Annotated in this window: 59 protein-coding genes and 1 rRNA gene (1 of these 60 cut by a window edge); 23 read left to right on the forward strand and 37 right to left on the reverse strand. The window is 42.6% G+C overall.

From position 1 onward, the window contains the following. The first annotated feature begins 4 nt into the window (after positions 1-4). The 3 genes from rrf (at position 5) to FTT74_RS06540 (ending at position 3,173) form a co-directional block, all read left to right on the forward strand. Positions 5-119: ribosomal RNA gene (rrf, locus tag FTT74_RS06530) — 5S ribosomal RNA — on the forward strand. Positions 120-453: 334 nt separating this feature from the next. After that, a complete protein-coding gene (locus FTT74_RS06535; RefSeq protein WP_136144752.1) occupies positions 454-1,812 on the forward strand; it encodes an MFS transporter in 1,359 nt (452 codons plus the stop codon). Positions 1,813-2,003: 191 nt separating this feature from the next. After that, positions 2,004-3,173 (forward strand): PQQ-dependent sugar dehydrogenase, encoded by a 1,170-nt coding sequence (locus FTT74_RS06540; RefSeq protein WP_179988777.1) that lies wholly within the window; start codon positions 2,004-2,006, stop codon positions 3,171-3,173. 425 nt (positions 3,174-3,598) lie between these two features. Here the strand turns inward: FTT74_RS06540 and FTT74_RS06545 are convergent, their stop codons facing one another. From FTT74_RS06545 to ribF, 4 genes are all read right to left on the reverse strand, one after another. After that, the gene (locus FTT74_RS06545) at positions 3,599-4,081 is read right to left on the reverse strand and encodes a peptidylprolyl isomerase (RefSeq protein WP_004974037.1); all 483 of its coding nucleotides are present in this window, start codon (positions 4,079-4,081) and stop codon (positions 3,599-3,601) included. After that, positions 4,074-4,613, reverse strand: a complete 540-nt coding sequence (gene lspA / locus FTT74_RS06550; RefSeq protein ID WP_004974039.1) for a signal peptidase II — start codon at positions 4,611-4,613, stop codon at positions 4,074-4,076. The genes FTT74_RS06545 and lspA overlap by 8 nt, the downstream gene beginning before the upstream one ends. Further along, positions 4,606-7,452 carry an isoleucine--tRNA ligase gene (gene ileS, locus FTT74_RS06555; RefSeq protein ID WP_179988776.1) on the reverse strand — a complete coding sequence of 949 codons (2,847 nt, stop codon included), beginning with the start codon at positions 7,450-7,452 and terminating at the stop codon, positions 4,606-4,608. Before ileS ends, lspA begins: the two co-directional genes overlap by 8 nt. Positions 7,453-7,518: 66 nt before the next feature. Next, positions 7,519-8,520 (reverse strand): riboflavin biosynthesis protein RibF, encoded by a 1,002-nt coding sequence (gene ribF / locus FTT74_RS06560; RefSeq protein WP_178867014.1) that lies wholly within the window; start codon positions 8,518-8,520, stop codon positions 7,519-7,521. Between the two features lie 206 nt (positions 8,521-8,726). On the opposite strand from ribF, the gene FTT74_RS06565 reads away from it, so the two are divergent. After that, positions 8,727-9,293, forward strand: a complete 567-nt coding sequence (locus FTT74_RS06565; RefSeq protein WP_179988779.1) for a 5'-nucleosidase — start codon at positions 8,727-8,729, stop codon at positions 9,291-9,293. 79 nt (positions 9,294-9,372) lie between these two features. On the opposite strand, the gene FTT74_RS06570 is transcribed toward FTT74_RS06565, so the two are convergent. The 9 genes from FTT74_RS06570 to ubiG form a co-directional block, all read right to left on the reverse strand. Next, positions 9,373-10,050, reverse strand: coding sequence for a TetR family transcriptional regulator C-terminal domain-containing protein (locus FTT74_RS06570; protein WP_136144515.1), 678 nt, complete (start codon positions 10,048-10,050; stop codon positions 9,373-9,375). Between the two features lie 418 nt (positions 10,051-10,468). After that, complete coding sequence (argA, locus tag FTT74_RS06575) at positions 10,469-11,815, reverse strand: amino-acid N-acetyltransferase (protein WP_179988775.1); 1,347 nt, start codon at positions 11,813-11,815, stop codon at positions 10,469-10,471. Between the two features lie 145 nt (positions 11,816-11,960). Next, positions 11,961-12,344, reverse strand: coding sequence for an RcnB family protein (locus tag FTT74_RS06580; protein WP_004974051.1), 384 nt, complete (start codon positions 12,342-12,344; stop codon positions 11,961-11,963). A gap of 202 nt (positions 12,345-12,546) precedes the next feature. Then, positions 12,547-12,936 (reverse strand): RcnB family protein, encoded by a 390-nt coding sequence (locus tag FTT74_RS06585; protein ID WP_154320157.1) that lies wholly within the window; start codon positions 12,934-12,936, stop codon positions 12,547-12,549. A gap of 246 nt (positions 12,937-13,182) precedes the next feature. Continuing rightward, positions 13,183-13,338: a hypothetical protein gene (locus FTT74_RS06590; RefSeq protein WP_004974054.1), complete on the reverse strand. Its 156-nt coding sequence runs from the start codon at positions 13,336-13,338 to the stop codon at positions 13,183-13,185. Positions 13,339-13,467: 129 nt separating this feature from the next. Further along, positions 13,468-13,887, reverse strand: a complete 420-nt coding sequence (locus FTT74_RS06595) for a hypothetical protein (RefSeq protein ID WP_004974057.1) — start codon at positions 13,885-13,887, stop codon at positions 13,468-13,470. A gap of 207 nt (positions 13,888-14,094) precedes the next feature. Then, entirely contained in the window at positions 14,095-14,841 is a 747-nt protein-coding gene (locus tag FTT74_RS06600; protein WP_179988774.1) for a YciK family oxidoreductase, read from the reverse strand. 69 nt (positions 14,842-14,910) lie between these two features. Further along, positions 14,911-15,612, reverse strand: coding sequence for an HAD family hydrolase (locus FTT74_RS06605; protein WP_004974060.1), 702 nt, complete (start codon positions 15,610-15,612; stop codon positions 14,911-14,913). Further along, complete coding sequence (gene ubiG, locus FTT74_RS06610; RefSeq protein WP_004974063.1) at positions 15,609-16,325, reverse strand: bifunctional 2-polyprenyl-6-hydroxyphenol methylase/3-demethylubiquinol 3-O-methyltransferase UbiG; 717 nt, start codon at positions 16,323-16,325, stop codon at positions 15,609-15,611. The genes FTT74_RS06605 and ubiG overlap by 4 nt, the downstream gene beginning before the upstream one ends. Before the next feature lie 181 nt (positions 16,326-16,506). Here ubiG and FTT74_RS06615 point away from each other — a divergent pair, with 181 nt between their 5' ends. Then, on the forward strand, positions 16,507-17,127 hold the full coding sequence (locus FTT74_RS06615) for a thiol:disulfide interchange protein DsbA/DsbL (protein ID WP_004974070.1): 621 nt from the start codon (positions 16,507-16,509) through the stop codon (positions 17,125-17,127). A 114-nt stretch (positions 17,128-17,241) separates the two neighbouring features. Here the strand turns inward: FTT74_RS06615 and FTT74_RS06620 are convergent, their stop codons facing one another. Continuing rightward, positions 17,242-17,898 (reverse strand): TetR family transcriptional regulator, encoded by a 657-nt coding sequence (locus FTT74_RS06620; protein WP_136144683.1) that lies wholly within the window; start codon positions 17,896-17,898, stop codon positions 17,242-17,244. A gap of 204 nt (positions 17,899-18,102) precedes the next feature. Between FTT74_RS06620 and rph the strand changes: the two genes are divergently transcribed. Together rph and FTT74_RS06630 are read left to right on the forward strand one after the other, a co-directional pair. Next, the gene (rph, locus tag FTT74_RS06625; protein WP_004974074.1) at positions 18,103-18,819 is read left to right on the forward strand and encodes a ribonuclease PH; all 717 of its coding nucleotides are present in this window, start codon (positions 18,103-18,105) and stop codon (positions 18,817-18,819) included. Positions 18,820-18,996: 177 nt separating this feature from the next. Continuing rightward, positions 18,997-19,248: a hypothetical protein gene (locus FTT74_RS06630; RefSeq protein WP_179988773.1), complete on the forward strand. Its 252-nt coding sequence runs from the start codon at positions 18,997-18,999 to the stop codon at positions 19,246-19,248. Between the two features lie 106 nt (positions 19,249-19,354). Here FTT74_RS06630 and nadC read toward each other — a convergent pair whose 3' ends face one another. Further along, positions 19,355-20,200: a carboxylating nicotinate-nucleotide diphosphorylase gene (gene nadC, locus FTT74_RS06635; RefSeq protein ID WP_004974082.1), complete on the reverse strand. Its 846-nt coding sequence runs from the start codon at positions 20,198-20,200 to the stop codon at positions 19,355-19,357. Positions 20,201-20,377: 177 nt separating this feature from the next. Here nadC and ampD point away from each other — a divergent pair, with 177 nt between their 5' ends. Beyond that, positions 20,378-20,977 carry a 1,6-anhydro-N-acetylmuramyl-L-alanine amidase AmpD gene (ampD, locus tag FTT74_RS06640; protein ID WP_004974083.1) on the forward strand — a complete coding sequence of 200 codons (600 nt, stop codon included), beginning with the start codon at positions 20,378-20,380 and terminating at the stop codon, positions 20,975-20,977. 50 nt (positions 20,978-21,027) lie between these two features. After that, entirely contained in the window at positions 21,028-22,578 is a 1,551-nt protein-coding gene (gene murJ, locus FTT74_RS06645; protein WP_171287394.1) for a murein biosynthesis integral membrane protein MurJ, read from the forward strand. A gap of 77 nt (positions 22,579-22,655) precedes the next feature. Here the strand turns inward: murJ and FTT74_RS06650 are convergent, their stop codons facing one another. From FTT74_RS06650 to FTT74_RS06695, 10 genes are all read right to left on the reverse strand, one after another. Next, entirely contained in the window at positions 22,656-23,345 is a 690-nt protein-coding gene (locus tag FTT74_RS06650) for an FKBP-type peptidyl-prolyl cis-trans isomerase (RefSeq protein ID WP_004974089.1), read from the reverse strand. A 56-nt stretch (positions 23,346-23,401) separates the two neighbouring features. Then, positions 23,402-24,106, reverse strand: coding sequence for an FKBP-type peptidyl-prolyl cis-trans isomerase (locus FTT74_RS06655; RefSeq protein WP_136144427.1), 705 nt, complete (start codon positions 24,104-24,106; stop codon positions 23,402-23,404). 238 nt (positions 24,107-24,344) lie between these two features. After that, positions 24,345-25,367, reverse strand: coding sequence for an NAD(P)-dependent alcohol dehydrogenase (locus FTT74_RS06660; RefSeq protein ID WP_004974093.1), 1,023 nt, complete (start codon positions 25,365-25,367; stop codon positions 24,345-24,347). A 74-nt stretch (positions 25,368-25,441) separates the two neighbouring features. Then, on the reverse strand, positions 25,442-26,011 hold the full coding sequence (locus tag FTT74_RS06665; protein WP_179988772.1) for a DNA-3-methyladenine glycosylase I: 570 nt from the start codon (positions 26,009-26,011) through the stop codon (positions 25,442-25,444). Between the two features lie 52 nt (positions 26,012-26,063). Further along, positions 26,064-26,309: a hypothetical protein gene (locus tag FTT74_RS06670; RefSeq protein ID WP_104852758.1), complete on the reverse strand. Its 246-nt coding sequence runs from the start codon at positions 26,307-26,309 to the stop codon at positions 26,064-26,066. Between the two features lie 18 nt (positions 26,310-26,327). Continuing rightward, a complete protein-coding gene (locus FTT74_RS06675; RefSeq protein WP_179988771.1) occupies positions 26,328-26,867 on the reverse strand; it encodes a M23 family metallopeptidase in 540 nt (179 codons plus the stop codon). Between the two features lie 60 nt (positions 26,868-26,927). Continuing rightward, complete coding sequence (gene mutY, locus FTT74_RS06680; protein WP_131261235.1) at positions 26,928-27,962, reverse strand: A/G-specific adenine glycosylase; 1,035 nt, start codon at positions 27,960-27,962, stop codon at positions 26,928-26,930. A 136-nt stretch (positions 27,963-28,098) separates the two neighbouring features. After that, entirely contained in the window at positions 28,099-28,461 is a 363-nt protein-coding gene (locus tag FTT74_RS06685) for an HIT family protein (protein ID WP_070155794.1), read from the reverse strand. A gap of 69 nt (positions 28,462-28,530) precedes the next feature. Continuing rightward, entirely contained in the window at positions 28,531-29,271 is a 741-nt protein-coding gene (locus FTT74_RS06690; RefSeq protein WP_136144130.1) for a dienelactone hydrolase family protein, read from the reverse strand. Positions 29,272-29,478: 207 nt separating this feature from the next. Further along, positions 29,479-29,637 (reverse strand): DUF1328 domain-containing protein, encoded by a 159-nt coding sequence (locus tag FTT74_RS06695; RefSeq protein WP_004974108.1) that lies wholly within the window; start codon positions 29,635-29,637, stop codon positions 29,479-29,481. A gap of 191 nt (positions 29,638-29,828) precedes the next feature. Between FTT74_RS06695 and FTT74_RS06700 the strand changes: the two genes are divergently transcribed. Beyond that, positions 29,829-30,281 carry a YcgN family cysteine cluster protein gene (locus tag FTT74_RS06700; RefSeq protein ID WP_026438343.1) on the forward strand — a complete coding sequence of 151 codons (453 nt, stop codon included), beginning with the start codon at positions 29,829-29,831 and terminating at the stop codon, positions 30,279-30,281. A gap of 117 nt (positions 30,282-30,398) precedes the next feature. Beyond that, positions 30,399-31,667: a replication-associated recombination protein A gene (locus FTT74_RS06705; RefSeq protein WP_179988770.1), complete on the forward strand. Its 1,269-nt coding sequence runs from the start codon at positions 30,399-30,401 to the stop codon at positions 31,665-31,667. Between the two features lie 110 nt (positions 31,668-31,777). Here FTT74_RS06705 and FTT74_RS06710 read toward each other — a convergent pair whose 3' ends face one another. The 4 genes from FTT74_RS06710 to dapA form a co-directional block, all read right to left on the reverse strand. Next, complete coding sequence (locus FTT74_RS06710; RefSeq protein ID WP_179988769.1) at positions 31,778-31,990, reverse strand: cold-shock protein; 213 nt, start codon at positions 31,988-31,990, stop codon at positions 31,778-31,780. 359 nt (positions 31,991-32,349) lie between these two features. Continuing rightward, positions 32,350-33,069: a phosphoribosylaminoimidazolesuccinocarboxamide synthase gene (purC, locus tag FTT74_RS06715; protein WP_004974116.1), complete on the reverse strand. Its 720-nt coding sequence runs from the start codon at positions 33,067-33,069 to the stop codon at positions 32,350-32,352. Positions 33,070-33,105: 36 nt separating this feature from the next. Then, the gene (locus FTT74_RS06720) at positions 33,106-33,705 is read right to left on the reverse strand and encodes a hypothetical protein (protein WP_026438344.1); all 600 of its coding nucleotides are present in this window, start codon (positions 33,703-33,705) and stop codon (positions 33,106-33,108) included. 14 nt (positions 33,706-33,719) lie between these two features. Continuing rightward, positions 33,720-34,619 carry a 4-hydroxy-tetrahydrodipicolinate synthase gene (gene dapA / locus FTT74_RS06725; RefSeq protein WP_131261232.1) on the reverse strand — a complete coding sequence of 300 codons (900 nt, stop codon included), beginning with the start codon at positions 34,617-34,619 and terminating at the stop codon, positions 33,720-33,722. Positions 34,620-35,454: 835 nt separating this feature from the next. Between dapA and mhpT the strand changes: the two genes are divergently transcribed. The 4 genes from mhpT to ppk1 all read left to right on the forward strand — a co-directional run bounded on the left by mhpT (position 35,455) and on the right by ppk1 (position 40,249). Further along, complete coding sequence (mhpT, locus tag FTT74_RS06730; protein WP_179988768.1) at positions 35,455-36,681, forward strand: 3-(3-hydroxy-phenyl)propionate transporter MhpT; 1,227 nt, start codon at positions 35,455-35,457, stop codon at positions 36,679-36,681. Positions 36,682-36,877: 196 nt separating this feature from the next. Next, complete coding sequence (locus tag FTT74_RS06735) at positions 36,878-37,279, forward strand: hypothetical protein (RefSeq protein ID WP_131261230.1); 402 nt, start codon at positions 36,878-36,880, stop codon at positions 37,277-37,279. 47 nt (positions 37,280-37,326) lie between these two features. Beyond that, the gene (gene pncA, locus FTT74_RS06740; protein ID WP_104852749.1) at positions 37,327-37,953 is read left to right on the forward strand and encodes a bifunctional nicotinamidase/pyrazinamidase; all 627 of its coding nucleotides are present in this window, start codon (positions 37,327-37,329) and stop codon (positions 37,951-37,953) included. Between the two features lie 232 nt (positions 37,954-38,185). Further along, positions 38,186-40,249 (forward strand): polyphosphate kinase 1, encoded by a 2,064-nt coding sequence (gene ppk1 / locus FTT74_RS06745; RefSeq protein ID WP_131261229.1) that lies wholly within the window; start codon positions 38,186-38,188, stop codon positions 40,247-40,249. 106 nt (positions 40,250-40,355) lie between these two features. Here ppk1 and FTT74_RS06750 read toward each other — a convergent pair whose 3' ends face one another. Next, positions 40,356-41,615: a hypothetical protein gene (locus FTT74_RS06750; protein ID WP_004974135.1), complete on the reverse strand. Its 1,260-nt coding sequence runs from the start codon at positions 41,613-41,615 to the stop codon at positions 40,356-40,358. A 78-nt stretch (positions 41,616-41,693) separates the two neighbouring features. Here FTT74_RS06750 and serB point away from each other — a divergent pair, with 78 nt between their 5' ends. The 3 genes from serB (at position 41,694) to FTT74_RS06765 (ending at position 44,340) form a co-directional block, all read left to right on the forward strand. Then, a complete protein-coding gene (serB, locus tag FTT74_RS06755; RefSeq protein WP_004974136.1) occupies positions 41,694-42,914 on the forward strand; it encodes a phosphoserine phosphatase SerB in 1,221 nt (406 codons plus the stop codon). A 401-nt stretch (positions 42,915-43,315) separates the two neighbouring features. Beyond that, positions 43,316-43,651, forward strand: coding sequence for a ciprofloxacin tolerance protein AciT (gene aciT / locus FTT74_RS06760; RefSeq protein WP_004974137.1), 336 nt, complete (start codon positions 43,316-43,318; stop codon positions 43,649-43,651). Positions 43,652-43,860: 209 nt separating this feature from the next. Then, positions 43,861-44,340, forward strand: a complete 480-nt coding sequence (locus tag FTT74_RS06765; protein WP_004974140.1) for a hypothetical protein — start codon at positions 43,861-43,863, stop codon at positions 44,338-44,340. Positions 44,341-44,402: 62 nt separating this feature from the next. Here the strand turns inward: FTT74_RS06765 and dtd are convergent, their stop codons facing one another. Continuing rightward, a complete protein-coding gene (gene dtd / locus FTT74_RS06770; protein WP_136144035.1) occupies positions 44,403-44,843 on the reverse strand; it encodes a D-aminoacyl-tRNA deacylase in 441 nt (146 codons plus the stop codon). Positions 44,844-45,077: 234 nt separating this feature from the next. On the opposite strand from dtd, the gene pncB reads away from it, so the two are divergent. The 4 genes from pncB (at position 45,078) to FTT74_RS06790 (ending at position 49,153) form a co-directional block, all read left to right on the forward strand. Then, positions 45,078-46,283, forward strand: coding sequence for a nicotinate phosphoribosyltransferase (gene pncB, locus FTT74_RS06775; protein ID WP_131261228.1), 1,206 nt, complete (start codon positions 45,078-45,080; stop codon positions 46,281-46,283). 163 nt (positions 46,284-46,446) lie between these two features. After that, positions 46,447-47,289: a sulfurtransferase gene (locus FTT74_RS06780; RefSeq protein ID WP_167846417.1), complete on the forward strand. Its 843-nt coding sequence runs from the start codon at positions 46,447-46,449 to the stop codon at positions 47,287-47,289. After that, positions 47,286-48,137 (forward strand): archaetidylserine decarboxylase, encoded by an 852-nt coding sequence (gene asd, locus FTT74_RS06785; RefSeq protein ID WP_104852745.1) that lies wholly within the window; start codon positions 47,286-47,288, stop codon positions 48,135-48,137. The genes FTT74_RS06780 and asd overlap by 4 nt, the downstream gene beginning before the upstream one ends. A gap of 89 nt (positions 48,138-48,226) precedes the next feature. Beyond that, a complete protein-coding gene (locus tag FTT74_RS06790) occupies positions 48,227-49,153 on the forward strand; it encodes a LemA family protein (protein WP_158660398.1) in 927 nt (308 codons plus the stop codon). A 46-nt stretch (positions 49,154-49,199) separates the two neighbouring features. Here the strand turns inward: FTT74_RS06790 and phoR are convergent, their stop codons facing one another. The 3 genes from phoR to FTT74_RS06805 all read right to left on the reverse strand — a co-directional run bounded on the left by phoR (position 49,200) and on the right by FTT74_RS06805 (position 52,484). Beyond that, positions 49,200-50,558 (reverse strand): phosphate regulon sensor histidine kinase PhoR, encoded by a 1,359-nt coding sequence (phoR, locus tag FTT74_RS06795; protein WP_179988767.1) that lies wholly within the window; start codon positions 50,556-50,558, stop codon positions 49,200-49,202. A 9-nt stretch (positions 50,559-50,567) separates the two neighbouring features. Then, positions 50,568-51,278, reverse strand: coding sequence for a phosphate regulon transcriptional regulator PhoB (phoB, locus tag FTT74_RS06800; RefSeq protein WP_004974162.1), 711 nt, complete (start codon positions 51,276-51,278; stop codon positions 50,568-50,570). 486 nt (positions 51,279-51,764) lie between these two features. Next, positions 51,765-52,484: a TetR/AcrR family transcriptional regulator gene (locus FTT74_RS06805; RefSeq protein WP_179988766.1), complete on the reverse strand. Its 720-nt coding sequence runs from the start codon at positions 52,482-52,484 to the stop codon at positions 51,765-51,767. 211 nt (positions 52,485-52,695) lie between these two features. Here FTT74_RS06805 and FTT74_RS06810 point away from each other — a divergent pair, with 211 nt between their 5' ends. Then, complete coding sequence (locus tag FTT74_RS06810; RefSeq protein WP_096901500.1) at positions 52,696-53,535, forward strand: SDR family oxidoreductase; 840 nt, start codon at positions 52,696-52,698, stop codon at positions 53,533-53,535. Between the two features lie 26 nt (positions 53,536-53,561). On the opposite strand, the gene FTT74_RS06815 is transcribed toward FTT74_RS06810, so the two are convergent. The 3 genes from FTT74_RS06815 to FTT74_RS06825 form a co-directional block, all read right to left on the reverse strand. Further along, positions 53,562-54,929, reverse strand: coding sequence for an MATE family efflux transporter (locus tag FTT74_RS06815; RefSeq protein WP_096901501.1), 1,368 nt, complete (start codon positions 54,927-54,929; stop codon positions 53,562-53,564). A gap of 114 nt (positions 54,930-55,043) precedes the next feature. Continuing rightward, entirely contained in the window at positions 55,044-56,198 is a 1,155-nt protein-coding gene (locus FTT74_RS06820) for a methionine aminotransferase (RefSeq protein ID WP_179988765.1), read from the reverse strand. 158 nt (positions 56,199-56,356) lie between these two features. Continuing rightward, positions 56,357-57,355 carry the 3' portion of a DUF445 domain-containing protein gene (locus FTT74_RS06825; RefSeq protein ID WP_179988764.1) on the reverse strand. Its footprint extends 330 nt past the window's final position, so 999 of the gene's 1,329 nt are visible here — the last part of the coding sequence; its start codon lies off the right edge, out of view; the stop codon is at positions 56,357-56,359.

Raw genomic sequence — 57,355 nt, forward strand, 5'->3', positions numbered from 1 at the left:
TTGTGCTGGCGACCATAGCAAGAGTGAACCACCTGATCCCTTCCCGAACTCAGAAGTGAAACCTCTTCGCGCTGATGGTAGTGTGGGGTTACCCATGTGAGAGTAAGTCATCGCCAGCTCATTATTCAAAGCCCCCTTGACATAAACGTCAAGGGGGCTTTTTTATACGGAAAGGAAAATATTAAGAAGAAAAGTAGAAGAAAGAAGTTTAAAACAATATATTTACAATAATAAATTATGTGAAAAATATAGCATATATCAAAATATCATAAATTACTGCAAGTCTATTTGGTCGAATTTATCTACAACTTTAGTCTAGGTTTTTAAGAAAATTAACCAGAGTTAAGTTTTTGCTGTAGACAAAAAGTGAATATTGATTCATTTTATATACAAAAGTGAATAACCATTCATTTTTTATAAAATAAAAAGCTCACAATTGGAGGTGAGGGAAAAATGACAGCAACAACAATGAATGTGAATGCTGTAGTGGATCAAGCAAAGTTTAAACCTTTTCATTTAAAAATTGTACTTTGGTGCGTATTTGTCGTTATTTTTGACGGTTATGATTTGGCGATTAACGGTGTGGCTTTACCACTACTGATGCAAGAATGGAATATGACGGCTGTACAGGCAGGTATGCTTGCGAGTACGGCACTGGCAGGCATGATGTTTGGCGCCATGCTGTTTGGCATGTTGGCAGACAAAATTGGCCGTAAAAATGTCATATTAATTTGTGTGACGTTATTTAGTGGCTTTACTTTTTGGGGCGGCTTTGCATCCAACCCAACAGAGTTTGGTATTTTACGTTTTATTGCAGGTTTAGGGATTGGCGGGGTATTGCCTAACCTCGTGGCTTTAACCTCTGAATATGCACCACAAAAAATGCGTAGTACCTTAGTTACCACCATGTTCAGCGGCTATGCCGTGGGCGGCATTATGGCAGCCTTACTTGGTGCATGGTTGACGCCTAGCTTTGGCTGGGAAGTGATGTTCTATATTGCGGGATTACCGTTACTTATTTTGCCTTTATTGTGGTTTTTCTTACCAGAATCTTTAACTTTTTTGGTGAAAAAACAGCAACATGAAAAAGCGCGTCACATCGTCCAGCAAATTAGCCCACAAGAAAATATCAGCCCACAAACACAATTTGTATTAAATGAAGTACAAACCGCAGATGCCTCAATTGCAGCCTTATTTCAAAATAACCGTGGCATGAGTACTTTGCTGTTTTGGTGCTGCTTCTTTATGTGTTTGTTGATGGTTTATGCTTTGGGCAGTTGGTTGCCAAAACTGATGATGGCAGCAGGTTATTCGCTGGGTAACAGTTTAATGTTCTTAATGGCGATGAACATTGGTGCTGTGATCGGAACCATCAGTGGCGGGATTTTAGCAGACCGTTTCCACTTAAAACCTGTGATTATTGGCATGTTTTTATTGGGCGCATTCTCTCTAGTGGGTCTAGGCTTTAATTCACCACAGCCTGTGATTTATTTATTGGTGGGCTTAGCAGGTGCTTCTGCCATTGGCAGCAGTATTTTATTGTATAGCTTTGTTGCTCAGTATTATCCACTTACGATTCGTTCTACAGGTATCGGCTGTGCTTCTGCAGTGGGGCGTGTCGGTGCGATTGTAGGCCCTATTATTATTGGCGTACTTTTGGGCATGGATTTACCACATAAAATGAACTTTTTGGCGGTGGCGATTCCTGCAGTGATTGGTGCAATTGCAGTAGCACTGATTCGTTTACAAAGTACATCACAGGTGGTGAGTGAGCCAAGCGTGGTTAAAAAAGCCAGCCGATCTTATAGTTAATTGATCGTTAGTGTTTTGGGACTTTGAAATTAAGGAGCATTGCTCCTTAATTTTTTGCCTATTCACTTTGTAGAAGATTTAAGTAAGAAAGTGTGTATCGCTACATTTCTACTGTGCACGAGGTACATTTCATTGATTATGATGTCTTGATTAGCACAAGCAAAGATTGAATGAATAGAGGAGCAATTAGGATGCTCAAGATAAATCGGCAATACTATGGATTTATATGTCTAGTTGTATTGGGTTTAACTACAGGGTGTAATGCGCAAGTTGAGCCGAAACAGAACACGGCTGCTTTAGAGTCAAAATCAACTTCTGCACAAAATTTACAACGCTATCAAATACAGCCAATTGCAGATTTTAATGAGCCGTGGGCATTGGCAGAATTACCCGATGGACGCCTATTAATTACAGAAAAAGCGGGGAAATTAAAACTTTTTGATCCAAAAACAGGTCAAAGCTTAGATGTTCAAGCTATCCCTGAAGTCGCCTATGGCGGACAAGGTGGTTTGGGTGATGTCATTTTAGATCCTGAATTTCAACAGAATCAGCAGATTTATTTAAGTTATGCCGAAGTGGGTACGGGTGGTTACGGTGCAGTCGTGATTCGGGGCAAGCTTGTATTAGATGCTAAACCCACGCCAAAACTCACCGAAACTCAAAGAATCTGGCAGCAAGTGCCGAAAGTATCGGGACAAGGACATTATGCGCATCGTATAAAGTTTGGGGCAGATGGCAAATTATGGATAAGTTCTGGTGAGCGACAAAAGTTTGAACCTGCTCAGGATTTAAAATCTAATTTAGGTAAAATTTTACGTTTAAATACAGATGCTACAACACCTTTAGACAATCCATTTCAAACACATGGAGAGATTGCCAAGCAAGTCTGGAGTTTGGGGTATCGCAACCCTTTAGGCATGGCATTCGATTCTACAGGGCAGCTTTGGGTTGCAGAAATGGGACCTAAAGGGGGTGATGAGTTGAATTTGATTGTCAAGGGCGAAAACTATGGCTATCCATTGGTGTCGAATGGTGATCATTATAATGGGTTGCCCATTCCAGACCATGCAACTCGTCCTGAATTTACAGCCCCTGTTCTGGATTGGACGCCAGTCATCTCTCCCTCAAGTTTGATGTTTTATACGGGAGATGTATTCCCACATTGGAAGCATAAAGCGATTCTTGGTGGTTTATCTTCAAAAGCAATTATTGTGGTGGATACGCAAGCACAGCCTGTTCGGGAGTTACAGCGTATCGAGATGGGTCAGCGGATTCGTGGCGTACTTCAAGCACAGGATGGCAATATTTGGGTGATTGAAGATGGTCAATCTGCCAGATTGCTTAAATTGGTGGCTCCATAAAATAAATTTCTTCAGGTCTAAACTTATTTCAAAGTAGGACAAAAAAACAAATAGAAAAAAGCCCCAACATCATGTCGGGGCTTTTTCAGATTTATGTTTAGGTATTACTCCTGTTATACCTTTCAGCGTCCTGCCGTTATATTATTTATTATTGTTATTCTTGCTTTTAGAAACATCCTGTTTCTGTATGTGTTAAATATAAAATGAAAGCTGATCTTTGCCTAGCGTCAATTTTCTGCAGTGCATGTAAGCTAAAACGTACAACGATATATCGGTAAAATATAGATCAATAAACTGGATTTATTTAATTTTAAGTATTTGATTATATTTAATAATTATCTTATTCAATAAAAAATCTCCCAAATTCATTTTCTTGTACTTGGGAGATTTGAACAGCAGAAAGATGCAGTAAGTATGCAAATTGATTACATCAACTTAATACCTTGTTGTCCTGCTGGGGTCACTCTAAAGATTTCAACTTCAAAGGTAATATTTTTACCCGCTAAAGGGTGGTTAAAGTCTACTTCAGTCACATCATCGTTGACAGATTTCACCACGCCATAGAGGCTTTGTTTGGCTTTATCTTCAAATTCAATCATGTGTCCTTCAACTGGATGTTGCTCAAATTTAACCGTATCAAAAGTTTGTACGTTTTCAGGATTCCATGGACCAAATGCTTCTTCAGGTGGAAGACTCACGGTACGACGGTCACCTGCACGTAAACCAAATAATGACTTTTCAAAACCAGGTAATAGGCTGCCATCGCCCATGACCAAACTTACAGGTTCAGCGCGGCTACGGGTGTTGTCAATTTCTACACCATTTTCAATGGCGACAGAAAAGTGCAATTCGACTTTTGAGCCATCTTCAATACGAGTTTCATCATTTGGATTAATAATTTCAGTCATGTTGCGCCTGCGCTCGTTCAATTCGGTGCTTTTCTAGGAAAAACGTATCAATTAACAGCAGAATGGTGCCAAGTGTGATGGCACTGTCTGCAATATTAAAGGCAGGGAAGTGGCTGTTGTTGTAGTACACGTGAATAAAATCGACCACGTAGCCAAGACTGACCCGATCAATTAAATTCCCAATCGCACCGCCTAAAATCAAGGCAATCGCCAAAGGCAGTACGATGACATTTTTTGGCATACGCATTAGCCAAAATACAAAAATTACAGACACTAAACCTGCCAGTGAGGTAAAGAAATAACGTTGCCATCCACCTGCATCGGACAAGAAACTAAAGGCAGCGCCATAGTTATGCAGTAAAGTCCAATTCAAAAAGGGCAATACAGGCACTGGATCTGCGTAATTCAGATGCGATACTGCAATCCATTTGGTCCATTGGTCGAGAATAATCGCGACAATGGACAAGCCCACCCACCATAAATTATGTGGATAGAACTGGAATAAGCCCTTTTTGTGTTGTGGATTAGGCATATTTTCTCTCTTCGCCTTGACCTGTTGGAAGGTTGATAATACAACGTGAGCACAAACCTGGATGTGCAGAATGTGTATTCACATCAGGGAGTACATGCCAGCAACGTACACATTTTTCGCCATCTGCTGCAGAAACTTTCACGTTCAAGCCATCTAAATCAGAGGCTTCACCTTGTGCAGCATCAAAGCCATTCACAACCACTTGTGAGGTAATCAGGACAAAACGTAGCTCATCGCCTAGTTTATCCAATACGGCTTTGAGTTCGTCATTCGCCCAAAGCTCAACTTTAGCAGACAGGTTGGAACCAACGGTTTTGGCAGTACGTGCAGCTTCAATGAATTTATTGACGGCAGATTTAACTGCAATTAGGGTTTGCCATTCCGCTTCTGCCAAGATGTTGGCTTCAGAAGCCACTGGAATGTCATACCATTCTGCAGTGAAGACATATTTTTCTGATTGCTCAGGAATTAGCGGCCATGCTTCTTGTGCCGTAAAGCTTAAGATTGGTGCCATCCAGCGAACGAAAGCCTGAACCAAGTGATACAAAGCGGTTTGTGCAGAATGACGTGCTTGCGAGTCTGCTTTGGTGGTGTACTGACGGTCTTTGATGATATCGAGGTAGAAACCACCCAAGTCATTAATACAGAAGTTGGTCAGCGCACTGGTTACGATATGGAAGTTCATATCTTCATAGGCTTGCTGAATGGTTTTCTGTACTTCTGCGGCACGTTGCAGGATGTATTGATCCAGTGCAATCAACTGATCTACAGGCAGAGCATCTGTAGCGGGTTTGAAACCATTTAAGTTAGCCAACAAGAAACGCAAAGTATTACGGATACGACGATAACCGTCAGAGGCACGGCTAAAGATTTCCTTACCTGCGGTCATTTCATAGCGATAATCCGCCGATGCAATCCAGAAGCGTAGGCCGTCTGCACCCATGTCTTTAATAATGTCTTGTGGGGTAATAATGTTACCCAACGATTTCGACATTTTGCGACCTTTTTCATCCACCACAAAGCCGTGTGTTAACAAGCCTTTATATGGTGCGCGTTCATTGATTGCAATCGAGGTGAGTAATGAAGATTGGAACCAACCACGGTGTTGGTCTGAACCTTCAAGATATAAATCGGCTGGGTCTTGCAACTCTTCACGCTCACGTAGAACTGCATAATGCGTCGTACCTGAGTCGAACCAAACGTCTAAGGTGTCGCGTACTGCATTGTAGTGCTCGGCATCCTCGCCAATGAAGTCTTTGGCTTCACGGTTGTACCAGCCATCAATCCCTTCTTGTTCGATCAGTTTCGCAACTTCTTCGATCAATTCAGGTGTGCGTGGGTGCAATTCGTTGGTGTCTTTATGTACAAAGAATGGAATTGGCACGCCCCAAGTACGTTGACGTGAAATACACCAGTCTGGGCGACCTTCAATCATCGCTTGGATACGGTTTTTACCCCAATCAGGTACAAAGCTGATGTCATTTTCAATCGCATTCAGTGCGCCTTGACGTAAACCTTTGGCATCCATGCTGATAAACCATTGTGGTGTAGCGCGGAAAATAATTGGAGTTTTATGACGCCAGCAGTGCGGATAGCTGTGTTTGATTGGGTGATGTGCCCACAGCTTATTGTTTTCTGCCAAAGTCGCAATAATTTGTGGATTGGCTTTGTAGATGTGTTCGCCTGCAAAGATTGGTGCAGTAGGTAAATATACGCCATTGCCACCGACAGGATTGTCAACTTTTAGGTTGTATTGTAAGCCAACTTTATAGTCGTCCACACCATGTCCAGGCGCGGTATGTACTGCACCTGTACCGCTTGTTGCGGTCACGTGTTCACCTAAAATCACAGGTACTTGGCGTGCTTGAATCAGTGGATGTTGTAAGATCAGGTTTTCGAGTTTGTCACCTGTGAAGTCAGCCAATACTTCATAGCTGCTAAAGCCATAGCGTTCAGTTGCTGACAGTACCAATTCTTTGGCCAAAATAAAGTTTTGTGGTGCTTTTTCATCGGCACGTGCCTTCACCAATTGGTATTCAATTTCGGCATGTAATGCAACGGCTTGGTTCGCAGGTAAAGTCCACGGTGTAGTCGTCCAAATGACGATGTCAGTGGCATCATTCACTTGCACATCCAAACGTGCAGATAAATCGGCTAAATCGACCACAGCAAAACCGACATCAATTGCATCGGATTTTTTATCTTCATATTCAACTTCGGCTTCTGCCAATGCAGAACCACAGTCCAAACACCAGTTCACAGGTTTAAGACCCGGTTCAATATGACCTGCTTTGGCAATTGCACCCAATGAACGCACGATATCGGCTTCTTGCTTGAAGTTCATGGTGAGGTAAGGATTGTCCCAATCACCAAATACACCCATACGCACGAAGTCTTTTTTCTGTAATTCGACTTGGGTGTAAGCATATTCGCGACAGGATTTACGGAAAGTCGAAGCATCGACTTTTACACCCACCTTACCCACTTTTTCTTCTACTTTAAGTTCAATTGGTAAACCGTGACAGTCCCAACCCGGAACGTAGGGTGCGTCAAAACCATCCATGACACGGCTTTTAATAATAATGTCTTTCAGGACTTTATTGACCGCGTGACCCAAGTGAATTTGACCATTGGCATACGGAGGGCCATCGTGAAGCACATATTTTTTCTTGCCAATACGCGATGCACGAATCTGCTGATAAATGTTGTCGGCATACCACTCTTCTAACCATTTCGCTTCACGTACTGCGAGATTTGCTTTCATTGCAAATTCAGTACCTGGGAGGTTTAGCGTGGCTTTATAATCCACTGCATTTTCAGGAGTTTGCTTATCGCTCATGCAAGTTGTCTTCCAGTTGAATCAGCCCATGGACTGACGCGTTTTACATTAAATATTTAGGGTAAATTAAAAAGGGAAATTTGGATGATCTTGTCGAAATTCAAGAAGTTTTTCAACATCATCATCAATTCCCGCTTTGAGTGCTTCAAGCGAAGGGTAATTTTTTTCGCCATGTAAATAGTTTAAAAATGTGACCCGCATTAATAAGCCATACAGATTAGCAGAAACATTGGGGAAATGTACTTCTAATCGCCATTCGGGCTGTACTTGTTGGATGGCTGGGCGCGTACCCACATGTCCTGCACCAAACAGACTGTTCGGGCTGTAGCCTGCAACACCCGTTTTATCGGGATGATCATGTTTGACTTTTTCACTTAAAGCGGTGGTTTCACACACCACTTCAACGCCATAAATGCCATTTAAGCAGGGTTTATGGCGGTTTAAGCGCACATTAATGGTTGGAAAATCTAGGGTACGACCAATTTGATCGCCATATTGGACGCGCCCTGTAATGCTATATGGGCGTCCAAGCAGTTTGGCTGCCAGTGCCAAATCGCCTGCTTGTAAAGTTTGACGAATACGGGTTGAGCTAACACGCTCACCATTTAGTTCAATGGTGTTTAAATTGGTGACCTGAAAGCCATAGTTGCGCAAAAACTCGCTATTGCCTTGGCGGTTTTTACCAAAATGGAAGTCATCACCCAAGACCAAATGCGAGGCATTCAGGGTATCTTTTAAAAGTTTTGCAAAGGCTTCGGCGCTTAAACTGCGGAAATGATTGTCAAATTTCGCTACTGCAATGTAGTCGATGCCCAATTCAGTCAGATATTCGACTTTTTCCCGCAAAGAACTGATACGTGGCGGGGCATCATAACCTTTAAAAAATTCCAGTGGTTGTGGTTCAAATAGCATCACCACCGTTTTTAGTTGTTGTGCGGCAGCCACTGCTTTGAGTTGTTGAATCATCGCCTGATGACCGACATGCACGCCATCAAAATTGCCAATGGTCACGGCAGTTTGAGCTAAGTCGGTGGTAGAAGATAAAGCATTCAGGCGGAGCAGCTGCATGGTCGAATGAAAGTTGAAAATTTGTAAGAGCTATATATTGCCATATTCTCGCGCTTTCGTCTTGTTGTTGTGTTTTTAACCTGAAAAATTATCGAAAAATCAGGCAAAATCCGACAATTTAATCTGCAAATCGCAATCGGGTTTGCACCGCATTCAAATTTCTTTTCTAATGGGGCGGTTTTAATGAACTGCACGAGTAGATGGCTATGAATTCTGATTTTGCTTTAATTATGGCATTGCCCAGTGAGTCTAAAGGCTTGTTTGAGCAAGCTGGGATTCAGGTGCATTACAGTGGCATTGGTAAAGTGAATGCCGCATTTAAAGCCTTTGAAGTGATTCAGAAAACAGGCTGTAAAACCTTGCTCAATTTAGGCACTGCGGGCAGCTCCCATTTTGATGCGCATGCTTTGGTGGAAGTGAGTCAGTTTGTACAGCGAGATATGGATGTTTCACCGTTGGGTTTTCAGGTGGGGGTCACGCCAATGGATCAGGAACATCCTGCAGAAATTCATTTGGAACGCTATTTTGAGCATTTGCCAAGTGGTATTTGTGGTACGGGGGATAGCTTTGAAACGGGTACGCCCAAAGTACCGTGTCAGTTGGTTGACATGGAAGGCTATGCGATTGCCAAAGTCTGTAAAAAATTAGGGGTGCGGATGCTGTCGGTGAAATATATTACCGATGGTGCCAATGATACAGCGCATTTAGACTGGGAAGAAAACTTGTTGTTGGGTGCGCAAAAACTATTGTCTTTGTATCAGGGTCTTAAATAATATCGTTGCCAAAACGCCACGACCCTAGTCATAACTAGGGTCGTGAGTAAAAGTGCGTATCTTAGTTAGTGCTGTGCAATTAGTCTTCTGATTCTTGTTCAGGTGTGGCAGTGACCACAGCGGCTTGAGGTGCATCCACTTCGTCCTGACGCGGCATAATACCGTAGAGCATCATGTGAACTGTATGTTGCAAGACACGTTGCAACATGCTGCGGTTGCGCAGGGTTTTACCTGTCACCATTTCCATTTGCGTTGCAAAGTCGGCATAGTTTTGGGTAATCGCCCAAATATTCAAAATAAGCAACTCAGGATCAATCTGCTTAGACAGTTTGCCTTGCTCTTGCCACATGGTAATGACTTTGGCTTTGCGTTTGACCAGTTTTTTCAGAGGGCCTTTTAAAATTTCCTGAATATGTGGCGCACCTTGAATCACTTCTAATGCAAATAGACGTGATGCTTTCGGCTGAGTACGTGAAACCTCAATTTTCTGCAGCAGATAATTGGTAATTGCTTCATCAGGCTCGAGTTCAGCTTCGAGCATTTGCAAAGGTGCAAGCCATTTTTGTAGTACTGTAGTTAGTACTTCAACATATAAGGCTTCTTTATTTTCATAATAATAGAAAATATTCGACTTATGCATCTCTGCAATTTGTGCGATTTCGTCCAAACTCGCGCCGCTAAATCCGTATAAAGAAAATACGTCGAGTGCAGCATTGAGAAGCTGATGGCGTTTTTGTGTACTCTTTTTTTGTTCCATTCGTAATTTTAAAACAATGAAAAAAGGGAATTATTAATTGTACGGCAAATCATCAGGCTTGTGCATCTTTTAAAGATGTATTTTTAAAATATTTTTAGTTTATTCTGTAGTTTAGCTATTAAATCCGTGAAAAGCATGATTAGAGAGGGGGAGTATCTTGTTTTTGTATTTTCTGACTGAATGAATAAGTTTTTTGAATTTTCTATATAAATGATAAAAGTAAAGTTTCTTCCTGCCTTGCATCAATTTTATTTAAAAAAACTAAACAGTGGTGTGGATGCTGCCAATTTTGATCATCCCTACACTGTCGTGCTGACAGGTATAGGTGTGATGACCTGATTTAATCGGCAGCATGTTCCACGTGAAACATTTCTGGGTTTTGATTGTGCTGTGTCATTCAGCGTACCAAAAGTTTCGCTTAGAGCCGTTTTTTACACACAATTGAGTTGCGTTGATAGTTATATAAAGCCTGACGTGCATCGGGTAAATCATCGACACTGGCAGGTGCAAAGCCCTGTTCTAAAAACCAGTGTGCGGTGCGAGTGGTTAAAATAAATAATTGCTGAATACCCATGGTTTTGGCTTTATCTTCTAAATAATCCAGAATTTGGCGACCACGGTTGGATTTACGATAAGCAGGATGCACCGCGACACAGGCAATTTCGGCCGACTTGAGTTCATGACCTGTGGTCGGAATGGGGTACAAGGCGGCACAGGCGAGAATCATGCCGTCACGTTCAATCACTGCAAATTGTCCAATTTCATTTTCCAGACGCTCACGTGAACGATATACCAACACGCCTTCTTCTTCTAAAGGACGTAATAAACGAATCAAACCGCCTACATCCTGAATATTGGCCGTACGCACTTCTTCATAATGTGCATCACTCACCATCGTCCCTGAACCATCACGGGTAAACAGTTCTTCGAGTAAAGCACCATCGTAGGCATAGGAAATGAGATGTACCCGATGTACGCCGTTTAATGAGGCATCTTGGGCTGCATTTAAGTGTAAAGCCAATTCAGGATGATGTCGCTGAGCATCTTCAATATATGGAGTTAAATGTTGCGGATGAACTTCACGTTGCAATTGACCTTCGGCATTCTGCAAACCGTGCTGCGCGCCTAAGAAAATCAGTTTGTCAGCTTTTAATTGAATGGCAGTTTTAGTTGCCACTTCTTCAGCCAACAAGTTAAACACTTCACCTGTGGTGGAATAACCTGTTGGACCGAGCAACACAATATTATGATTTTCTAAATGGCGTTGAATGGCATCGACATCTACAGTGCGGACTTCGCCAGTCAGTTGATAATCGACCCCATCACGAATGCCATACGGTTTGGCGGTGATAAAGTTACCCGACACCACATCAATCCGTGCGCCGTACATAGGGGAGTTAGCTAGCCCCATCGACAATAAGGCTTCAATTTGCAGGCGAATTGAACCGACAGCATTCATGACACACGATAAAGATTCACGAGTGGTGACACGACGTTGCAAATGAAACGGTGTATCAATTTGGCTGAATTTTAAGTTTTGATTAATTTGTGGACGCGCACCATGTACCAAAATCAAACGAATACCAAGCGAGTGTAGTAGGGCAATATCATGAATAATGTGCTGAAAGTTTTCATGCAAAACCGCTTCACCATCGAACATAATCACAAAGGTTTTATTGCGGTGGGCATTGATATAAGGCGCAGAATGTCTAAACCAATGCACATATTGTAAGGTTGTGCTGTGCGGGTTTTCAGTTGGAGTCATTCGTTGGCCTGCTGTAATGATCGATGGTGCTGTCTTTGATTCTAATCAAAAAATTCTGCAGCGGAAGACTAAATATAAAAAAACACCTGAATGGTGCTTCAGGTGTTGTGGAGAAATGCTATTTTTCAGCTCAGGCTGAACGGTTTTAGCCAATAATACGAATAATACGCTGGGTGCGCTCATTAATCAGCACATAGTCACCGTTGACTTTATACCACTGCTGATAACGACCTGTGTTGGGTAAACGACGTGCTTCACGATCACTGACTTTGTAGCGGTTCGCATCATATCCGCGTGGGAGGTTTTGACCTACACGCCAGTCACGACTTGGATTCACGCGTTTTTGATCATAACGCTTTTGTTCCCACTGTGCATGATGACGTGGATTGTCCCAACGCTTGTCGTGATGTTTATAGGTGGCACTCGCTTGATGACGACGATCATCATAACGATGGTCGGGTGCTGCCATAGCCGATGTTGCCATGATTGCGCTTAAAGACAGTGCTAAGGTGCTGAGTAATTTTTTCATGCGACTTACCTTCAGTTTTAAATATGGGGTAGATGTGTCCAAATTAGTCAAATACTCAAGATAAATGATGGTGGAAATTGAGGTGAATTGTGAATTTTATGGAGAAAACAAGGAGAGCCTGAGCGGACTATCGCTCTATAAAAAAAGCCCAAAGTGAGCTTTGGGCTATGTATTTAGATATTGTGTATGTACAACAGTAGGTCTATAAACCTGCGATACGCAAAATATGGTGATTTTCGACATCGACCAAAATGTAGTCTTGGTTGATTTTATACCATTGTTGTTTGCGTTCAGGGCGGGGCAAGTTATGTTCCTGATAATCGACTTTATAACCATTGCCACGATAATGCTGCGGCATGACATAACCCGTTTGCCATTTATGTTGTTGTAAGCGTTTTACACCACGTTCTTCACGCATGCGGCGTTTGTCTTGCATACGCTCTTCTGCATCGGCACGAAATTCATGTTTATTGTGTGCTTGGTTACGAGGATGGTCAGCTGAGTCTCGATCAAATTGAGGAGCGGCAGTTGCAAAATTGCTGCTTAGTAAAGCACTGAAAGACATTGCCAGAACTGTCAAAATCTTTTTCATGTAAACCCCTCATTCTCTCATCTTGATATCACAGTTCATACTTTAACCATTAAATGCAGAGAAACTGTGAAGAAAGCACATGAATTTTTTAAATACGCTCTGCAGGATGCGGCATGGTATTGATTCTATTATGCGACAAAATACGAAATTTAGTAGCTATCGCTCAGAAAATAGGGGTGGGATGATTTTTCTTGTGCTAAGGAAAGGATGAGACATCACCATAGCAGCGTACTGCTATGGTCTGCTTTAGTTCCAATGTTCAGTTAAGCCTTGTAAAGATTGCACAGCGATGGCAACACATTCGGCTGTTTCACGATCATCCAAAGCCACAATTAAATGCTGACCTAATTGCAAGCTTTCAATACTTTGAATCACGGCAGTTTTACGTTGAATATCAGTCATCACAATTTACCTAATGCTTGTTGTGGAGATACATCAAGCATAGGTGATGTATATTGATTTGGAAAACCGTATAATTTTATAAAAACAATCCAATAAAACGATTATTGCCACCGTTGCCATGAGTTTTGCTTAATAGGCGTAGTTTAAATCGGTGTAGTCGGTCAATGATTTTTGAATATGTGCATTGATAAATTCGCGTACATCTTCAGTACTCATTGGTGCGCCTTGCTTGCTAATCACGTGTTCAATTTCAGGTTGCCCTTCAATTTTAATACGATAAACAAAGTTTTTAACCACTTTGTAGGCATCGTCCAGTTTTTCAATGCCTGTGACATAGTGGTAAGCATGTTCAAAATTAAGGTCGGTATGTGAAAATACAAACTGATCAAACAGTTTGATTTTCTGACCGTTGTCGAGTGCCTGAATGTCATCTACGATGCTGGCTTCAAACTTCATGCCATATTTTTCAGAAATAGGCTGACCATCAATCAGTAAAGACACCATACCATCTTCAAGTGGTGTCACGGTGATGTTGTTTAATTCAGTCATGTTGCTCTCTGCATCGTTGAGGTTGAATTGAGATGTGGAAGCATGGTAATCAGGCTTTGCATTGCCAAAAATAGGCAGGATAGAAACCTGAAAATGCTTGTGCGATGCCATTTTACCGCAAATCAATGTGCAAAAATTGGCAATATGCTAGGTTAAGTCCATAAAAAAGGAAGCAAGCGCTTCCTTTCTTCGGATCAAACCACAGGACTAATCCTGTGCATCAATACTTTGACCATTCATGTGCAAGCTGTCATCGCCCATTAAATATAAATAGGCAGGCATGATGGAATCGGGTGTAGGTAAAGTTTTTGGATCTTCATCAGGATAGGCTTTGGCACGCATGGCAGTGCGGGTTGCACCCGGGTTAATGCAGTTGTAGCGAATATTTGGATGCACCTGTTCTTTGGCAAATAACTGGCTCACCGCTTCAATTGCAATTTTAGACACCGAATAAGCACCCCAGCGTTCACGTGCTTCACGACCTACACCTGAACTGGCAAACACGACTGAAGCATGTTCCGATTTTGCCAAAAGTGGTAATAATTCCTGAGTGAGTACAAATGGCGCACGTAAATTCACGGCCATGACGTCATCCCAAACATCGGCAGGGTAATTTGCCAACTCAGTCCGTTCGCCTAAAATGCCTGCATTATGCAAAATACCATCCAAACGTCCGAATTGTTTGTCTAGGGTATCGACCAGTAATTCATAATCTCGTGGTGAAGCACTTGAAAGCTGCAGCGGCAAAATAGCAGGTTGTGGTGCGCCTAAACTTTCGATTTCATCATAAATCACTTCAAGTTTATTTAAGGTACGACCATGCAGCACTACGGTTGCTCCGTGTAGCGCATAACTGAGGGCAGCCGCTCGTCCAATACCATCACCGGCACCTGTGATCAGGATAATACGATCTTTGAGAAGATCGGGGCGAGGTTGATATTCTGAGTATTTCATGGGCATCCCTCCTGTTCATTTCTTATTGCTTATGGGTTGAGTTTCATGTCATCGCTTTACAGGACTGATTCAAGCATTGGCACTGCTGTTTTGCGTTGCAGCTTGCAGCACCAATTTGTCTAAAACCGTATGTAATTCAGTCACTGAATCCACTATACAATCTGCTTGCCATGCTGTTAAGTCATCTTTGTGTTGCAAGGGTAAATAACCGTATGCTGCCAAAATGGTATACATATTGGCGTTACGACCTGCATCGATATCACGTGGATGATCGCCCACATAAATACAATGTTCTGGGGCAATTTCAATCTGTTTGGCCGCCAAATACATAGGTTCTGGGTCTGGCTTGGTACGGCTAACATCTTCAGGGCAGACCAAAACTGCACAGCGTTCAGTTAAATTCAGTGCTTTGAGCAGTGCTTCGCTGAGCCAGCGCGGTTTATTGGTGACAATACCCCACGGAATTTGACGCTGTTCCAACGCATCAAGCAGTGGATACATGCCTTCAAACAGATCAGTTTCGACTGCAATATCTGCACCGTACAGGTCTAAAAAGCGTTGTCGATGGGCCAAAAATACAGGGTCATCTACCTCAAGTTCTGGATAGACCAATTTGACCATCGCCCGCGCACCTTCAGATACCTGTGTGCGAATGGCGTCTGCTGCCACAATCTCACAGCCTTTATCGCGGCACATATCTTGAATGATGCGAATAAAATCTGCAGCGGTATCAATTAAGGTGCCATCGAGGTCAAATAAAACCGCCTTCATTCTGTTGCCTCATTGACCGTGTAGACCATGTAGTTCACATCAACATTAGGTGCCAACCAATAGCGTTTAGTCAGTGGGTTGTAGTGTAAACCCGTCATATCTTTAAGTTTTAAACCCGCTTGGCGAATGTCGTGTGCCAATTCAGACGGTTTAATAAATTTATGATAATCGTGTGTGCCTTTGGCTAACATGCGCAGCACGTATTCTGCCCCAATAATGGCAAATAGGTATGATTTAGGGTTGCGGTTAATGGTCGAGAAAAATACATGACCGCCCGGCTTGACCAGTTTTTGGCAGGCTTGAATAATCGAGGCCGGATCAGGTACGTGCTCTAACATTTCCATGCAAGTCACCACATCGTATTGACCAGCTTGCTCATCTACCAATTGCTCAACAGGAATTTGGCGATATTCAATATTGTGTACGCCTTCTTGTTCTGCATGCAGGCGTGCCACGTTTAAAGGTGCTTCGCCCATATCAATTCCAAGCACATTGGCACCGCGACGAGCCATGCTTTCTGCCAAAATACCACCACCACAGCCGACGTCTAGCACTTTCTTGCCTGCCAAGCCGCCTGCGTGCTCATCAATCCAGTTTAAGCGCAGTGGATTAATCATGTGCAGGGGACGGAACTCGGAATGCTGATCCCACCATATGGCTGCAAATGCTTCAAATTTGGCAATTTCTTGTGGATCAACATTCAAATGCGACATGGGTGCCACCTCAATTGGGTCGTGATAATTGGAAAAATAGATATAAACCCTAGTGTAGCGTTAATTCTAAAAAAAGCGATAAAAGCTGTAAAAAAGTTCACAGAAGGAAAACGAAATCAGCATAATTGATTTATAGTGTTGCCATACACTAAACAGAATGATTTAGAGGATTATAAACGCAATGAAAAAATTCCTTTTAGGTAGTTTGGCAACTGCCATCTTTGCTATTTCTGGTAGCACTATGGCGGCAAATTTTGTAGCAGGTAAAGATTATAGCGTTGTCGCCAACCCGGGTAAGGTTGATGTACCGGGTAAAATTGAAGTGCGTGAGTTCTTTTGGTATGGCTGTGGTCACTGCTTTACTTTAGAACCATATATGCAAACATGGTTACGCCAGTTACCTAAAGATGTGAATTTTGTGCGTACTCCTGCAGCCATGAATCCTGTTTGGGAAATGAATGCACGTGGTTATTATGTGTCTGAAGCTTTGGGTGTGCGCAAGAAAACTCACTTGCCACTTTTCCATGCCATTCATGACAAAGGTCAGCAAATTTTTGACCAACAATCACAAGCTAAATTCTTTGTGAAATATGGTGTACCTGAAGCGAAATTTAACAGCATGTTTAACTCGTTTGCGATCACCTCTAAAATTTCACAAGCTAAACAATTGGCGCGTCAGTACCAATTGACAGGTGTACCTGCGGTGGTGGTGAATGGTAAATATATCGTTCAAGGCGATAACGGCAAAGTGATTCAAGTAGTGAACTACTTGGTTGATCAAGAGCGTAAAGCTAAGAAATAAGCAGATGCAATAACAAGATGATGCAAGGCTGAATCAGCAGCGCATCGCTAAAAACCGCAATGATTGCAACGTCATTGCGGTTTTTTTAATGCAGGTTAAAAGTGTGTTGTATGTTTAATCTGCGACAGGCTGCGGACGTTGCCAGTGGCAAATGCCACGAAATAATAAATGTACTTGAGTAATGGTTTGTTGAATAAAACGCTGCTGTTGTTCAGGTAATTTTTCGGCTTCAAATTGGCGTTCTAAACCAATCCAGCTCATTGCCCAATTTAACGATAAATTAATTAAAATATTGGCCAGAATGTGAAAATCTTCAGCATGCTGAAAATGTTGTACGCTTTCGACCCGTTGTAAATCATTAGCTAAATCTTCAATTAAAAAATCAATTTCACGGGCGATGGCTTGCCGTAAAATGGTCGAACCGCCCCAGCGTTCGGCAATTAAAAAAATCCATTGTTGTGGATGTTGATCGACAGATTTAAAAAATAGGGTCAATGCCTTTTCGGTCTGTGCATCGGGTTGGTATAAATAAGCTTGTCCCAACTGATACAAAATACCTTTAATGTGCAAGGCAACTTGATCGACCAAATCTAGCCCCAACTCATCCATATCTTGAAAATGCCGATAAAATGCGGTGGGCACCAGTCCAATCTGTCGTGAAATTTCTCTTAAGCTAATGCTGCTAAATGCACGTCCTGCGCTGCTGAGTTGCAGCACTGCCTCCATAATTGCCTGACGACTTTGTTGTTTTCGTTCTTCCCGAATCGACATTGTATTTCCTGATTCTGCCAGTGCCGCGCAGTCTAACAAAAACCTGTGTTTCACGATAATACTAAAAGATGAATGAAGCCACTTTGTAAAAATACAGGCAAAATTTACCGAAACAGCACACGTCAAGCTTTGGAAAAGCGACCTGCGCTGTGGCATCTGTTATACTTGCGGGCAATTTATTTGAGCCAAAAATAAGGACACATTATGCGTATTGACCAACGAGCTTTAGATCAATTACGTGAGGTAAAAATTACCCGTAACTATACTCGCTATGCTGAAGGTTCAGTGTTGGTAGAGTTTGGTCATACCAAAGTTTTGTGTACCGCAAGTATTGATAACTCTGTACCGCGCTTTTTAAAAGGGCAGGGACAAGGTTGGGTAACTGCAGAATATGGCATGTTGCCACGTTCAACTCATACCCGTAGTGACCGTGAAGCGGCGCGTGGTAAACAAAGCGGACGTACACAGGAAATTCAGCGCTTAATTGGTCGTAGCTTGCGTGCCATGGTCGATTTGAAGAAACTGGGTGAAAACACCATTACCATTGACTGCGATGTGATTCAGGCCGATGGCGGTACCCGTACTGCAGCCATTACAGGTGCAGCAGTGGCATTGATTGATGCTATGAATGTGTTGCTGGAAAAGAAAAAAATTAAGCATGACCCATTAAAGGGTTTGGTGGCTGCAATTTCTGTGGGCATGTACCAAGACCAAGTGTTATTGGATTTGTGCTATGAAGAAGATTCAAATTGCCAAACTGATTTAAACGTGGTGATGACACAAGCAGGTGAATTTATTGAAATTCAGGGTACTGCTGAAGATAAGCCGTTTAATCGTGTGCAATGTAATGCCATGTTGGAAATGGCAGAAAAAGGTATTCAGGAATTGGTAAAAAAACAGCAGCAAGCTTTAGGTTGGTAAGCTAAGCTTTTTGATGTTTTTCTGCTGTTTAAGAGCGCATCTTCGGATGCGTTTTTTTATGGATGAGATTTAGATTGCGATAGGAAGCGTGAAGCAAAAAGCTACAATATTGCAGGATGGGTTCTTTTAAGATGGAAAACTGTATGCAAAGAGCCTGAATGAAAAGAGGAGGAAAGCATGAAACTATTGATTATTTTAATGTCTGCCATGATGTTGTTTTTAACTGCATGTGATTCACGTACTGAGCGTGAAAATGAAGACAATCGTAGTGTACTCGGTCAAGCTTCTGACAACGACAACGACAACGACAACGACAACGACAACGACAACGACAACGACAACGACAACGACAACGACAACGACAACGACAACGACAACGACAACGACAACGACAACGACAACGACAACGACAACAAGGACGATGATTAAATTCAAAATTGAGGCATAAAAAAAGGAGGCTCATTTGCCTCCTTAAAATCAATTTTTGGAAAAAATTAAGGGTGCAGATTGCACCCTTAATTTTAAAAGTAATCGTTTACGCATTAAAACGCATTGATAAATCCACAGCTTTGACATCTTTGGTTAAAACACCCATCGAAATATAATCTACGCCTGTACTAGCCACTTCACGTAAATTTTCAATGGTGATGTTGCCCGACGCTTCAAGTTTACAACGACCTGCCACATGCTTGACCGCATCAATCATTTGTTGCTGGCTAAAGTTATCCAACATCACAATATCAGCTTTGGCTTCAAGGGCTTGATTTAGTTCATCCCAAGTTTCCACTTCAACTTCTACAGGTTTGCCCGGAGCAATGGCATGTGCTTTGGCAATTGCCTGAGTAATGCCGCCTGCTGCCATAATGTGATTTTCTTTAATCAAAAAGGCATCAAATAAGCCTAAACGATGGTTTTGTCCACCACCGACCGTGACAGCATATTTTTGTGCAATGCGTAAACCCGGTAAGGTTTTACGGGTATCTAGCAGTTTGGTATTTAAGCCTTCAAGTTGTTGCACATAGGCTGCGGTTTTAGTCGCAACAGCAGACAGGGTTTGCACAAAATTCAGCGCAGGGCGTTCTACCGTTAACAGGCTGCGTGCAGAACCTGCCAATTTCAAAAAGGCTTCATTGGCAGCAACGTGGTCGCCATCATTTTTTAACCACGTGACTTGCACATTGGCATCGTATGCTTGAATCAGGGCATTTACCCACGGTTGACCTGCCAAAATCATGTCTTCACGGCTAATAATGGTGGCAGTGGCCTGCTCATCTTCAGGGGTCAATAATGCGGTAATATCACCATCGCCAATATCTTCTTGCAAGGCTTGCTGAATATTGATTTGGATGGATTGTTCAAGCAAAGCTGGAGAGATGCTCATAAGATTTTCCGTGTCGATCTTGCCCATGAAAATTGCGCGTTATATTAACACTGTTCTGCGTCAGGATGTGTTTTTTAGCCACGTTCGGGTGTAATTTAAGATGTTCATTGTCACGCGTTGGCATTAAACTGAAATTTCTGTTCTATTTTTCTATTCTAATGGTTTGGGGATTGCCTTATGCAGCATGTGCCGTCGTTTCAGGTGGTTGAGGGTCAATTACAAGGGGCAAGACAAGTCCCATCTCCGAATTTCAACGCCCGTCCGACAGACCAAGAGATTCAATTGCTGGTCATTCACAATATTAGTTTGCCGCCGTCACAATTTGGTGGTGGTTATATTGAGCAATTTTTTCAGAACCAAATGGATTGGTCGCAGCATCCTTACTTTCAGACCATTCAGGGCCTGCAGGTTTCGGCACATTTGTTGATTTTAAGAACAGGCGAGGTGCTGCAATTTGTTAATTTTGCAGATCGGGCGTGGCATGCGGGGCGTTCTAGTTATTTGGCACAGCCTGAATGTAATGACTATTCAATTGGGATTGAATTAGAGGGCAGTGATGACTTGCCTTTTGAAACAGCGCAATATCAGAGTTTGGTGCAGGTGGTACACAGTTTGCAGCAGGCCTATCCGAGTATTCAACAGCATATTGCAGGACATTCCGATATTGCACCGGGACGTAAAACTGATCCAGGGCCGTATTTTGACTGGCAGTATTTTCGTGAACAGTTATCTCAACTTAAAGCTTCGACATCACAGGAAAAATTGATCAATCAATAACAAAACTTTGTTGATGCTTTGATTACAATAGCGACTAAATTTTTAATTGGGTGGTAACGATGGCGCTTTGGCGATCGACCTTTATTGTCAGTGCAATGACCATGCTGTCACGGGTGCTAGGATTAGTCCGTGATGTGGTATTGCTGAATGTGTTTGGTGCAGGTAAAGATTTCGATACCTTTGTGGTGGCGTTTCGTATCCCCAACTTTTTCAGGCGACTGTTTGCCGAAGGGGCGTTTTCGCAGGCATTTATTCCTGTATTGACCGAATATAAAACCAGCCGCACTCATGCCGAAGTACAAATTTTAATTAGTCGGGTTTTTGGCTGTTTAATGACGGTAATGACAGGGCTAACCTTTACCGCCATGGTGGCTGCGCCTGCGGTGATGTATATCTACGCACCGGGTTTCCATAGCGACCCTGAAAAGTTTGCGCTAGCCACCGATATGTTCCGCCTGACCATTCCTTATTTGTTGTTTATGTCGCTGACGGCATTTGCCAGCAGTATTTTGAACAGCTATGGCTCATTTACCACGCCTGCCTTTGCGCCTGTATTGCTGAATGTGGCGATGATTGCAGGTGCATTATGGCTCACACCGTACATGGCAGAGCCGATTATGGCACTGGGTTGGGCGGTGATTATCGCGGGTGCTTTACAACTTGCGATTCAAATTCCAGAACTATGGCGTAAAAAGCTGCTGATTCCCCCTAAAGTTGATTTCAAGCATGAAGGGGTGGATCGGATTATGAAGCTGATGCTGCCTGCTTTATTTGGGGTATCGGTCACGCAAATTAACCTGCTACTCAACACCATTTGGGCATCTTTTATGCAGGATGGTTCGGTGTCGTGGTTGTATAGTGCGGAACGTATGACAGAGCTACCTTTGGGCTTAATTGGTGTAGCGATTGGGACGGTCATTTTACCGTCACTGTCTGCGCGTCATGCAGAACAAAATATGGATAAATTCCGCGGCATGATGGACTGGGCTGCACGGGTGATTATTTTGGTAGGTGTCCCTGCCAGTATTGCACTGTTTATGTTATCAACGCCTATTATCCAAGCCTTGTTTGAGCGTGGTCAGTTTAGTTTTAAAGATACGCAAATGACCGCTTTGGCCTTGCAATGTATGAGTGCAGGGGTGATTTCATTCATGCTGATTAAAGTCTTTGCACCGGGTTTTTATGCACAGCAAGACACCAAAACACCAGTACGTGTGGGTTTAATGGCTGTGGCTGCCAATGCGATTTTAAACGTGGTGTTTATTGGCTTCTTTAAACTGATTGACTGGCAAGCTGAACACATGGCATTGGCACTGGCATCATCAGGTTCGGCTTTGGTGAATGCAGGCATGTTGTATTTCTATTTGCATCAACGCAAGATTTTCCGTTTTGGTGCGCACTGGAAAAAACTCATGGTGCAGTTTGCAGTGGCAAATGCCGTGATGATTGCTGCGTTGTGGTATGCCTTAACTTGGTATAACGGTGATGTATCACAATGGATGCGTGTGGCAGAAGTCACTGCGCTGTGTGTGGTGGGCGTAGTGGCCTATGGGGTTGGATTGTTGGCAACGGGTTTTAGACCACGTCATTTAAAACCTTAATGAAGCGAAGTTGATCTGAAAAAATACCGCAATTTAAATTGCGGTATTTTTTTGTTTAAAGATGATGCGGCTTTGGATTATTTTACAATTTCTAAAAGTTCCACATCAAAAATAAGCGTGCTGTTTGGCTCAATTGCATCGCCTGAGCCAATTTGACCGTAGGCTAGAGCAGCAGGAATAAAGAAGCGATATTTGGCACCAACTTTCATGAGTTGTAAGCCTTCAGTCCAACCTTGAATGACTTGGCTGACCTGAAATTCTGCAGCTTGATCGCGGGCGATAGAACTGTCAAATACCGTACCATCAATTAAACGACCTTCATAATGGACTTTAACGGTAGAGGTGGCTTTGGGTGATTTGCCCGTACCTGCCTGTAAGACTTGATATTGCAAGCCAGACTTGGTGACTTTGACCCCTGCCTTTTTGGCATTATTGTTTAAAAAGGCTTGCCCAATTTTAGCATTGCTATCGGCTACTTTTTTAAGCTCAATCAGTTGTTTGGCTTCGGCTTGCTTTTTGAATTGAGTCAGCACTCGTGCCATTTCTTCATCGCTTAAACTGGCGGCTTGGTCTTGTGTTGCCATTTTTAAGCCAGCAATGAAGGCTTCGAGATCAATATCTTTTAAGGTTTCCGCATTGCTGCGCCCCATTAAATAACCAAAGCTATAACCGACCTGATCTGCAACAGGACTTTTATTGGTCACGGTTTTGGCAAAACTGCCACTGCTGAGCAGTGCGATACACACAAGGGCAAGGTGTTTTTTCATTCTTTTCGTCCTAAGACCATACAGGAGAGCCAAGCTCTCCTGAAAGGGTGATGTTGTTATTTCACTTCAATCAGTTCAACATCAAAAATTAAGGTGCTGTTGGCAGGAATCATGCCTGGTACACCTTGTTCGCCGTAGCCCAGTTTCGATGGAATATACAGCGTAGCTTTACCGCCTTCCTTCATGAGCTGTAAACCTTCAGTCCAGCCCGGAATGACTTGATTCAGTGGGAATTCAATTGGCTCACCACGTTGTACCGAGCTGTCAAATACTTTGCCATCGACCAGTTTACCCGTGTAGTGCACTTTGACCACAGAGCTTGCCGTTGGCTGTTTGCCTGTGCCTTCTTTAATCACTTGATATTGCAAGCCAGAAGCTGTGGTTTGTACGCCTGCTTTTTTGCCATTTTCAGTTAAGAATGAATCACTGGCTGTTTGTGCAGCTTGCGCTTGAGTGGCTTGTTTTTGTTGCAACTCTTGCTGGAATTGCTCATAGGCTTTTTGTAATTCTTCTTCGGTGTAGGCAGGTTGTTTACGCGCATGACCTTCACGCACACCTGTTACAAAGCTGTTGATGTCTAGCTCTGGTGGGGTTTGATGTGCCACTTCATAACCCAAAGCGTAGCTGATTTTTTCAACCGCAGAAGCATTTGCCGACGCTTTAGAGGTCGCCACTGCTGGGTTTTGAGAGGCATAATAAACAGGAACAAGTGCAGCACCGCCTAAAATTACAGCAATAGCGATGGGTAAGGCTTTACTCATAGGTTTTCTCAAATTCATTTTATAGTTAAAAAAGCAGCATTCATCTTAGCAGACTTTTTCACAGACTTTTCTAGTTTGGCACGTGGCTTTGCAGCCTGTGTCGATTCAACTTTTTAATATATGCTGCTTACGCAGTTTATTCTATAACAGACTGAATATCTAAAACATTTTTTATACATAAATCTTGCCCATCTGAGATGAGCAAGACCGTTAAATTGGGCAAGATTTAACTTAAAAATCAGTCAAAGTCGGCCTTTAACACCACCCGATAGCGTGCCTTGCCCTGATGCAAATGTTCAATTGCCTGATTGATTTGTGACATCGGAAAAACTTCCACCTGTGGGGCAATCTGTTTGCGTGCGGCAAATTGTAGTAATTGACGCAGCGCTGCAGGCGAACCTGTCGATGAACCAGTAACCGATTTTGCACCGCCAATTAAGCTGCCCGCCTTAATTTGCATGGGTTCTAGCGCTACACCTAGCATGTGAATAGTGCCATGTGGTGCAAGCGTACTTAAATAAGCATTCCAGTCCAAGCTTACGTTTACCGTACTTAAAATCAGGTCAAACTTGCCACGCTGGGTTTTAAGGGCAGCAGCATCACGGCTGTTCACTACATGGTCTGCACCCATAGCCAGTAATTCTGCGGTTTTGTCTGGATTGGAACTGAACGCCGTAATTTCACAGCCCCATGCTTTTAATAATTTGATGGCGATATGCCCCAAGCCACCAATACCAATCACCGCAACATGATGTACTGCCTGAATTTGATGTTTCAAGATCGGATCAAATACGGTAATTCCACCACAGAGCAAAGGCCCTGCACTGACAGGATCGACCTCATCGGGTAATGGAATTACCCATTGCCAACCTGCACGGACTTTATCGGCAAAACCACCTGCATGTCCCACAATGGTTGCGGTAGTGCCATTGCTGCACAGCACTTGTTCGCCTGCAATACAGGCATCGCAGTGTTGGCAACTGTCTGCAGTCCAGCCAATGCCTACACGTTGCCCCACGGTTAAGCCTTTGGCCTCACTGCCTAATTGGGTAATCGTGCCAATAATTTCATGTCCTGCCACCACAGGATATACCGAGGAATGCCAGTCATTTTGAATGACTGAAAGATCGGAATGGCATAAGCCACAATATTCGACTTTGACTTCTACCTGATGCGCCTGCAATTCACCCGCATCAAATTGATAGGCTTGCAGGGCTTCACCTGCCTGCATTGCGGCATAGGCTCGAATGGTATTACTCATATTGCACCGTCCTTGTCATCGACTGACTGTATTGATTGGTGATCTTGCTGTTATGGGGTGAGCAGTTTTGAATACTAAAGCTTGGATGTTGTTTTAAAGTTGCAGTGATTTTCATGGTCATTGACCATACCAACGGCCTGCATAAAGGCATAACAGGTAGTTGGCCCTACAAATTTAAACCCTTTTTTCTTTAAGGCTTTAGACATGGCCACACTGGTTGTGGTTTGTGCAGGGGCAAGACGATAGTCAGGCACGTCATTAGAAATTGGCTGCTGTGCGACAAAATCCCAGAGCCATTTCACAACATCTATCTCATCATCTTTTAATTTTTGCCATGCAATTGCGTTGTCACGAATGGCAGTTAATTTGCCAGCATGCCGAATCAGGCCTGCATCTTGTAATTTAAGTGCGATCTCGTCATCACTGAGGGCTGCAATTTCTGCAATGCTGTATTGAAAAAAATGCTGACGATAAGCTTCACGTTTTTTTAGAACAGTAATCCAAGACAAACCTGCTTGTTGACCTTCTAGGCAAAGCATTTCAAACAGATGTGCTTCTGCAAATACAGGTCGTCCCCATTCTAAATCGTGATAGGCCATATAGAGCGGATCATCGGAGCACCAGCCACAGCGTTGTATCGTCATGGGTCATGCTCCTTGTTGAATAGATAGCTGAATAGATGTGAATGGGACGGACTTAAAGCTGAAATGCTGCCCATTGGTCATGTTGGTTATCCCAATAATATAGTTCTGCCTGTTGCAGATCGTGAAAGGAAATCCAGTTGTCTTTACCAACTTTATCTGAATAACCTGTGCTGATGAGCAGGGCATCTTCAGTAATTTCCATGACCCAGCCTTGATGGACTTGTCCTGCCAATACAATTTTTTGTTGATTGCCAGATTCTGCAAATTCCACCAGTCGATTAATCAGGGCTTCAGACATGAAATGTTCCTAACAAAATTAACGTAAATAAGGATAAGGATTGACCGCACCGCGTCCTTTACCATTTAAATAGAGCCCATAATGCAAATGTGCTGCGGTATGTCGGGCATTGCCTGTATTGCCCACATAGCCAATATGTGCCCCAGCTTTGACATAATCGCCAACTTTGAGTCCACGCTTATGTCCATCTAAGTGTGCATAGTAATGCCAAGTGCCTGCAGGCCCTAATATCCAAATTACTTTACCACCTAAGCGATTATCGCGTAAGTCTGCAATTAAACCTTCTGTAGCGCTATACACTTTGCTGCCTTTGGCGGCAAGAATATCAATGCCTTCATGCAAACGTCCGCTACTACGAGATGCACCCCAAGTGTCATTCAACTGATGCGCTTTAATGCCCTGCACAGGAATGGGCAAGCGAGTTTTTAAACTCATTTGATTGAGTTTTTGCACCAAGGCAGGCGGGAGTGGGGTACTGGGACGTTTCGGTGCAGAACTACAGGCCGCAATCAATAAGGTAAAGAGTGACAGGCTTAAAACAGCAATCCATCGAAACATAAGACATCCTTGTAATGGCAGTGAAAGCAAAGATTTCATTCATCACGATGCTTGACTATGTCACAGATTGATTGCCGAGATCAATTTTTTCATGGCCGTCGGAATGCCCAAATCGCTGGCTTGTTGCGGACTATACCAATCTGCATTCAGTTCTATTGCCAAGTGTTCTTGTAGATCAGCATCGACCTGAAAACACAGTGCTTCAAGCTGCCAAGTGAAATGGGTAAAGCTATGTGAAATCTGTGCGCGTTGCTGTACCTGTTTAAGGCTCAAGCTTTGACACAGTTGCTCAAAAGCCTGTGCATCTTCAATAACAGGCAAACACCATAGTCCACCCCAAAGTCCTGTATTGGGACGTTGTTGCCATAACCACTGATCTGCGCATTGCAGTACTAAGACCTGTGCAGATTTAACGGGTACGGCTTTTTTCGGTTTTTTAAAGGGCAATTCCTGCTCTAAACCTTGTTGATGTGCTTTGCAGTGTTGTTGCATTGGGCAATATAAGCACAGTGGTTTTTTGGGGGTACAAATGGTGGCGCCCAAATCCATAATAGCCTGCGTATAGTCGTGATTACGCACTTCGGGGCAGAGCTGTTCTGCCAGTTGCCACATGGCACGTTCATGTACAGGTTTGGATAAATCATCTTCAATAGCAAAAAAACGTGCTAAAACCCGTTTGACGTTGCCATCCATAATGACGCCGTATTGGCGTAAACCCAGCGACATCATGGCACCACCCGTAGAGCGACCAATGCCCGGCAAAGCCATCCACTGTTCGAGCGTACTTGGAAAATGTCCTTGCTGTGCCACAATGGCTGCGGCTTTATGCAAGTTGCGGGCGCGGGCGTAATAGCCTAAACCTGCCCAATACGGTGCAACTTCATCCCAAGTTGCACGTCCTAAATCTTGCACTGTCGGAAAGCGCTGCAAAAAACGCTCAAAATATTGCAATACGGTTTTGACCTGAGTTTGTTGCAGCATGATTTCAGACACCCACACCGCATAGGGATCATCGGCGACTTGCCACGGCAGGTCATGGCGTCCGTGTTGATCGAACCACGTGAGGAGAGCATCGGAAAATGAAAAAGCAGTCATGCGAACCCAGTTTGTAAAGTAGCGGCTTAGTATAGCCAAACTGGCGTGGGAATTACGTGCATAAAAAAAGAAGATGAGCGTGCATCTTCTTCTTTAGGTTTGGTTTCACTTGGTTTGGGATAAAACGAGTCGTGGTTTAAATTTGACCGCTCATACCCCAACGGTTATCCAATTTTAAGGTCTGACCTTCATAGCGTGGAATAATGTGGATGTGTAAATGCTCAGATTTAGCATCAAACACATCGCCATCATTAAAACCCACATGGAAACCTGCAGGTTGATGACGCAATTGCAACTCATTGCGCGCCAATTCTAATAAAGACAATAAACTTTTACGTTCTTTGTCTGTAATGTCAAAAAAAGAGCCGACGTGACGTAGCGGAATGATCACGCAATGTCCTTTAGACAGGGCATTGGGTTCAGGCAAAATTACCCCAAATTCATTTTTTGCCAAAACATCATAATCATCAAAATTGCAATAAGGGCATTGCTCAGTCATTGTTATATCCTCTTCTTTAAAATTTTCTTGGCTTGCGTTGAGTATATGCTGCGTAATGTGAACAGCAGATTAATCTGCTAAACGACGATCCAACACTTCATACATGGCAGCTAAACCTTGTTGCTCTGCCGATGCGTTATAGCCTAAATCGACCCCATTGGCTTTGGCACGTTCATCGGCTTGAGGGTTACTAAAGCCGTGTTTGGCATCTTCAAAAATAATCACTTCATGCTCTACTTGAGCCGCGTGCATTTCTTCACGGAAACTTGCGACGTCGTCTAAAGTCACCATGCTGTCCAGTTCACCATGCAACACCAAAATCTCGGCTTGTACCTGACCTTGTTGTGCAGGGGCTTTCGGGCTGAGGTTGGCGTGGAAGGTCACCACTGCTTTTAATGCTGCGCCAGAACGAGCCAAATCCAGAACGACTTTGCCGCCATAACAGAAACCAATTGCAGCGAGTTTATCGCGATTTACTTCAGGTTGGGCAGCTAAAGTGTCCAAAGCTGCAGACGCACGAGTCACAATTGTGTCAGCATCTGCAAAAGTTTGCATCATCCATTCATTGGCTTGGGCTGCGGTGGTGGTGACTTTTTTATCGCCATACATATCAATCGCTAAGGCTGCAAAACCATGTTCAGCCAATTCACGCGCGCGTTGTTCGGTGTATTCGTTACGTCCCCACCATTCAGGTGCGACAATCACCCCCGCGACAGCTTGTGCTGTTTCTGGTGCAGCAAAATAACCGATCAGTTTGCTGCCATCTGCAGCCGTATATTCAATTTCGCGAGTTTTGATTGCTAAAGCCATGCCTTATTCCTTATCGTTTTCAATGCCATGATTAAAGCATAATAATATGGCACGCATTTTTAAAAACAGGGTAAATACTGCCTATAAATGTGAGAAAATATTTTTAAAATAGCCAAATTGGCATTTGTTGCGTAAAAAGCGGACATAAAAAAAGAAGGAAAAATCCTTCTTTTTTATCTGATTTTTAGGAATTTATAGACGAGGTCACTAGATTTTTCCGCGAGAGAGGAAACCAACAATTGCCAAAATCACAGCAATCACCAATAAAATAATGGCAAAGTCTTTGGATAAACCTGCGACACCACCAAAACCAAGTAAACTCGCGATTAACGCAATCACTGCGAAGATTATAGCCCAACGAAACATAATTGTTCTCCATGTGTTTTTATAGCTTCTGAATTTAGTATAGGGAGCTGAACGCAGCACACTGTTTTGTTTTTGTGTATTAAATGTTCAGTTGTTTGAGTTAAGTGTTTGATTCATTTAAAGACTAAACAAAAGCAACAAGTTGAAACAAGGCTGTTATAATGACGCAGTTTTGTTATTTTCTGTGCGCTATGTCTGATCAATTACGACCTGAATTTTGGAAAAACTATCCGCTGAATGCCTTAAATACTGCGGAATGGGAAGCCTTGTGCGATGGTTGCGGTTTATGCTGTTTGGTCAAACTAGAAGATGAGGACACGCAAGAAGTGGCCTATACCAAAGTGGCGTGCAAGTTACTGGACTGTAACACAGCACGTTGTTCAGATTATGCCAATCGCTTTGACTTTGTGCCCGATTGCATTCAACTTTCCCCCGAAAAACTAGAAAAAATTCACTGGTTGCCGCCAAGTTGTGCCTATCGTCGTTTAAAACAGGGCAAAAATTTGCCATCTTGGCATTACTTAAATACGGGCTCACGCCAAAGTGTGATTAAAGCCAAAAAATCTGCGGCAGGGCGTTGTATTTCAGAACTGGATGTTGCAGAAGAAGATATCGAAGATTATGTGGTGCGTTGGGTGCGTTAATTCATACTGCAGAATAAACTTTGAATCGTGTTTTAGCGATAAATCGGTACGATTAGAAATACTCCAAAGCTTGAGATCATAGTAGACTAGGTTGAAGTCAAGTATAGAAATAACAAGATGTCAGAGAGTCATATTCCACTGCCTGAGCGTTTGCGTCCACGCGATTTATCGCAAATTATTGGTCAAGATCATCTTTTAGGTGAGCAAGCGCCGTTACGCCAAATGATTGATCAGGGGCATTTGCCTTCAATTATTTTCTGGGGGCCACCAGGGGTGGGGAAAACCACCATCGCTTTGCTGTTGGCGCAGGCGGTAGATCGTCCTTTTATCAGCCTTTCTGCCTTGAATACTGGGGTCAAAGAGCTGCGTGAAATTATTGCCGAAGGCGGCGATTTGCTCACACCAGTGGTGTTTATTGATGAAATTCATCGCTTTAATAAGTCGCAGCAAGATGCCTTATTAAATGCGGTGGAAAAGGGCAAAATCACCTTAATTGGTGCGACCACTGAAAATCCATCTTTTGAAGTCAATAGTGCGCTGCTTTCACGTTGTCAGGTCTATACCTTAAAGGCTTTAGATGCCGATTCGATTCAGACTTTGCTTACTCAAGCCATTCAGCAAGATCAATTCTTAAAAGACCGTTATATTCAGATTGAAGAATTTGATGCTCTGATTCAGTTTGCTGCAGGTGATGCACGCAAGGCTTTAAACCTACTGGACTTGGTGGCAAGCACCTTTGAACCCGAGGTGGAAAATATCATCACCAACGCGATTGTGGTCAAGGTTGCGCAACAAAACATTGCCCGTTATGACAAGTCAGGCGAGCAACATTATGATTTGGTATCGGCTTTTATTAAGTCAATTCGTGGCAGTGACCCCGATGCTGCATTGTATTGGATGGCGCGCATGCTCAAAGGCGGTGAAGACCCGAGCTTTATTGCGCGTCGCATGTTGATTGCTGCTTCGGAAGATATTGGCAATTCAAATCCGAATGCCTTGTTATTGGCAGGCGAGTGTTTCCGCTCGGTACAAGTGCTGGGTATGCCCGAAGCGCGGATTATTTTAGGACAATGTGCAGTATATTTGGCAACCAGTGCCAAAAGTAACAGTACTTATTTGGCAATTAATAAAGCCATGGATTTGGCTGAAAAAACCGCCAACTTACCTGTGCCACTGCATTTACGCAATGCACCAACCAAGCTGATGAAAGAACAGGGTTACGGGGTAGATTATTTGTATCCACACAATTACCCAGAGCATTTTGTGCTGCAGGAATATATGCCACCTGAATTGAAAGGCACTAAACTGTATGAGTCAGCACGTAATAAGCGTGAGGTTGAAGGCGAGCGTTTACAGCAACGTCGCTGGCAGCAAAATCAGTCATAAGCTATTTAGTGCAGCTGATAAAAATAATTGGCATAAAAAAAGCTCAAGCATACACTTGAGCTTTTTTGCATTGGTTTACAGACATCAAAGAGGTGTCTGTAAGCAAAGACTTAAAGCGGTTTGATGTTTACAGCGTTCGGGCCTTTTTGACCTTGAGTTACGCTGAATTCAACTTGTTGACCTTCATGTAAAGTCTTGAAGCCTGAGTGTGCAATTTCGCTGAAGTGTGCAAACACATCTGGACCAGATTCTGGTTGAATAAAACCAAAACCTTTAGTTTCGTTAAACCACTTTACCGTGCCTTTCATTGTCGGATTTGACATAGGGAAATATCCTGCTGAATTTTAATATGTTGCAATCTAAAAAAGATTTGGAATAACTGGGAAAAAGATGCGACTTAAAATCTGAACAAACGAAGGATTACAAAATAAAACTACGGACTTAGACGATTAAAACGAACTTCATATTTTTCTAGTATGACAACAAGCATACACGGAATTGCAGAATACACAATTTAAATTCAGATAAATTTAAAAATAGGCAGACAGACTGGGCATTGTGGATGGGGCGATTTTTTCAAAGATTTGGTTTGTAAACCCTGTTTGGTCTACAGCAAAATACAAAAAACCGAGCAATGTTGCTCGGTTTTGGGAATTCAGCTTTTAAAATTGAAAAGCTTGAATTAGATATTGTCTAAGTCGATGCCTAAACGTGCAGCAACTTCTTCATAAGCTTCAACCACACCGCCTAAACCTTGACGGAAACGGTCTTTGTCGAGTTTCTTCTTGGTGTCTTTGTCCCATAAACGGCAACCGTCTGGAGAGAACTCATCACCCAACACAATACGGTCGTGGAATACACCAAACTCAAGTTTGAAGTCGACCAAAATCATGTTACCTGCATCAAACAATGCTTTTAATACATCGTTGACTTGGTAAGTTAATTCTTTCATTTTTGCCAATTGTTCAGCATTGGCCCAACCTAAAGCAATCGCTTGAGATTCGTTTACCATTGGGTCGCCAAGAGCGTCATCTTTAAAGAACAATTCAAATGTAGGTGGGGTCAGTTCTTTACCTTCTTCTACACCTAAACGACGGCAGAGTGAACCTGCAGCGTAGTTACGAATAACGCACTCTACAGGAATCATGTCTAACTTTTTCACCAATACTTCGTTTGGTGTAAGTAGTTTTTCAAAGTGAGTTTCGATACCCGCTTCAGCCAATTTTTCCATGATAAAGGCGTTAAAACGGTTGTTCACCTTACCTTTACGATCTAGTTGTTCGATTTTTTCGCCATTGAACGCAGAGGCATCATCACGAAAGACTAAAATCAGGTGGTCTGCACTGTCTGTGGTATAAACAGATTTTGCTTTACCAGTATAGAGCAAGGTTTGTTTTAACATGAGGGAACCTTTTTCAAAAAAAAATGCCTAGTACGGCTAGGCTGGCCAATTTTGGTAAATCTGGGCCAACAGATCTGCAGCTTTTTCTTGATCTGCAAAGCTGTTATCGGCATTGAATACAGCTAGGTTGTTGCTCGAACCGACAGAGGTCAATCTTAAGACATAAATCTGTTGATCGACCTTAATGGTTGCCTCGTAACGGTTCTTACTTTGACCAACAATGCTGTAATTCAGACTGCTGAGGGTGGCAAGTGTGTATTGCCAAATTGTAGCAGAATTTCCATCAATTTTGAGCAACGGATTTTGGTTTCCGTCAACTACGGGTTGAGGACGTCCAATTTGCGTACTGTCTTGAACTGTGTTGCTGCTGGCTTGCATGGCTTCAGGACGTGGCATCGCAAAACGGTTGCCACGTGCATTTTCAAGCTTAGGTGCATTTGCCGTTGCTAAAGGGTCAACGCTTGGTGCAGGATACAACGGTGTTGCAGGTCGAACCACAGAACCTTCTGGATATTGAAGTGGTGCTAAAGTAGCGGCGTCTTTATAGTCCAATGAACCATTATTGATGGCAAGAGAACTACAACCAGCCAAACTCAATACTGAAAGTGCGGCGATAAAACCAAAACGTAATTGCATCATACTAAGCTCTTTTATTGAATGACACCCGCAGCCTGAAGGGCTTCGCGTAACGGTGCACGATATTGTTCTGCAAGCGGAGTTAATGGCAGGCGAATTCCTGTACCAATTAATCCCATTTCATGAAGTGCCCATTTCACAGGAATTGGGTTCGATTCACAAAATAGAATATTGTGTAAATTTGCAATCGCACTGTTTTGTTGCTCTGCACCTGCAGCATCACCTGCGATTGCAGCCGCGCAAACTTGGCTCATGGCTTTTGGTGCAACATTGGCAGTTACAGAAATATTGCCTTTTGCACCGTGCAGCATCAATTGATATGCCGTAGCGTCATCGCCTGAATACACCACCATGTTTTTGCCTGTTAAGCCAGCCAATAATTGCTGACCACGTGGCACATCGCCCGTTGCATCTTTTACGCCCACAATATTTGGGATGTCTGCAAGACGGATGACCGTTTCATTTGACATATCTACACCAGTACGACCCGGTACATTATATAAAATGATAGGTAAATCAACTGCTTCTGCAATTGCTTTATAGTGCTGGTATAAACCTTCCTGAGTTGGCTTATTATAATAAGGCGTTACCAATAAGGCCGCATCTGCGCCCAATTGTTGTGCTTCTTTGGTCAGTTCGATGGCTTCATGCGTTGAGTTTGCACCAGTACCAGCAATGACAGGAATACGCTTATTTGCGACGCGAATAATTTCTGCGATCACTTTGGTGTGCTCTTCCATACTTAAGGTCGATGCTTCACCAGTTGTACCTACAGCAACAATACTGTTGGTACCTTGTTCTATGTGCCACTCAACGAGCTTCTCGAGACCTTTCCAATCTACGCTGCCATCTTCTAACATTGGGGTGACAATTGCGACAATTGAGCCTTGAATGGTCTGTGCTTGCTGAGTCATTTTTTAAAAAGATCCTATTTTTCCATCCACAGAGGTGTAGAAAAGGTAGATGTGGATGGTTGCAGTATTTTGATTTGGGTCAAAATTCAATCAAATTGATTAAATAATGCTTAGCCAAATTATGACTGATTCAGTGTGTCAGAACAATATGCTTTCGTCAAAGCAATCATAAACTTTGTTTAATTTAGTATTTTAGGATCAGCAGCTTGTTGTTCAAAATAAAAAAATAATAACCATCTCCTTTGTACCCAAATTTTCATTGGTATGGCGCAACGGTATCAGCGTTTTTTTAGCCACATGAGCAAGAACAAAGCGCTGCTTTGTTTGCTGCGCAAGGGGGCGAGCATATTTTTTGCTGCTATTGCGTTATGTGCCAGTCATTTAGAATGACTAAATTTCCTGTCTCATGCCTTATATCAGCTAAAAAATATGTATCGCCGCAAACATAGACAAATTGTCAACAGACCCTAGATATTTATATAAAAAAACGCTCAATTCAGAGCTTATAGCTCTTATATCTGAGTGTTTTAATCGGGATATTTTGATTTTTGATTCTTAAGAATAATAGCTTTTAAGTCTACCTATGTTGTCGCTGACTTCTTAAATGGTGAGAAATCTTGCGCTGAATTTACTGCTTTAAGCGGGAAAATAGCGTGTAATTTGCCAGATTTATTGTTTTTTTCGCTATGTTTTTTTCTACATGCTGCGCAACACGTTTGCGCTGATCTGAAAAAATTCACTTTGGTCTAACACTTATTGATAGCTATTGCTGCAGTTTAAAACTGCGCAAGATGCAGGCTTTCACATGGCTATCTAATTCTAGTAGAGGGACCCAATGGATAGATCAACACAACATAGCGATCCGCGGCATGCGGTTATTACCGTCGCGATCTGCTTTTTAATTGCAGTGATTGAAGGTCTGGATATTCAGGCAGCAGGTATTGCTGCGGCAGGTATCCGTGAGCATTTTGGTTTAGACAGCTCGCAGCTTGGGGTATTTTTTAGTGCGGGTATTTTAGGTTTATTGCCAGGTGCTTTGGTTGGCGGACGTTTTGCAGACCGTATTGGTCGTAAAAAAGTATTAATCTGGTCTACAGCAGTCTTTGCTTTATTTACCTTATGTACGGTGTGGGTGAATAGCTTTGAAAGCCTATTGGCGGTGCGCTTCTTGGCAGGTGCGGGTTTAGGGGCAGCCATGCCAATTTTAATTACTTTGGCATCTGAAGCTGTTTCGCCACAAAACCGTGGTCGTGCTGTGGGCTTGATGTATTGTGGTATGCCTGTGGGTGCAGCCATTTTATCTTTAATTGCCAGTACAGATTTTGGCTCAAACTGGAAAAACATTTTCTATTTGGGTGGTTTGCTGCCATTTATTGTCATTCCATTGATGATGTGGTTATTGCCAGAATCACGTGAATTCTTAAAAGCACAAGCGGCAGGTAAAGATGTCACAGCACAAAATGCTGCGCCAAAAGCATCTTTTAAAGATTTGTTTAATTCACAAAACTTATTGCGCACCTTATTTATTTGGGTGAGTTACTTCTTTACCTTGATGGTGGTTTACATCATGTTGAGCTGGTTACCATCTTTATTTATGGAATTAGGTTTCTCGCGTAAAGAAGGCAGTACTGCACAGTTCTATTTCATGGTGAGTGCGACAGTCGGTACTGTAATTTTGGGTATGCTGACCGACCGTTGGAAAAAAGCCTACGTGATTTTATTGATGTATGGTGGTATTTTGGCAGGTTTATTTGCTCTAAATGCAGCGGGTTCACTCATGCAAATGTATATGGCTTCAGCTTTGGTCGGTGCTTTTGTGATTGGCTGTCAGGGCGTGTTATATGCTTTTGGTAGTATTGTCTACCCAACCGAAGTACGTGGTACTGGGGTCGGTGTTGCCTCTGCTGTTGGTCGTGTAGGCGCAATGCTTGGCCCTGCTATTGCAGGTCAGTTGTTGGCAGCAGGCTTTGGTGCGGCTGGGGTTATTTCAGCAGCCATTCCATGTATTATTATTTCAGCCATTTTCATGTTGTTATTGGTACGTCGTATTCAAACTGTTTAAAAGGATGAGAACAGTTGAAAGACCAAATAGCCTGCACCTGCAGGCTATTTTTTTGTATGTTGATCGCTGATTTTTGAGAGAAAATGCTCGAATGAAGTGTGACAAGTACTGTCGCAAAGCTGCCTGTTCTACTGGGTGGCAATGACGCAAGCAGGGTATAATAAGTCCTAAAAAACAGTAAATATAAGAGTATCATTTGAAGCAGAAAAAATTGATTGCAGAATTTCAGTTGGATCAACAGCAGTTTTCGCTGTATCTGATTGAATATGAATTTATTTTAGAACTGAAACGCCATTTTCGAGCAACACGGACTTCTCCAAAACAAAACGCGTGGCTGGCATTTGCCGATCAAGCTACTTATGAAGATGTCAACGCAGGTATTGATGCCTTTCAGGTGATGCGTTTAACCCGACAGCATTTGGTCAATTATTTAACTCGGCATCCACTGCCTTATTTTTATTTTCATGCCGCGACTGCACGCAAAGCCAAAATCTATCCACGTTTTGTACGGCAATTATTGTTACAGCTACCGAACTATCAACATTGTGCCGAAAACGATTCTTTTTATTTTTATCAAAGCGATACAACTCAGACTTAAATTTCAGCTATGCTAAGGGTAGCGTTTAAGATGGGAAAGGAAACAGCATGCAGCAGCTGAATAATGCCTTGATTGTGGTTGATGTGCAAAATGGTTTTTGTCCAGGAGGTAATTTGGCGGTTGCAAATGCCGATCAAATTATTCCCTGCATTAATGCGTTGGGACGTGTGTTTCAGAACATTGTGATCACCCAAGACTGGCATCCTGCAACGCATGTGTCCTTTGCTGCCAACCATGCAGGCAAACAGGACTATGAGCAGATTCAGCTCAGTTATGGCGAGCAAGTGTTGTGGCCTGTGCATTGTGTGCAAGGCACAGCTGATGCTGAATTACACCCAGATCTAGATTTGCCTACAGCACAATTGATTATACGCAAAGGTTTTCACGAGCAAATAGACAGTTATTCTGCCTTTATGGAAGCAGACCGCAAAACCACCACAGGCTTGGCGGCCTATTTAAAAGCCCGTGAAATTGATACGGTTTATATTGTGGGCATTGCCACCGACTTTTGTGTGGCGTGGACGGCAATAGATGCCTGTGAGTTGGGTTTTAGCACCTATGTGATTGAAGATGCCACCAAAGCGATTGATTTAAATGGCTCTTTAGAACAAGCATGGCAACAGATGTTGGCACAAGGAGTACAGCGAGTACAAAGTCAGCACTTACTTGGCTAAAACTAGATAACGAACTGGCCGCGAAAGGGAAGGGCGAAATCTTCCTTTTTTCTATAAAAATAGATTAAATGTAAAATAAAATAAATAAAAATCAATTTTTTACATATACTCAATTTTGACGAAATGTTCTGCGATTGATTGTGGGTGTAACATGATTGTCATAATCTCTACCTACCATGCCTTGCACAGAGGCGAAATAAGCAGACTGTCTTAAAAACAGCATAGAGAAGATATGGAACACTTTCAGCATTCATCTGATACTTATTTTAATCGTGAACTCTCTTTAATTGAGTTTAACCGTCGGGTCTTGGCGCAAGCTTTAGACCCAGAGTTACCTATTTTAGAGCGACTCAATTTTTTAATTATTTTTTCACGTAATTTAGATGAGTTTTTTGAAATTCGCGTTGCAGGTTTAATGAAGCAACTCGATTTGAATGCCATTACCCGTACCCCAGATGCCATTCCGACTGAACAGGTCTTGGTAGAACTGTCTGATAAAGTGCATCAGGCGGTGAAGCAGCAATACGACACTTTAAATTATGCCATTTTGCCGCAGCTGCAAAGTTTAGGGATTCACTTTATTCAATACCATGACATTGTGGATAAACATAAAGCGTGGATTGCCGATTATTTTGCCCGTCAGGTACAGCCTGTTTTAACGCCAATTAGCCTAGACCCATCGCATCCATTTCCGCGTTTGGTCAATAAAAGTCTGAACTTTATTGTCAGTTTACAAGGCAAAGATGCTTTTGGACGTGAAATTGAAATGGCGATTGTGCCTGCGCCACGCTCTTTGCCACGTTTAATCAATTTGCCAAAAGAAGTGGCAGGTAGTGCGACTGAACATATTTTCTTGACTGCGATTATTCAGCAGCATATCAATGATCTGTTCCCAGGCATGAAAGCCACAGGTTGCTATGCGTTTCGAGTGACCCGCAATGCCGACCTGATTTTGGCCGAAGATGTCGATGATTTGGCAGTTGCCTTAAAAGATGAATTATCGTCACGTCGTTTTGGGCGTGCGGTACGTTTAGAAATTGAAGATGATTGCCCGCAAGATATTATTGATTATTTGCTCAGAGAGTTTGATTTAGATGAGCAGCAATTATATCGGATTAGCGGGCCGATTAACCTGTCGCGTCTGACCAGTAGTTTTGACCGACCTGAATTGAAATATCCACCTTTTGCACCTGTGATTCCAAAAATATTTCGGAAGCAAAAACCGATGTTTGAGATTCTGAAAAAGCAGGATGTGTTGCTACATCACCCATTTGACTCTTTTCAGCCGGTGATTAATTTACTCAAAGAAGCGGCGAAAGACCCAAATGTGTTGGCGATTAAGCAAACGCTGTATCGTAGTGGCCCAGATTCTGAAATTGTGCAGGTACTTGCAGAAGCCGCACGTAATGGCAAAGAAGTCACTGCCGTGATCGAGCTACGCGCACGTTTTGATGAAGAATCCAACATTATGGTCGCCAACGTCTTGCAAGAGGCAGGCGCAGTGGTGGTGTATGGCATTGTCGGCTATAAAACCCATGCCAAAATGATTTTGATTGTGCGTCGTGAGCAAGATCAGTTGGTGCGCTATGTACATTTGGGTACAGGCAACTATCATGCGGGCAATGCACGTATGTACACCGACTATGGTTTGATGACCACACATCCTGATATTTGTGAAGATGTGCATCGGGTGTTTCAGGAACTCACAGGCATGGGCAGATCGGCAAAATTAAAAAACTTGCTGCATGCACCATTTACCTTGCACAGTGAATTGCTCAAACTGATTGAACAAGAAATCGGGTTTGCACAAGCAGGCAAAGCTGCCCGAATTATCATTAAAGTCAATGCATTGACTGAGCCTGAGTTAATTACGGCTTTGTACCGTGCTTCGCAGGCAGGGGTACAGGTCGATTTAATTATCCGCTCGATTTGTTGTTTGATTCCAAAAGTGAAAGGTATGTCTGAGCGTATTCATGTCCGTTCGATTGTGGGACGCTTTTTGGAGCATACCCGCGTGTATTATTTTGAGCATGGTGGTGCAAAAAAATTGTACTGCGCCAGCGCAGACTGGATGGGGCGCAACTTATTTTCACGGGTGGAAACTTGCTTCCCTATTTTGGATGAGAAAATTAAACAGCGTATTGTAGAAGATGGCTTGCTGAGTTATTTGCATGACAATCAAAATGCGTGGGAGCTACAAGCCAATGGCGAATGGCAGAAAGCTGCTGTGGTGGGGCAGGCTGCTGTACACAATGCGCAAATGTATTTGGTCGAGCAGAAGCAGTTGAATGTGTAAATTGGGCTGCAGTAAATGGATGTGATCTAGCATCTGTGAGTATAAAAAACCTGAGTATGTGTGCATACTCAGGTTTTTATGCTTTTAAGGCATCTCATGGATTATTTTAAGAAGCTCTTGAATGTTTGCCTTTTAGAATTTCAGTTCGCAGGCTTTGCGCCAACTCAGCCGATTGGCTGTCCATGCCATTAACCATAAAGGCATGGCGCATCAGCACATTGGTCGGATTTGGCATACTCACTAATTCATAATGCGTAGACAGTTCATCTAGTAATTCATTCGGTAAATGCACTGCATTTTCACGAGCAGATAATTGATGCACCAAACGCTCTGCTGCCTGCACTGCAGATAACTGCATGGCTTCGACTGCGGTTGATAAACCACTGCGAGTTTGCAACACAAAACGCTTTTCTTCACGATAACGCTTATACAGCACTTCAGACAATAACTGGAACACCGTGCCAATCATGGCCATACAGGCTGCTGCATTTGGTGTATTGGCTGCAATACTGAGTGTTGCGCCATCTTCATGGAATGGTTGTACTGTTTGAATGTCGGAACGGTTTAACTTGTAGTGTTGTACGCACAGTTCAATGCTTTTGTTCAGGAAAATCTGACATAAGCTAAAATAAGGCACAGACACACTTTGCGTGACCGTGTCTAATAATTGTTTCGGGTCATAAAACTGAATATTCAGCGCAATGTTGTTTTGCTCTTGGCTTTGCTCAATGGCTTTGTTTGCTTTAGGCGACATCACAGGTTTAGGCTGTTGCTGTGCCTGCGCAAGTGCCAAAGCCGTTTGATGTTTTTCTTGTTCAAGGGCTTGCGTCAATAATTGTAATTCGTGTTTAAGGCGAGATTCATTATTAATGCGTGCTAAATATTCACTACGACTTGGACGGGCAATCGCGCGATAAGCCAACCATAACAAGCCATGAACCAATAATGATAAAAGTGTCGCTAACCATTGGGTACGCAGAATTTCACCAATACTTGGCTGAATTAAGGTAATTTCAATGCTGCCGACTTTCTTTTCATTGATGATTGCATCGCGGACAAAGACTTCACCTTCACGGGTACGTGACTGTCCACCTGTCGCCAAGACCTGATTTTGCGCATCTAAAATACGAATAGAAGCAATGCTTGGATTGGTGGCATAACGATTCACCAATAATGCCAGTGATACTGTATTGGCAGGTTCCAGCTCAGAAAGGCTGTCTGTGACCAGTTGGCTGGTCATTAACTGCCCCTGATTGGCGCGGTTTTCATTTAATTGGTGTGTTGTTGCAAGCACCAATAAAAAGGTGTGAAAAGCAAAACTTACAATCAATAGGCTAGCAAATAGCCCTTGTCTAGGCGCATTCAAGGTAAAACTTCCAAGGCATTTATATTCAATTTAGATTATGATTCTCACAATAGTTGTAGCTCAGACCCGAGTCAATTCATGCGAGAAATCATTCTTATATCATTTTTAGGACCTGACCAACCTAATCAGTTTACTCGATTAATGCAGGTATTGTCCGCTCATTCCTTACAAATCTTAGATGTTGGCCAAGCTGTTATTCATAATCAACTGACTTTAGGTATTGTTGTTGCATCAGAAGACCAGACTGCAACTGCTTTAGCCATGAAGGAGATTCTGATTTTAGCACATGATATTGGCTTAACTGTGCGTTTTAAACCAATCTCTGCAACTGAATATGAGCAATGGGTCAAAGAAGGCGGTCGTACCCGTTATATCGTGACTGCACTGGCACCAGAGCTGAATGCCTCACATTTACAGGCGGTCACGCATATTGTATCTAGCCAAGGTTTTAACATTGAAACTGTAACCCGTTTGTCGGGTCGCCCACAGCTTAATGTAGCCGAAGATGAACCTAAACGTGCTTGCATTCAGTTTGGATTAAGTGGACAAATGCTAGATGCAGTTGCCATGCGTGCTGCGTGTTTAAGCCTGTCGAATGAACTGAGTGTGGATGTCGCGGTACAAGAAGACAATGCCTACCGTCGTAACCGCCGTTTGGTGTGTTTTGACATGGACTCAACGCTCATTGAACAAGAAGTGATTGATGAGTTGGCGATTGAGGCAGGTGTGGGCGATCAGGTGGCGGACATTACCGAACGTGCCATGCAGGGTGAACTGGATTTTCAGCAAAGTTTCCGCGCGCGCGTAGCATTGCTCAAAGGTTTAGATGCTGCTGTGTTGCCTAAAATTGCCGAACGTCTGACCGTGACCGAAGGTGCTGAACGCCTGATTTCAACCCTGAAATCTTTGGGTTATCGCACCGCTATTTTGTCGGGCGGTTTCCAATATTTCGCAGAATATCTGCAGGAAAAATTGGGGATTGATGAAGTGCATGCCAACATTCTAGATGTGGAAAATGGCATGGTTACAGGCGAAGTAAAAGGTCACATTGTGGATGGTGCGCGTAAGGCATTATTGCTACGTGAACTGGCAGACAAAATGGGGATTTCTTTGGAACAAGCCATTGCGGTGGGTGATGGTGCGAACGACTTACCAATGCTTTCTATTGCAGGTTTAGGTGTGGCGTTCCGTGCTAAACCGTTGGTACGTCAAAACGCCAATCAAGCCATTTCAAGCGTGGGCTTAGATGGTGTGCTGTACTTATTGGGCGTGCATGACAAAGACTTGAACCGTGCCTAATATGACAATTCAATGAAAAAAACGCAGCAGTCATGCTGCGTTTTTTGTTTGTATAATCAGCAGATAACGATGAACGGTAAACAAAAACTGTCGATAAAAACCGCAACAGCATTGAATGAAAAAAATATTTTTTAAGGCAAAAAAATAAGGTGTTTTTTTGTAATGACACGCGAATAAAGAGCTAGCTTAGCTTCCCGAAAACTACAAAATTTAAAAAATGTAATGACAATATAATATTGCGACAAGGTGTGTCGCTTTATAAAAATACAAGTCTTTTTTTATCTAGAAAACGCAGCATAATGCAGACATAGAATTTAAATCGACATCCATTATTTATTTAAACGGTATTTGAAGTCGCAGACCAATTCAAAAAGAGGCTGCATCTTTAGACGGAGGTTTTTATGCTAACAGCGAATTTAGCGACCATTGTAGGCTTAAGCCTCGTCGCAGCTGCGTTGATTGCTGTTTTCTTTTCGCCTTATCGTCGCTGGTTAAACTTTATGTTGGCAGGTATGGTGTTTTGGGGTTTATTGGAAGTGGTGCGCTACAGTGTGCAAAGCGTATTTGAACTGCCAATTACCTACAGTTACTTGTCGGCAATTTTCTTGGCGATGACTTTGGTGACTTTATTATTATTACGAGAAGACCGTCGGGCAGAGCGTGCTTTGGCAAAACGTCGCTATATCGAACATACCCCAGTCTATGAAGACGATCAGCAGCAGTGCTCAAGCCGCTAAATCGTACAGACTAAATTCAAAAACTTTAAAAAGATGCAACTGGTTTGCATCTTTTTTGCTTTATCTGTACGGCAGTTTGCGCCATCCAAACAGCGACAAAATTTTAACACCCTCCTAAAGATTGTTATACAAAGCCTTGCAGCAAAAAGCGGGAGTTGTGATAGGATGAGTCTGTTCATTATCCAACAATTACAATAGGCTTCACTGTCATGAAACTTTCTGCAATTCCTGTGGTCAAACTTCCTTTGGTTGATGTCAGCACCGATCCACTTGACCTTCTCGTGGCAGGTTTGGCATTGCGTATGAAACAACTGGCACGTACCAGTCCAAAATTTATTGAGTTGGTGCATGAACGCCAGTTCCGTATTCAAATTGGCACAGACTTGGGTATGGCGCGTCAAATTATTGTCAACAATGGACATATTGACACTGTGGCAGGCGATGCAGAAAAAGCCGATTTTATTTTGCAGTTTGCAGACAGCGAGCAAGGCGTAAAAACCTTAATGAAAGGTGATCCAACTGCATTTATGACAGGCATGCAAAATGGCAGCATTAAAATGGAAGGTGATTTTGGCTTATTGGTGTGGTTTAACCAAGCAGCGAAATTGATTCCACCTAAACTACCAAAACCTGTAAAAGAAAAAATTAAAATGGCACGCCAGTTTATTAAACAAAAAACGGGTAAATAAGCTGCTCAGACCCAAACAAAAACCTCTGATCAATTTTTGACAGAGGTTTTTTTATATGTGATTTACTTGACTTCCAAACAAAAAGTCACAGGCCCGTCATTTACCAAATGCACTTTCATATCGGCAGAGAAAATACCTGTTTCCACCCTGTCAAACTGACTTTTGGCATAGTCCACCAATTGTTCATACAGCGCTTTGGCATCGTTTGGGGGCATCGCAGGGCCAAAATCAGGACGTAAACCTTTTTGAGTCTGTGCCATGAGGGTAAATTGTGAAACCAATAACACACTGCCATTGGCCTGACTGACATTCCAACCCATTTTGCCTTGTTCATCATCAAAAAAACGATATTTTAAAATTTTATCAATCAGCTTTTTGCCTTTCTCAAAATTATCGTCTTTGCCTAAGCCCAAAAATACCAAAATACCCTGTTGAATCTCGCCAGTGATTTCACCATCGACCACGACTTTGGCTTCAAGAACTCGTTGTAATAATGCGCGCATGGGGGACTAATTTTCTCAGTGTGGGGGATGGCTGCAGATTGTAGCAAACTTAGGCACTTTGGCGTGCATTAACATCAATCACGAAAGCATCACAACGGTAGCTGCCCGCAGAGAGGTAAAATATCTTGGGAAGGCTACACTTCAGCAAAGTTGTAACAAGATTGTCGATAAAAGCCCTTTTTTGCTGAATAAAGTATGCTTTAATGCAAGAAGTACCGCGAAATGATGATCCCTATGACCCCCATTATTCAATCTCTGCTCGATACTGATTTATATAAATTCACCATGTTACAGGTGGTGCTGCATAAATTTCCGCAAACGCACAGTGTGTATCAATTCCGCTGCCGTAATCTTGAAGATACCGCGTATCCACTGAGCGATATTTTAGCTGAGTTGAATGCGCAGCTTGATCATTTGTGTCAGTTGAAATTTAAAGAAGATGAATTGCAGTATTTGCGTAATTTACGCTTTATTAAAAGTGACTTTGTCGATTATTTAGAATTATTTCAGCTCAAGCGTCGTTTTATTCACGCCAGTATTGATGCGCAAGGTCGTTTGGATATTCGGGTAGAAGGCCCGATGGTACAGGCCATGATGTTCGAGATTTTTGTCCTGGCAATTGTCAATGAACTGTATTTTCAGCGCATCCGTAATGATGAGGTTTGGGCAGAAGGTGAGCGCCGTTTACAGCAAAAAATTGCCCTGATTCAAAGTTACCAACAGCAGCAACTGCCTGAAGATCCACCATTTTTGGTTTCAGATTTTGGTACGCGCCGCCGTTATAGTTTTGCATGGCAAAAGCACGTGATTGCGGCTTTTCATCAAGCTGTACCTGAAGTGTTTCGTGGTACTAGTAATGTACTGTTGGCTAAAGAATTAGGCATTACCCCAATTGGGACAATGGCACATGAGTTTTTACAGGCATTTCAGGCGCTAGATGTACGTTTACGTGACTTCCAAAAAGCCGCACTAGAAACTTGGGTGCAAGAATATCGGGGTGATTTAGGCATTGCCTTGACTGATGTGGTCGGGATGGATGCTTTCCTGCGTGACTTTGATTTGTATTTTGCCAAGTTATTTGATGGCTTGCGACATGACAGTGGCGACCCGTATGTGTGGGGCGATAAAGCTTATGCACATTATAAAAAGCTAAAAATTGACAGTAAAACTAAAATGCTGACCTTCAGTGATGGCTTAAATGTCGAAAAAGCATGGGCCTTGCATCAGTATTTTAAAGACCGTTTTCAGGTTAGTTTTGGGATTGGTACCAACTTAACCAATGATATGGGGCAAACTGCGCTAAATATTGTGTTGAAATTGGTGGAATGTAATGGTCAGTCGGTGGCGAAATTGTCCGATAGTCCGGGTAAAACCATGACCGATAATGACACCTTCTTGGCATATTTACGCCAAGTTTTTGAAATACAAACGCCTGTTTAAAACCTGAGCACATTGAAAAAACCGAAGAAAATCTTCGGTTTTTTTCTAGATTAAAGCATGTGATTGTTAAAATTCTGCGAAAGTTATGAAAAAAACAGCATGCTATCAAAAATGACCTATACTAAGTTAAAGTTGATTGCCAAACAGACTGAACCGCATAAAAATGAGCACTTCTCCATTCAATTTTGGACTGCTGATTGAAGCAGAAGATTTAGTTCCCTTTTTAGGGCATGAAAAATTGCGCATTGTCGATTTGAGCCGCAATTCGGTGTACGAGCAATTGCATCTTCCGCATGCTTTACAGGTCAAACCGAGCATGTTGCTACGTCAGGATGAAGATACATCGGGTTTATTGCCTGAACCCGAGGCTTTACAAGACTTGATTCAGTATTTGAGTATTTCCCCTGAGCATCATGTGGTCGCCTATGACGATGAAGGTGGCGCATGGGCAGGGCGTCTGATTTGGAATTTACACTGTTTAGGCTTTGAAAATACCAGTTTACTAAATGGTGGGATTCACGCATGGTTGGCAGCAGGTTTTCCAACTACTTCTGAGGTTGAACCGCTAACACCCGTCAGCATGCTTGTTCCTGTTGCCGAGCAAAATCAGTATAGAATTCAATATGATGAGCTATTAGAAAAGTGCCAAAACCAGTCGGTGCAACTTTGGGATTGCCGCACCATAGATGAATATACAGGGCTGCGTTTGGCTGCACGACGCGGTGGTCACATTCCTGGGGCATTGCATTTTGAATGGAGTACTGCCCTTAATCGTGAAAATCATTTAAAATTGCATCCCTTAGAACGCACACGACAGCGTCTGGAACAACTCGGATTCAATTTAAACGAACCTGTAGTGGTGTATTGTCAGTCACATCACCGTTCAGGTTTGGCCTACATTTTAGGGCGTTTATTGGGTTGGAAAATTCAGGCCTATGATGGTGCGTGGAGTGAATGGGGCAACCGCCCTGACAGTCCTGTTATTACTGGAGAGTTGCCGTCTTGAGCCTCACATCACGTTTAAAAAAACAAATTTTCATTCAGGCACAACGCGTTGTGCCACAACATCAATTATCACGTGTTGTGGGTAAACTTGCAGCCAGTGAGCATCCTGTGCTCAAAAATGCGGTGATCACTGCATTCAAGGCGCAATACGGCATTGATATGTCTTTGGCAGAACAAAGCAATGCCTTGAAATATAAATCTTTTAATGAATTTTTTACCCGTTCTTTAAAGCAGGGTGTGCGGGAAATTGACAGCAATCCGAACAGCATTGTATCGCCTGCAGATGGGGCGATTTCACAGTTGGGTAAAATTGAAGATGGGGCAATTTTTCAGGCCAAAGGTCAGCAATTTACTGTTGAAAACTTAATTGCCGACCCGCAATTGGCTGAACCATTTAAAAATGGTCAATTTGCAACCGTGTATTTATCTCCGCGCGATTATCACCGTGTACACATGCCTTTTGCAGGCACACTCACCGAAACTTTATATGTGCCAGGTGAGTTGTTTTCTGTCAATCAAACCACAGCCGAAAATATTCCGGGTTTATTTGCCCGCAATGAGCGCATGGTGTGTTTGTTTGATACCGAACTGGGGCGTATGGCAGTTGTTTTAGTGGGTGCCATGATTGTAGCGGGCATTGAAACCGTGGCGACAGGCAAGGTCAAACCATCGGGGCGTTTGGAACTGAATCAACACCAATTATTCCTTGAAAAAGGTGCAGAATTAGGACGTTTTTATTTGGGTTCAACCGCGATTGTTTTGTTTGAAGAAAATAAAATGCAGTGGGATGCCGAATTCAAAGCCAACTCTGTGGTGGAAATGGGGAAAAAGTTAGGCTTTTTACTTTAATTTTCAATTTATAACGTTACAATTATCCCTCAATATTAAATATCTGCCTATTTTGTAGGCAGATGCATTATAAAGTGAGGGTTTTATTTATGTGGTTATGGATTTTACTTGCCTTAATTGCAGCGATTATTTATTTGGTTCTTACTTCTTATAATTCGCTGCAGCGTAAGGCGCATGATATTAAAGAGTCTTTATCCAATATTTCTGTCTCAATTAGTAAAAAAGTTAATTTAATTAATCAGCTTATGGATGTTGTTCGAGGTTATCAAGAAAGTGAGCAATTGACACATTTAACAGTAGTTAAAGAAACAGGAATGAATGCTATCTATTCTAGTTATCAAGATAGTAATATGATGTTAACGAACTTACAGGGTATGGCTGAGAGATACCCTGATTTAAAGGCAGACCAACAATACCATCGCTTAATTACAAATATTGAGCAATGTGAGCATGAAATTTCTCAATGGCGCAATGAATATAATGCTCGCGTGAAAGCTTATAACTCACATCGTTCATCTATCCCTACGATTTTTGTTGCTAACGGGATGGGTTTTTCTGAAGCACCATATCTTGATTTAACAATAGAAAATGCAGAACAAACTATTTTAAAAGATTTTAAAATGGATGATGGAGAGCGTTTGAATGCTTTATTTAAATCAGCAAAAGATAATATTGTAGATGGTTCTAAAGCCTTAGCCTCAACCTCTAAAGTTGTATTGGATAAAGCAGCAGATACAAGCAAAAAAATTGCGTCTAGTGAACAAGTACAAGGAATTGTAGATAAAGCAAATGTTTATATGGGGAAGCCAAGTACAACTAAATTCTTCTATTTATTATCTGATTCGACACCAAAAGGTCCTGTAAAAATAGAAGAAATTATTATGTTGGCTGAAGATCCAAATTGGGTTGAACAAGTCCGTTTATCAGAAGTCGGGACAGAACAGTGGATGAGCTTTGAAGAATGGACTACGCTTCATACACAACCAACACTGCAATTACAACAACGTGATATTTAACTTAAATAGACTCTCCCTTCTATTATAAGAGGGGAGAGTTTTCCTATTAAATCTCGTAATACAAACGCTCTTTCGGGAACACAGCTTTGAATATAGAGCCTTGATTTTCTTTAGATTCGACTTCTAAGTGTGCATTATGCTGCATCAAAACGTGCTTCACAATTGCTAAACCTAAACCTGTGCCGCCTGTTTGTCGGCTACGCGCGCTGTCTACACGATAAAAGCGTTCAGTTAAGCGTGGTAAGTGTTTCGGATCAATCCCGATGCCAGTATCTTCTACAGTAAAATAGCCTTGATTGCCATTATCATGCCAGCCAATGGTAATCGTCCCGCCTTTTGGGGTGTATTTAATTGCATTGGTGATTAGGTTGCTAAAGGCGCTGGCCAATTCTACATCTGAACCAATCAGATCATAATGACTGTCAATATTTAAGTTGAGTGTATGTCCATAATCGACGTTATAGGCATGTGCATCGTCAAATAATTGATTCATTAAACTTGGCATTTCAATAATTTGATTTTTGGCGATGGTTTTTTCATTTTCCAGACGCGACAGCAGCAGCAGGTCATTTACCAAAGCGTTCATGCGTCGGGTTTGTGACTGCATTTGCTCAAAAGCACGTTTCCAACGCGGGTTAATATCTTCCTGATCGGTAAAGGTTTCGATATAACCACTCAGCACCGTTAGCGGAGTGCGTAATTCGTGTGAAATATTATCGACAAAGTCTTTACGCATTTGTTCTAGGTTATGCATACGCGTCATGTCGTAAGCAAATAACAAACGGCTATCGCCACCAAACTGAGTCATTTTGACTTGCACATATTGCCCTTCATGCACGCTAGATTTCATTTTTAAACCGTCAGGTGCTTGATCAATATGATTAAAATATTCAATAAAACTAGGTTGGCGCAAAATAGTGAGGATGTTGCGTCCACGGTCTAAAGGCTGAATACCCAATAGCTTTTCAGCAGCAGGGTTCCACCATTCAATTTGATGATTTTCATCAATCAGCATCACGGCTTCATCCAACGCCACCAATGAAGACTGGGCGCGATCAATCAACCCGACCATTTCGGCCTGAACGATACGTTCCTGACGTTGTGAGCGATAAACATTGAACAGTAATGCACCCCAAATACCATGCAGATTTGGCGGCACATCATAAGGACGATTGGAAATCCAATCATTAACTAAATAGAGGGAGCGCATTTGCTGAAGAAAAAACAGCAAAAAGGCGAGGCTAATACAAATCCAAAAATACCCAATCCCAAAACCAATCAAGCTTGCAATAATTAGGAAAAAGGCCAATAAACGAAAATCTTGTTTGGCAAAAGTCCATAAACTGCTGTAACGAACTTGTTTTAGGTCACGGGCGAGTTCAGGGACTGGGTAAGGTTCGTACATAAAATAATTTTAGCCTAAAGCAACATCCGCACGTGTCGAGAAGCGATAGCCTGTACCACGTACCGTTTGTACAAAACGGTCTACGCCATACGGTTCTAAAACTTTACGTAAACGACGAATATGCACATCAATAGTTCGGTCTTCAATATATACATTGCCGCCCCAGACTTGGTCAAGCAATTGCGCTCGGGTGTAAGCGCGCTCTGGGTGCGTCATAAAGAACGCCAATAGACGATATTCGGTTGGGCCCATTTCTAAAATATTGTCACCAAAACTGACACGCTGGCTGACTGGGTCCAAAATTAAACCGTTGGCATCAATAGTTTTTTCACCGCTTAAGGCATTGGCACGACGTAAGACCGCTTTAATACGTGACACCAGTTCACGGGTCGAGAACGGCTTAGTCATGTAGTCGTCCGCGCCAGCATCTAAACCTTGAACTTTGTGATCTTCTTCGCCACGTGCAGTGAGCATAATCACAGGAATTTCAGCAAGGTTGTCATCGCGTTTTAGGCGACGGCACAAGTCTACACCGCTGACACCGCCTGGCATCATCCAATCAAGCAAGATAAGCGCTGGACGTTGATCGACAATCATCTGATGAGCTTGTTTTGCATCTTCTGCTTGTAAGCACTGAAAGCCTGCCATATCTAAAGAGGTATGGATCATCTCCCGAATTGGAAGTTCGTCATCGACGATTAAAATGTAGTCATCTTTCACAACGCAATATCCTATAGATGTTAACGGTGGACCGTTTTATTTATGACAGGCTTATTACAAAGATTAATTATGACAGTATCATTGCAGAAAGGGTTGAATGGGCTATTTTTGCAATAATTTGTGACAAAATAGTGTCGATTTGATGAAAAAACTGAACAGGTTCAGTCAAAGTAAATAGGGTCTGCTGACACTTCGTCTATGTTTGCGACGTGAGAGATATATCTCGCAAGATTTTTTAGCTGATATAAGGCATGAGGCAGGAAATTTAGTTATTCTAAGTGACTGACTCATAACGCAATAGCGGCAAAAAAATATGCTCGTTCCGAAGGACTGTAGCTAAAACTTTCTCAGATTGCGTTATGAAACTTGGCAATAGACCCACTATTCCCTGCCTGATCTGCTCAGTTTTAGCCTACAGCGCAAGCCATTTATGAAATGTCAGCAGACCCCTCTGAATTTGAAAAATATTATGAATATTTTTCGATTTTATGACAATGTCGAAGAATCTTTCACAAAAGCTTGCTCTTTTTCCGAAAAGGTCTGTAATAACGATAAAAATACAATACGGCAAGAAGACAAGACATCTTCCATGGATTGTTTGAAATCGCTCATCACCCAGCGAATCGCAATTTGGGTGACATAACCATTTAAGCCTGTCGCTACCAGTGAAATTTCTCGGTTGGGGCGGTCTAAATGCGGCATCATCAGCATGACAAAGGCCTGAATCATGCGGTCAAAACGCGACATAGTTTCGTGAATGGTGGCTTGGTTATGTAGTTCTTGCACCAGCATGGCATCAATATAAATAATACGTGCCATTTGCGGGTTATTTTTTAGCGTGGTCAGTAAAGCAGTCAGTCCTGCATCAATCATTTTTTTCGGGTCGGTGGATGCTTGCATAATGGCTTGCATGACATTTTGCTGCAATTCATCAATCAGTTTTAAAAAAATAGTCTGAAATAGTTCTTCGCTTTTTTTAAAGGATTCGTAAAAGTAACGCTCGGTCAGTTTGGCTTCGGTACAAATATCTTTGACAGTCACGGCAAAAAAACCATGCGTACCATAGGCCTGAATACCCGCTTCAATCAGTTTTTCCCGACGTGCCTGTTTGCGTTCAGTTAAAGACAGACCTTTAAACTGACGTTCTTTTTGTTGTTTCTGGGGCTGTTGTTGTGTATCTGCGTGGATGGGCAGTTGTTCTGTCATCTTCACTTGAGCCAAATAAATTCGTTAATGGGTTTTATATTAGCAATAATTATCTGTTAAACCTATGTTTTCATATTTGTTTGCGATATTCGTTTTGACTTATATTGACAATAGTTATTGTCAAAATTATATTGAAAGCGATATAACTGCACAGCCCTACAGAAAAACAAGCAGGTCTGAACTGTGCAGGCAACATACTCAAGGAAACCACATGAAAAATTTTAAAAATAAAGTTGCCGCAATTACAGGCGCAGGCTCGGGTATTGGGCAGCAATTGGCTGTTCTATTGGCGAAGCAAGGCTGTCATTTATCGCTCAGTGATGTGAATGAACAAGGTTTGGCGCAAACAGTGGATTTGCTCAAAGACAGTAATGTGCGCGTGACCATTAAAAAGGTGGATGTTTCTAAATTAGAACAAATGCGCGAATGGGCAGCTGAAACTGTGCGAGACCACGGCTCGGTCAATATGATTTTTAATAATGCAGGCGTGGCGTTGGGTTCTACCGTAGAAGGTGCAAGTTACGAAGAGTTGGAGTGGATTGTTGGTATTAATTTCTGGGGTGTGGTCTATGGCACCAAAGAATTTTTGCCTTTAATCAAACAAACGGGAGATGGTCATATCATTAACATTTCCAGTTTATTTGGTTTAACTGCACAGCCAACGCAGTCGGCTTATAACGCAACCAAATTTGCGGTGCGCGGTTTTACCGAGTCTTTGCGTCAGGAATTGGATTTGGAAAATTGTGGTGTGAGTGCGTTGAGCGTGCATCCAGGCGGGATTCGTACCAATATTGCCAACAATGCTAAAATGAACGACAGCATGCGCACTTTGGGCATGAATCCTGAAAAATCGGCACGTGCTTTTAATAAATTATTGCGTTGCCCGCCTGAAGAAGCGGCGCGCCAAATTTTAGAAGCGGTACAAAAAGACAAGCGCCGTTTATTGATTGGTAATGATGCCAAAACTTTGGATTTAATCCAGCGTATTGTTCCAACGGGTTATCAGAAAGTTACCGCATGGGCGACTAAGTTGGGCAAGAAACGCGGTTAATCTAACTTACAAATATAACAGACCATTCAGACCAAAACCTGAATGGTTTTTTTCTTCCAGACAAATTGATAATACGCACCTTGACCGATGCACAGACTCACAAATGCCAAGGCATAGGCATACCAAATTCCTTGCAAACCCCACCACTGACTGAAGAAATAAGCACACGGTACTTCAATTAAAACAATCGCTAAAATATTGATGATCATTGGAACATTGACCGTGCCACTGGCGCGCATAATGGAGGCAAAAATTGCACTGGCACCAAAAAATAAAATGGCCCATAACACAATAAATAAGAGCTGCTGACCCAGTACCACCACCGCAGGATCGGTAATAAACAACGCCATCAGATATTTAGAAAATAAATAACCCAAGGTGACTAAAATACCTGTAATCAGCAAATTCATGCCTAAGGCTGTACGGGTCACTTTAGCCAGTAATTCGGCTTTGCCTGCACCAATGGCTTGTGCAGCAAAAATTGAAGCGGCAATTGCAATAGATAGCGCAGGAAATTGAATATAGTTCAACACCTGATTAACTGCGCCATAGGCGGCAGTGGCCTCAGCACCATGCCGATTGACCAAACCGACAATCACCAAACCTGCCATAGAGGTAGTGACCATTTGTAAGCCTGTGGGAATCCCTAAGCGTAAAATCACCTTGCTTAAATTGGGTTGATGCCGAATTTGACGTAGTAGATGCACATCCATTTTTAAGGGATGATTCTTTTTATTCAGGTAAATCACCAAAAAAATTAAAACAGCCAGATAGCCCAGAATGGTGGCAATTGCAGGGGCAATAATGCCCAAGCGAGGAAAGCCAAAATAACCTGCAATCAGGATGGGGGTAATCACCAATCCCATTAAACTAGTCAAACTCAGGGCAATGAGTGGCGTAAGGCTATCGCCCACTCCACGTAAAATAGAGGTATAAATAATATAAACAAACAGCAGTGGGCTGCCTGCCAACATCCATTGCACATACGGCAGGGATAGATGCATCACTTTAGGGTCTGTGCCTAATAATATTAAAATTTGTTCGGCAAAAATCACCCCCAAACAGGCAATGAAACTGCCGCCAATTAGGGTCATAAATAAAGTCGAACCGACAATACAACGCACTTTTTCGACATTTTGTGCGCCCCACGCTTGCCCGACCAACACGGTCGATCCTGCCGAAAGCCCAATCACAAAGGCCATCAGGCAAAAAATAATGGGAAAAAATACCGACACCGCAGCAATGGCTTCCACACCGAGCATTTGCCCGACAAAAATCGTGTTAATGGTGCCCGAAAGATTTTGCAAAATATTGGTGGCAATCAGTGGCAATAGAAACACCAAAAAGGTTTTCCAAAGCTGAGGGTGATCGACCAGTGCCTGAGGTCTTGCCATGCCAAATCCTGCGCTTCAATATGCGGTTGTTTGAAATTTCACCCTAGCATGATTTGGTCATAAAAAGCCTTAGCTTTTCAGTAACTCAGTGACATTTCAGTGGAGCTTCATCGCTTAAATTGCCGATAAAATTTCACCTGCACGCAACAGGGTTTCGGTTTTTTTAGCAAAGCAGAAACGGATTAAACGTAAATCATCGGGTGGGGTTTGATAAAATGCAGACACAGGAATACCGACAATGCCGTGCTGCTCGGCTAGAAAATGGCACATATCGACAGCATTTAAGCCGGGACGGATATTGCTGTAATCTAAATTTTGAAAATAAGTGCCTTGTGCAGGGCTGAATTGAAAGCGTGAATTGGCAATGCCTTGATTAAACAAATCACGTTTGTCCTGATAAAACTTTGCCAGTTCTGCAATATGTTCAGGGTGCTGCTGCATATAATTTGCCAAAGCCACTTGCACAGCGCTAACTCCGCAGAAATTAATAAATTGATAGGCTTGGCGAAAGAGCTGCATTAAGGCAGGTGCAGCCGCACAGTAGCCTGTTTTCCAGCCTGTGACATGAAAAGTTTTACCAAAGGAACCCACGACAAAACTGCGTTCCCTAAGCTCAGGAAAAGACAGTGCAGAGCGGTGTTGATGCGCATCAAAGACCAAATGTTCATAGACTTCATCGGACAGCACCACAATATTATGTTCCTGAGTAACATCAATTAAATGCTGCCAATCTTGCGCTGACCATACTGTGCCTGTGGGGTTATGTGGTGTGTTGATGATGATCATGCGGGTTTTGGCATGAATCGCATCTTTGACCATATTCCAGTCCACCTGAAAATGTGGAGCCTGCAGCGGAATATGAACGGCTTTTGCACCCAACAATTTTACACAGGGTGCATAACTGTCATAACTTGGATCAAAAATAATGACTTCATCGCCTGCCTGCAGCACGGTTTGCATGATGCTAAAAATAGCCAGTGTTGCCCCTGGGGTGATGGTAATTTCACTGATCGGGTCAAGCATTAGCTGATCACGCTGTAAAAATTGCTGTGCCAGTTGTTCGCGTAGTGGCAAGTAACCATCGCCCGAAGGATATTGATTGAAGCCTGCGTGTGTGGCTTGGCTTAAAGCATCCAGTAATGCTGCAGGTGGGGGAAAGTCGGGAAAACCCTGCGATAAATTTAAGGCATTCAGTTGTTGTGCCAAGTTAGACATGGTACTAAAAATACTCAGACCTTGAGCAGGCAGTTTCGCGTGAATATCGAGCATAGTGGGGTTCTGGTTGTGGCAGCAGCTTGTTTTACATCGTAGCGTTTTCAGGGGGGAATGCAAATGGGGTAAAGGGTGATGATGTGGCTTGAATAGATCGTTCGAGGCGTTATTTTTGATTGAACACCTCAAGATCGACTTATCAAAAAAATTTCATCTCAAATCAACTCCACCAATGCCCGAATAATCCCCAATCCCAGACCAATAAATGCACCTACGACCACACCATTGACTCGAATCATGTGTAAATCACCACCCACTTCGTTTTCAATTTTGCCAATCATTTCGCGTGAGTCCCATTCATGAATACGCTCACTAATAAAACGAATCACTTTTTCACTATATTGATCAGACAAGTTCACCGCAATCGTACTCATTTTTTCATTTAGTAATTGACGTACTGCGGTATTGGCAATAATATTTTCACCGACTTGCTGAATTGCAACACGCAGGTTTTGCGCAATTCCTGAATCAGGTTTTTGTAAATCTTCCTTAATCGCATTGCAGAGAATGACCACGGCACCACTGATAAAACTCAAGACTTGTGGGCTGTCTAACAGGGCATTTTTAGTGTCATTTAGATGTAGACTGGCACTGCTGTTGTTATCTGCCAGTTGTAACATCAGTTGTTGCCCAGCATCTTCAATTTTTTGTCGCCAAGGATGTTCAGGGTCTGCCAACATAGATTCGACCCGTTGCAGTAAAGAATCTATGGTGCGTTGCTGCACATCAATTCCAATCCAGCTCGCACCTTTGGCCAGTTTCCACACGCCAAGCTCTTTAAACAATTGACGGGTCAATTCACGGCTTTTTTCAGGATGTTTCAGCATCCAGTCATGGGCAAGGTCTAAACCGCGTTGCAGCACATCCTGATGAAAGTCATTTTCCAAAACCGCACGCAGCATTTCACTGGCCAAGTGGTTGACCTGAGTATTGCGAACCCATTGCACACTGTTGCTTTGAATAAAGCGCCCAATTTGTTCTTGCCCGACAAATTCAAAAATTTTCGGTACAGTTTGCTGAATGACTTGGGTCACTTGCGCATTATTTTGCGGATTCGCCAACCATTTACCCACGGCTAAGGATAAGTCAGTGCTATGCAGGCTTTTTTGTACCACTTGGGGCGATAAAAAGTTTTCCTGTACGAAACGCCCCAT

Origin of the sequence: Acinetobacter sp. YH01007, from assembly GCF_013420425.1 — a bacterium.
Taxonomy (GTDB): Bacteria; Pseudomonadota; Gammaproteobacteria; order Pseudomonadales; family Moraxellaceae; genus Acinetobacter; species Acinetobacter towneri.

Bases quoted from the DNA above. Each gene is read 5' to 3' on its own strand.
- FTT74_RS06535 (WP_136144752.1), top strand. From the start codon at position 454: ATGACAGCAACAACAATGAATGTGAATGCTGTAGTGGATCAAGCAAAG.
- FTT74_RS06540 (WP_179988777.1), top strand. From the start codon at position 2,004: ATGCTCAAGATAAATCGGCAATACTATGGATTTATATGTCTAGTTGTA.
- FTT74_RS06545 (WP_004974037.1), bottom strand. From the start codon at position 4,081: ATGACTGAAATTATTAATCCAAATGATGAAACTCGTATTGAAGATGGC.
- lspA (WP_004974039.1), bottom strand. From the start codon at position 4,613: ATGCCTAATCCACAACACAAAAAGGGCTTATTCCAGTTCTATCCACAT.
- ileS (WP_179988776.1), bottom strand. From the start codon at position 7,452: ATGAGCGATAAGCAAACTCCTGAAAATGCAGTGGATTATAAAGCCACG.
- ribF (WP_178867014.1), bottom strand. From the start codon at position 8,520: ATGCAGCTGCTCCGCCTGAATGCTTTATCTTCTACCACCGACTTAGCT.
- FTT74_RS06565 (WP_179988779.1), top strand. From the start codon at position 8,727: ATGAATTCTGATTTTGCTTTAATTATGGCATTGCCCAGTGAGTCTAAA.
- FTT74_RS06570 (WP_136144515.1), bottom strand. From the start codon at position 10,050: ATGGAACAAAAAAAGAGTACACAAAAACGCCATCAGCTTCTCAATGCT.
- argA (WP_179988775.1), bottom strand. From the start codon at position 11,815: ATGACTCCAACTGAAAACCCGCACAGCACAACCTTACAATATGTGCAT.
- FTT74_RS06580 (WP_004974051.1), bottom strand. From the start codon at position 12,344: ATGAAAAAATTACTCAGCACCTTAGCACTGTCTTTAAGCGCAATCATG.
- FTT74_RS06585 (WP_154320157.1), bottom strand. From the start codon at position 12,936: ATGAAAAAGATTTTGACAGTTCTGGCAATGTCTTTCAGTGCTTTACTA.
- FTT74_RS06590 (WP_004974054.1), bottom strand. From the start codon at position 13,338: ATGACTGATATTCAACGTAAAACTGCCGTGATTCAAAGTATTGAAAGC.
- FTT74_RS06595 (WP_004974057.1), bottom strand. From the start codon at position 13,887: ATGACTGAATTAAACAACATCACCGTGACACCACTTGAAGATGGTATG.
- FTT74_RS06600 (WP_179988774.1), bottom strand. From the start codon at position 14,841: ATGAAATACTCAGAATATCAACCTCGCCCCGATCTTCTCAAAGATCGT.
- FTT74_RS06605 (WP_004974060.1), bottom strand. From the start codon at position 15,612: ATGAAGGCGGTTTTATTTGACCTCGATGGCACCTTAATTGATACCGCT.
- ubiG (WP_004974063.1), bottom strand. From the start codon at position 16,325: ATGTCGCATTTGAATGTTGATCCACAAGAAATTGCCAAATTTGAAGCA.
- FTT74_RS06615 (WP_004974070.1), top strand. From the start codon at position 16,507: ATGAAAAAATTCCTTTTAGGTAGTTTGGCAACTGCCATCTTTGCTATT.
- FTT74_RS06620 (WP_136144683.1), bottom strand. From the start codon at position 17,898: ATGTCGATTCGGGAAGAACGAAAACAACAAAGTCGTCAGGCAATTATG.
- rph (WP_004974074.1), top strand. From the start codon at position 18,103: ATGCGTATTGACCAACGAGCTTTAGATCAATTACGTGAGGTAAAAATT.
- FTT74_RS06630 (WP_179988773.1), top strand. From the start codon at position 18,997: ATGAAACTATTGATTATTTTAATGTCTGCCATGATGTTGTTTTTAACT.
- nadC (WP_004974082.1), bottom strand. From the start codon at position 20,200: ATGAGCATCTCTCCAGCTTTGCTTGAACAATCCATCCAAATCAATATT.
- ampD (WP_004974083.1), top strand. From the start codon at position 20,378: ATGCAGCATGTGCCGTCGTTTCAGGTGGTTGAGGGTCAATTACAAGGG.
- FTT74_RS06650 (WP_004974089.1), bottom strand. From the start codon at position 23,345: ATGAAAAAACACCTTGCCCTTGTGTGTATCGCACTGCTCAGCAGTGGC.
- FTT74_RS06655 (WP_136144427.1), bottom strand. From the start codon at position 24,106: ATGAGTAAAGCCTTACCCATCGCTATTGCTGTAATTTTAGGCGGTGCT.
- FTT74_RS06660 (WP_004974093.1), bottom strand. From the start codon at position 25,367: ATGAGTAATACCATTCGAGCCTATGCCGCAATGCAGGCAGGTGAAGCC.
- FTT74_RS06665 (WP_179988772.1), bottom strand. From the start codon at position 26,011: ATGACGATACAACGCTGTGGCTGGTGCTCCGATGATCCGCTCTATATG.
- FTT74_RS06670 (WP_104852758.1), bottom strand. From the start codon at position 26,309: ATGTCTGAAGCCCTGATTAATCGACTGGTGGAATTTGCAGAATCTGGC.
- FTT74_RS06675 (WP_179988771.1), bottom strand. From the start codon at position 26,867: ATGTTTCGATGGATTGCTGTTTTAAGCCTGTCACTCTTTACCTTATTG.
- mutY (WP_131261235.1), bottom strand. From the start codon at position 27,962: ATGACTGCTTTTTCATTTTCCGATGCTCTCCTCACGTGGTTCGATCAA.
- FTT74_RS06685 (WP_070155794.1), bottom strand. From the start codon at position 28,461: ATGACTGAGCAATGCCCTTATTGCAATTTTGATGATTATGATGTTTTG.
- FTT74_RS06690 (WP_136144130.1), bottom strand. From the start codon at position 29,271: ATGGCTTTAGCAATCAAAACTCGCGAAATTGAATATACGGCTGCAGAT.
- FTT74_RS06695 (WP_004974108.1), bottom strand. From the start codon at position 29,637: ATGTTTCGTTGGGCTATAATCTTCGCAGTGATTGCGTTAATCGCGAGT.
- FTT74_RS06700 (WP_026438343.1), top strand. From the start codon at position 29,829: ATGTCTGATCAATTACGACCTGAATTTTGGAAAAACTATCCGCTGAAT.
- FTT74_RS06705 (WP_179988770.1), top strand. From the start codon at position 30,399: ATGTCAGAGAGTCATATTCCACTGCCTGAGCGTTTGCGTCCACGCGAT.
- FTT74_RS06710 (WP_179988769.1), bottom strand. From the start codon at position 31,990: ATGTCAAATCCGACAATGAAAGGCACGGTAAAGTGGTTTAACGAAACT.
- purC (WP_004974116.1), bottom strand. From the start codon at position 33,069: ATGTTAAAACAAACCTTGCTCTATACTGGTAAAGCAAAATCTGTTTAT.
- FTT74_RS06720 (WP_026438344.1), bottom strand. From the start codon at position 33,705: ATGCAATTACGTTTTGGTTTTATCGCCGCACTTTCAGTATTGAGTTTG.
- dapA (WP_131261232.1), bottom strand. From the start codon at position 34,619: ATGACTCAGCAAGCACAGACCATTCAAGGCTCAATTGTCGCAATTGTC.
- mhpT (WP_179988768.1), top strand. From the start codon at position 35,455: ATGGATAGATCAACACAACATAGCGATCCGCGGCATGCGGTTATTACC.
- pncA (WP_104852749.1), top strand. From the start codon at position 37,327: ATGCAGCAGCTGAATAATGCCTTGATTGTGGTTGATGTGCAAAATGGT.
- ppk1 (WP_131261229.1), top strand. From the start codon at position 38,186: ATGGAACACTTTCAGCATTCATCTGATACTTATTTTAATCGTGAACTC.
- serB (WP_004974136.1), top strand. From the start codon at position 41,694: ATGCGAGAAATCATTCTTATATCATTTTTAGGACCTGACCAACCTAAT.
- aciT (WP_004974137.1), top strand. From the start codon at position 43,316: ATGCTAACAGCGAATTTAGCGACCATTGTAGGCTTAAGCCTCGTCGCA.
- FTT74_RS06765 (WP_004974140.1), top strand. From the start codon at position 43,861: ATGAAACTTTCTGCAATTCCTGTGGTCAAACTTCCTTTGGTTGATGTC.
- dtd (WP_136144035.1), bottom strand. From the start codon at position 44,843: ATGCGCGCATTATTACAACGAGTTCTTGAAGCCAAAGTCGTGGTCGAT.
- pncB (WP_131261228.1), top strand. From the start codon at position 45,078: ATGACCCCCATTATTCAATCTCTGCTCGATACTGATTTATATAAATTC.
- FTT74_RS06780 (WP_167846417.1), top strand. From the start codon at position 46,447: ATGAGCACTTCTCCATTCAATTTTGGACTGCTGATTGAAGCAGAAGAT.
- FTT74_RS06790 (WP_158660398.1), top strand. From the start codon at position 48,227: ATGTGGTTATGGATTTTACTTGCCTTAATTGCAGCGATTATTTATTTG.
- phoR (WP_179988767.1), bottom strand. From the start codon at position 50,558: ATGTACGAACCTTACCCAGTCCCTGAACTCGCCCGTGACCTAAAACAA.
- FTT74_RS06805 (WP_179988766.1), bottom strand. From the start codon at position 52,484: ATGACAGAACAACTGCCCATCCACGCAGATACACAACAACAGCCCCAG.
- FTT74_RS06810 (WP_096901500.1), top strand. From the start codon at position 52,696: ATGAAAAATTTTAAAAATAAAGTTGCCGCAATTACAGGCGCAGGCTCG.
- FTT74_RS06815 (WP_096901501.1), bottom strand. From the start codon at position 54,929: ATGGCAAGACCTCAGGCACTGGTCGATCACCCTCAGCTTTGGAAAACC.
- FTT74_RS06820 (WP_179988765.1), bottom strand. From the start codon at position 56,198: ATGCTCGATATTCACGCGAAACTGCCTGCTCAAGGTCTGAGTATTTTT.